This window comes from Caulobacter sp. 17J65-9 (assembly GCF_010975005.1).
GTDB lineage: Bacteria > Pseudomonadota > Alphaproteobacteria > Caulobacterales > Caulobacteraceae > 17J80-11.
In genome coordinates this window covers 1-54,706 of the sequence record NZ_JAAIVC010000008.1, presented here as the reverse complement: position 1 = coordinate 54,706, position 54,706 = coordinate 1, and the positions used below count along the sequence as shown (strand labels likewise).

The window sequence follows — 54,706 nt, the reverse complement described above, 5'->3', positions numbered from 1 at the left end:
GGCCGGAGCGGCGGCGTCGCCAGCCGGAGCAGCGGCCGGAGCGGCGGCGGCTTCGGCGGCCGGAGCGGCCGTAGCGGCGGTGTCCTGCGCGAAGGCGGGGGCGGCGGTCAGAAGCGCAGCAGCGCCGACCATCGCGAGGAGAATGTTGGTCTTTTTCGTTTCGAGCATCGTTCGCCAGTTCCTGGTTGGTCTGACACGTTGGACCAAGGGTCGTCGCGCGGAAGCGTCTCCACCCTGAATAAATACGCTCGCCGCCTCCGCCGTTCCCTGGGAACAGCCTAGGCGACGCACGCTTTCGCTACGCCGACCCGGGGCTTCTGGCCGTCTTTCGACGGTCTCGGCCTCTTAGGCGCTGGGTGGCCCGCCCCGCCGGTGGCGATACGGACCCCCGCTTTTCTTGAAGAAGCGGTCACTCGCTCCTTTGTCGGACCCATAACAGAGCGTCAAGGGCCGAGGGCGGCATTTCCCCTTCGCGGGGAAACATAGGCGCCAAGTGTTATCGAATTACACCATGGCCTTGCGGGGGCATTTCGAGGAAATCGTCAAATCGTCGCAGGGGGCGTCTAGAGCCCTGACTGTGCCGAAACGGCCGTCGTCCAGATCTGGCGACGAAGCTCTTTGCGAGATTTCGGGACGTCTCGGGGGAATGGTGCCTGGGGCCGGAATCGAACCAGCGACACGCGGATTTTCAATCCGCTGCTCTACCAACTGAGCTACCCAGGCGCTCAAGGTCCCGCGAGGGAGCGAGGTCTATAGGCGAGCCGTTCGCGCCTGTCCAGCGGGGTTTTGCAGGAAACTTAGCCGCAGGTTTTTCAGGCCTCTGGCGGGGTTTCGTCATCCTCGCGCTCAGGCCCTTCGACGGCCGGCACGGCGTAGGATCCGGCGAACCAGCGCTGCAGGTCGACGTCGGCGCAGCGCTTGGAGCAGAACGGCAGGTAGCGGGCTTCGTCGGCCGCCTTGCGGCAAATCGGGCAGGTCTTCTTCGTGGTCATCGGGGGCGTATATCGGCCCGCGCCCGGTCCCGTCCAACCTCGGCCGCGACGGAGAACCGCGGGCCGAGCCGCGCTGCGAGCGGGCGGAGCCGCTCAGCCACGTCGGGCGGGCACACCGCCTCCAGCAGGCCCCCGGGCTGGGCCGCGCCCTCGGCCTCGAACCGCCGCGCCAGGCGGCAGGCGACGGTGAAGGCCGAAAGCCGGCCATCGGGGTCGCAGAGCCGCTCGACGGTGGGCGTGCGCCGGTGCGGCTTGGCCAGCATCAGCACCCCCAGCCGATTCGGCGTCAGCACGGCCACGCCGGCGCCGTCGGGCGCGAAGGCGGCCTGGGCGGCCTCGACCAGCACGGCGCGCGGCTCGGGAAAGCCCAGCAGGTCGATCGCCACCGTCCCGCCCAGCGACTTCAGCCGCAGCAGGCGCGCGGCCTGGCGCACGGCGGCCAGGTTGGCCTTCAGGCCCTTGCGGCCGGGCTCGGCCCCGCCGGCGGCGCGGTCGACGTCCACGGCCACCAGGGCGCGGGTGGGTTCGACGGTGACGGCGACGCCGTCCTTCAGCAGGCAGGTCTGATCGAGCGCGGCCTCTTCGGCCAGGTCGCAGGCTTCGCGCGCGGTCTCGCCGGTCGTCACGGCGGCCTCAGGCGCCAAGGCGCGCAGCTGCTCGGCGATGGACGGCGCGGGTTCGGCCAGCCCCACGGCCTGGCCGGCGGCGGCGCCCAGGAACTCCACGACCGGACCCTTGTCGGCGCGGGCTTCGGCGACGACCTCGACGCGCACGGCCGCACCCTCGGCCAGGGCCGCGGCGGCCCCGACGAGCTTCAGCACGGCCGGCGCGCCGACGCCGAGGTCGATGAAGGCCGAGCCGGCCCCGCGGGCCAGCGCTGTCACCCGCCCCACGAAACGTGCGCCGAGCGCGGCGCGCGGCTCGTCCGGGCGGTCGATCAGGAGGATCTCCGGCAGGCCGTCGAGCGTGACCAGGCCGCGGGTCTCGCCGGCCGAAACGTCGAGGTAGAGGCGCCGGACCCCGGTCACGGCCGCCAGCCGAGGCCCTGCAGAAGGCACTGGGTCTCGTAGAGCGGCAGGCCGACCACGCCCGAATAGCTGCCGACCAATTGAATGACGAAGCCGCCGGCGATCCCCTGCACCGCGTAGCCGCCGGCCTTGCCGCTCCATTCGCCCGAGGCGAGGTAGGCGGCGGTCTCCTGGTCGGTCAGGCGCTTGAAGGTGACGCGGGTCTCGGCCAGGCGCGCGGCTTCGCGGCCGTCGGGGCCGATTACGGCCACGGCTGTGCCGACCTTGTGATTGCGGCCCGACAGCAGGGCCAGACAGGCGCGGGCCTCGGCCTCGGTCTCCGCCTTGGGCAGGACGCGCAGGCCGACGCTGACGACGGTGTCGGCGGCCAGGACGAAGCAGCCTGGCGCCGAGGCGGCCGCCGCCCTCGCCTTCTCGCGCGCCAGGCGCAGGGCCAGCAGACGCGGCGTCTCTTTCTTCAGAGGCGTTTCATCGAGGTCGGCCGGAGCGACCCGGGCGGGTTCGATCCCGACCTGGCGCAGCAGCTCGAGCCGGCGCGGGCTGGCGCTGGCGAGCACGAGCGGCGCGGAAGACGAACCGGCTGGGGACATGGGCGACCTCGGAACTGGCGCCGCGCGACGGCGCCGGCGCTCTAGCAGCCTTTTTTGTTTGGGGAAACTGGAGCTCAGCCGCGGCGCTGCAGGGCGCAGATCAGGGTGAACAGCCGCCGCGCCGTCTCGTGGTCCAGCTCGACCTTGCCGGCCAGCCGCTCGCGCAGGATGGCGGAGCCTTCGTTGTGCAGGCCGCGCCGGCCCATGTCGACGGCCTCGATCTGGGCCGGCGTCGCGTGGCGCACCGCCTCGTGATAGCTCTCGCAGATCAGGAAGTAGTCCTTCATCACCGCCTTCAGCGGCGTGATGGACAGCAGGTGGCGCTTCTTGAAGTCCGGCCCCTCGATGTCGAGGGCCAGACGGTTCTCCTCGAAGGCCAGCTTCAGGTCGTAGGGCCCGCCTTCCGCGCCCTCGGGGCGGAAGCTGTTCTGCTCGATCAGGTCGAAGATGGCGACCTGGCGTTCGTGCTCGACGGCCGATGACGCCGGCGCCACGGAGGCGGGGTCGAGCTCGACGCGGCGCAGACGATGCTCCCCCATGACCGACCTCAGGCGCTCAGGTCGTCGGCGTGACGCGGCGTGCGCCGGGTCGGCCAGGGCTGGGACAGGTCGGCCAGCACCACGTCGACGCACTCAACCTCGACCCGCAGGTCGGCGCCGCCGGCGAAGGCCAGGGTGACCACCCCGCCCGGCGGATCGCCCGGCGCGAAGTCGATGGCCAGAAGCTCGACCACCGCGCCCTTGGCGTTCCGGTTGATGCCGCGCGCCTTGACCGACTGCACGTCGCCCAGCTGCAGGCCGGCGCGCACCCGCTGGCAGGCGTCCGGGCCCTCCCGCTCCCAGCGGAAGCGGTTGAACTCCAGGGTCAGCCGGCGCGCCTTCTGCTCCCAGCGGATGTCGCCGACCTTGGCGACGGCGTCCTGCAGGGCCGCCGAGATAATGCGCAGGTCGTCGGCGTCCTCGGCCAGCAGCCGCAGGGGCGCGCCCGATTCCGCTTCGCCGACCATGCTCACTCCTCCTCGGGGGCGCCTTTGATACGCCGGATCTGCGCGCCGCAGGCGCCGAGCTTTTCTTCCAAACGCTCGAACCCGCGATCCAGATGATAGACCCGATTCACCACCGTCTCGCCCTCGGCGACCAGGCCGGCGATCACCAGGCTGACCGAGGCGCGCAGGTCGGTGGCCATCACCTGCGCCCCGCGCAGGGACGGCACGCCCTTAACGCGCGCCTCGCCGCCGTGGACGGTGATGTCCGCGCCCAGGCGCATCAGCTCCGGCGCGTGCATGAAGCGGTTCTCGAAGATGGTCTCGCGGATGACGCTCTCGCCCTCGGCGGTGGTCATCAGGGCCATGAACTGCGCCTGCAGATCGGTGGCGAAACCGGGATAGACCTCGGTGGTCACGTCCACCGCCTTCAGCCGCTTCACCGCGCGCTTGACGATCATGCCGTCGTCGGTGGGCGTCACCTCGACCCCGGCCTCGACCAGCTTGTCCAGCAGGGCCTGGACGAAGTCGGTGCGGGTCTTGGTCAGGCGCACCTCGCCGCCGGCCATGGCGGCGGCGACCGCGAAGGTGCCGGTCTCGATGCGGTCGGGAATCACCGACCAGGTCGCGCCGTTCAGGCGCGAGACGCCGGTGATGCGGATGGTGTCGGTGCCCGCGCCCGACACCTTGGCGCCCATGGCGTTCAGGCAGTCGGCCAGGTCGCCGATTTCCGGCTCGCGGGCGGCGTTCTTGATGACGGTCTCGCCCTGGGCCAGCACGGCGGCCAGCATGGCGTGCTCGGTCGCGCCGACCGAAACGATCGGGAAGTCGATCACCGCGCCCTTCAGGCCGCGTGGGGCCTGGGCGTAGACGTAGCCCTCGTGCAGGTCGATGCGCGCGCCCAGCGCTTCCAGCGCCTTCAGGTGCAGGTCGACCGGACGCGCGCCGATGGTGCAGCCGCCCGGCAGGCTGATCTTGGCGTGGCCGGTGCGGGCCAGCAGCGGGCCCAGCACGTTGAACGAGGCCCGCATCTGGCGGACCAGGTCGTAGGAGGCGAAGGCGCTGACGATCTCGGGCGCGTGCAGCACCGTCTCGGCGCCGTCGGCCCCGTCCTGCTCCACCACCTCGGTGCCCAGACGCTGCAGCAGCCGGCCCAGGAAGCGGGTGTCGGCCAGGCGCGGCATGTTGGTCAGGCGCAGCGGCTGGTCGGTGAGCAGGGCGGCGGCCATCAGCTTGAGCGCCGAATTCTTGGCGCCGCTGATCGGGATCGACCCCTCCAGCCGGGCGCCGCCTTCGATGGCGATACGGTCCATGCGGATCCTTGGGCAGGCCCGAAGGAATCCGGGCCGCAAAAAAATGAAGCGCGCTATCTAGCGCGGCGCCGCGTCGGCGCGAAGGGGTCAGGCGTCGCCGTCTTTCGTCGGACGCCCCGTGGGCGGTGCCGGCGGCTTGCGGCGACGCAGGTTGGCGCGCAGGGCCAGCGCGAGCTTGGTCTGCCGTTCGTCGCGCGCCTGCGCCTTGCCCGGCGTAAGCGCGCCGGCCGGTTTCTGTTCGTCGCTCATCCGCTCACGGGTCCACGAACCGTTGATTCCAGCTCCTATGCGGCGCGCCGTTGCGCAAGTCGACGTCGAAATCGGCCGCCGCCTTAAGGGTGAGCAGCCAGCTGACCCAGCCGGCGTGCCGGTCGCGCCAGTCCAGCAGATCTCGCCCGTGATCGCGCACCTCCAGCACGCAGCCGGGGTCGGCCGCGTCGAGCTCCAGCTCCACCTCCGCGCCGAAATAGCGCAGCACCAGTCGGGCGGGTTTGCGACGCTCAAGCACCTCCACCCTCGCCTCCCGCCCGTCCGCAAAGCTCAGGACGAAGCCGTCGTCGGTCGCCGCCGAACGCGCCGCCCAGAACCTCGCCCGGCCCTCGTCGGTGTCCAGCAAGGCGAAGACACGCTCCGGCGGGCTGGCCAGCGCCACCCGCCAGACGATCGGAATTTCGGCCGCGATCTTCACAGGTGCATTTTATCGAAATTCCCGCTTGGCGCCCGCACAGGGCGCCGCTATATCCCCGGCTCCTCAGACGGGGCCGCCGTAGCTCAGTGGTAGAGCGCATCCTTGGTAAGGCTGAGGTCGGCAGTTCAATCCTGCCCGGCGGCACCATCTGAGATTTCCCGACAAGCTGAAGAAGCATCCGCCTAGCGCGGGCCGGCCTGTCGCCCTCCCCCTCATTCGTCGAAGCGTCTCAAAGACAGCCCCCGCTCGCTTCGCGTTCAGGGTTTGACCTGATTTTGGCGTGGCGACGCCGGCCTTAGGCTTCCGCACATCCGAGCGCGTCTCCACGGGAGCGACAGATGAGTGCGGCGGTCCTTGCGGCGGTGGCCCTGGCTTGCGCGGCGGTTTCGACGCCCGCGGTCGGGAAAGGCGACCAGGTCGTCGCCATCGACATCCTGCTGGAGCCGGACGCGGCGATGATCGATCGGGCGCAGGCGCTCAACGCCCGCCTGCGCGAGAACTATCCGAAGGGCTACACGCTCGGCGCCGGGCATGCGCCCCATGTCACGCTGGTGCAGCGCTACGTGCGCGCCGCCGATCTGGACAAGGTCGCCGCGGCGGTGAGCGAGGCCACGCGCTCCGGAGCGGCGCTGCCCATCGAGCTGAAGGCGGCGCGCATCGATTCGGTCGAATGGGCCGGCGTCGGCGTCGTCGTCCTGCTGATGGACCGTTCGCCCGAGCTGCTCGCCCTGGAAAGCGCGGTCGTCCAGGCGGTCGAGCCCTTCGCGGTGAGCGGCGGCGGGGCCGACGCCTTCGTCCAGACGCCCGGCCAGCAGATCAACGCCGAGACCATCAAGTATGTGGAGACCTTCGTTCCGGCCTCGTCGGGCGAGCGCTACATTCCCCACGTCACCGCCGGCACCGCTCAGCTGGACTATGTGGCGAAGCTGAAGGCGGAGCCGTTCCAGCCCTTCACCTTCCACGGCGAGACCATCGCCATCTACCACCTCGGCAACTTCGGCACCGCCCAGAAGCGCCTCTGGACGCTGAAGCGTTGAGCCCGCTGCCATCGTGGAACGACGGCGCGGCGAAGTCCGCGATTCTCGACTTCGTCGCGCGGGTGACGACGCCCGGCGGCCCCGACTTCGTCCCCGCCGAGGAACGCCTGGCCACCTTCGACAACGACGGCACCCTGTGGTGCGAACAGCCGCTGCAGACGCAGGTGTTCTTCCTGATCGACCGGGTGAAGGCGCTGGCCGCCAGCGACCCGGGCCTGAAGGACCGCCAGCCGTACAAGGCGCTGATCGAGCAGGACTTCAAAACCCTGCTCGGCTTCGGCAAGCAGGCCCTGCTCGAACTGGCCTTCGCCACGCACGCCGGCATGACCGAGGAGGCGTTCGAGGAGATCGCCCGCAACTGGCTCGCCACGGCGAAGCACCCCAAGCTCGGCCGACGGTTCACCGACTGCACCTACCGCCCTCAGCTGGAGCTGCTCGACCACCTGCGGGCCAACGGCTTCAAGACCTGCATCGTCACCGGCGGCGGCGTGGATTTCGTCCGCACCATTTCCGCGGCCGTCTACGGCGTGCCCCGCGAGCAGGTGATCGGCTCCAGCGTCAAGACGCGCTTCGAAATGCAGGACGGGCGCGGCCAACTGGTGAAACTCGCCCAGCTCGGCAGCTTCAACGACGCCGAGGCCAAGCCGCAGAACATCAGCCTGCAGGCGGGCCGCCGCCCCCTGCTCGCCTTCGGCAACTCCGACGGCGATCTGGCGATGCTGCGCTACACGAAGACCGGCCCCGGCGCGCGGCTGGCCCTGCTGCTCCACCACGACGACGCCGACCGCGAGGTCGCCTACGACCGCGACTTCGGGCTGAGCCCGCTGTCCGAGGGGCTGGACCGGGCGACGGACTACGGCCTGACGCTCGTCAGCATGAAGCGGGACTGGGCCACGGTCTTCGGGTCTGCGGCCTGACGCCCGATTCGCCGCACGGCCGCCCCGCCCGCCATCATCAAACCGTCACCGGCCGTCCGTACCGAGAAGGCTCGCCAGCGCCGATTCGGGGGATTCGCTGATGGTCGCCGACATGCCGGTCCGACACTTCCGGACGGTCTTCCTCTCCGACATCCATCTGGGCACGCGCGGCTGTCAGGCCGACATGCTGCTCGACTTCATCAAGCACATGGAGTGCGAGACGCTCTATCTGGTCGGCGACATCGTCGACGGCTGGAAGATGAAGGGCGGCTGGTACTGGCCGCAGAGCCACAACGACGTGGTGCAGAAGATCCTGCGCCTCGCCCGCAAGGGCACCAAGGTGATCTACGTCCCCGGCAACCACGACGACCGGGTGCGCGACTTCTGCGGGACCCACTTCGGCGGGGTGACGGTCGAGCGCGACGCGATCCACCAGACCGCCGACGGCCGCAAGTTCCTGGTCGTGCACGGCGACGAGTTCGACGGGGTGGTGCAGCACGCCAAGTGGCTGGCCTTCGTCGGCGACTGGGCCTACCGCACCATCCTGGCCATGAACACCTGGCTGAACCGGGCGCGGGCGCGGCTGGGCCTCGGCTACTGGAGCCTGTCGGCCTACCTCAAGGTCAAGGTGAAGAACGCCCTGCAGTTCATCGAGAACTTCGAGGAGGCGGTGGCCGACGAGGCCCGTCGGCGCGGCGTCGACGGGGTGATCTGCGGCCACATCCACAAGGCCGAGATGCGCGACATCGGCGGCGTCGCCTACGTCAACGACGGCGACTGGGTGGAGAGCTGCACCGCCCTGGTCGAGCACCCGGACGGCCGGCTGGAGATCCTGGATTGGGCGAAACTACGCGGCCGAGTGCACGCCAAGCGCGCCAGCCGCGCCCCGGCTCCGCTCGAAGCGGAGCCGGCCCCCGCCTAGAGCGCGACGACGGTTTCGGCGGGTGTCGCCTCCAACTCTTTGATCAGAGTCTTCCTGTCCGCTTCGGGTGAGTCCGTCCGAAGCGGGAAAGCTCCCGGTCACGACCGTGAAGCGTCGCCGTCGAGCAGTTCGAGGCCAGCGTCCCGCACCGAGCAGCAACCGGTGAGGATCATCGCCGTCTCCAGTTCGGCCCGAAGGATCCGGAGCATGTGGCTCACCGCCGGCTCGCCGCCGGCGCCCAGGGCGTAGGCCCAGGCGCGGCCCACCAGGCAGGCTTTCGCCCCCAGCGCCAGCGCCTTCAGCACGTCCAGGCCGGACCGCACGCCGCCGTCCATCAAGATCTCGAGGTCGCCGCCGACGGCGTCGGCGATCTTCGGCAGGGCGGTGATCGACGAACGCACCCCGTCCAGCTGCCGCCCGCCGTGGTTCGAGACCACCAGGCCCTGCGCCCCGGCTCGGACCGCATCGCGCGCGTCCGCGACATCGAGCACGCCCTTGACCACGATCGGTCCGTCCCAATTCTGGCGCACCCAGTCGAGGTCGGCCCACGTCACCGTGCGGTCGAAGTTGGCCGCGACCCAGGCCAGGAAATCGGTGACCCGCCGGCTGCCCTGCACGGCGCCGGCCACCGATCCCAGGGTGTGCGGACGCCCCCGCAACCAGACGTCCCAAAGCCACGTCGGATGCGTGATCCCGTCCTGCAGCTGGTTCAGCACCGCGGGCAGGCCTTTCAGGCCGGTGAACCCGGAGCGGACGTCGCGATAGCGCGCGCCCGGCGTCGGCAGGTCGACCGTGAAGACCAGCACGCGGCTGCCGGCCGCCCGCGCACGCTGGAGCAGCTCGCGCATGTAGCTGCGGTCCTTGAGGATGTAGAGCTGGAACCACGGCGGCGGCGCGCCGGCCCGGGCCAGTTCCTCGACGGTGCAGATCCCGAGGGTGGACAGGCAGAACGGGACGCCCGCCCCGGCGGCGGCCTTCGCGGCCTGGACCTCGCCGCGCCGGCCGTACATGCCGGCCATGCCCACCGGCGCGAGGCCGACCGGCATCGCCAGCTTCTGGCCCAGCACCTCCACGCCCATGTCCAGCTGGCTGACGTCGCGCATGACGCGCTGGCGCAGGGCGACGGCCTCCAGATCGGCGACGTTACGGGCCAGCGTCGCCTCGGCGTAGGACCCGCCGTCGATGTACTCGAACAGCACCCTGGGCAGCCGACGCCGGGCGAGCTCGCGAAAATCCGACACCGAAGCCGCGCGCATCCGCCCATCTCCCGGCTCACGAAATCAACACGCCGGCGCTCGCGCAGACGGAGGCTCAGAAAGAGCCAACCTTACCGATTCGTGAAGCCCGCCGGAGGCCGATCAGAACGCCGGCAGCACGGCGCCCTGGTACTTGCCCTCGATGAAGGTCTTCACCTCGGGGCTGCGCAGGGCGGCGGCCAGCTTCTGGATCTTCGGGTCGTTCACGCGGTCGGCGCGGGCGACCAGGAAGTTCACATAGGGGCTGTCGGCGCTCTCGATGGCCAGCGCGTCCTTGCTCGGGTTGAGGCCGGCGTCGAGCGCGTAGTTGGTGTTGATCAGCGCCAGGTCGACCTGGTCGAGCACGCGCGGCAGGGTGGCCGCCTCCAGCTCGCGGAACTTCACCTGCTTGGGGTTGGCGACGATGTCCTTCAGGGTCGACAGGGCGTTGGTCGGATCCTTCAGCTGGATCAGGCCGGCCTTGTGCAGCAGCAGGAGCGCGCGGCCGCCGTTGCTGGGCTCGTTGGGGATGGCCACCAGCGCGCCCTTGGGCAGGTCGGCGATCGCCTTGTAGCGGCGCGAATAGGCCCCGAACGGTTCGACGTGCACGCCGGCCACCGGAACGAGGTGGGTGCCGCGTTCCTTGTTGAACTCGTCCAGGTAGGGCTTGGTCTGGAAGTAGTTGGCGTCGGCCTGGCCCTGGTCGACCAGCAGGTTCGGCTGGACGTAGTCGTTGAAGACGCGGACCTGCAGGTTGATGCCTTCGGCGGCCAGCTTCGGCTTCACGATCTCCAGGATCTCGGCGTGCGGCACGGCGGTGGCGGCGACCACCAGGGTGTCGCCGGCCGGCTTCTCGCCGCGGCCGCAGGCGGCCAGCACGACGGCGGCGGCGGCCAGCACGAACAGGCGTTTGCTCAACATGGGAAGCTCCGAAAGCGGGCGGCTCAGCGCCGGCTGAAGTGCGCGACCAGCCGGTCGCCGACGGTTTGAAGGATCTGGACCAGCACCAGCAGCAGGGCGACGGTGACCACCATCACGTCGGTCTGGAAGCGCTGATAGCCGAAACGGACGGCCAGGTCGCCCAGGCCGCCGGCCCCGACCACGCCGGCCATGGCGGTGTAGGAGACCAGCGCCACGGCGGTGACGGTGACGCCGGCCAGGATGCCGGGCGTGGCTTCGGGCAGCAGGGTGCCGAACACCAGCTGGCGCGGCGTGGCGCCCATGGCCTGGGTCGCCTCGATCACCCCGCGGTCGACCTCGCGCAGCGCCGTCTCGACCAGACGGGCGAAGAAGGGTGCGGCCCCGACCACCAGCGGCGGGATGGCTCCGGCGACGCCCAGCGAGGTGCCGACCAGCAGCAGGGTCACCGGGATCATCACGATCAGCAGGATGATGAAGGGCACCGAGCGCAGCAGGTTGACCACCAGGGCCAGCGCCGCGTGCGCGGCCCGGTTGGCCAGCAGCTGCCCCCTGCCCGTCAGGAACAGCAGCACGCCCAGCGGCAGGCCGAACAGCACGGTGAGCGCCAGCGACGCGCCGAGCATGGTCAGGGTGTCGCCGCAGGCGCGGACGATCTCGGTCCAGTCGACGTTCACGAAGAAGTCGCTCATCGCACCGCCTCCACCTGCACGTCGGCGGCCCGGAAGCGGGCCAGGGCGCCTTCGACGTCGCCGCCTTCCAGCGACAGGGTCAGTTGGCCGTAGGGCGTGTCCTTGATGCGGGCGACGCGGCCCGAAAGGATCGAGAAGTCGACCCCGGTCTCGCGCGCCACCTGGCCCAGCAGGGGCCGGTAGGCGGCCTCGCCGCGATAGGTCAGGCGCACGATCCGGCCCGGCGCGGCCGACAGGTCGGCGGCCTCGTCCTCGAGGTGCTCGGCCTCGGAAACCATGGCGCGGGTGGTCGGATGCTGCGGGACCAGGAAGACGTCGGCCACCGGCCCGGTCTCGGCCACGCGGCCGGCGTCGAGCACACAGACCCGGTCGCAGACCTGGCGCACCACCTCCATCTCGTGGGTGATCAGCACGACGGTCAGGCCCAGCTCGCGGTTCAGGCCGGCGACCAGCTGCAGGATCTCGCGGGTGGTCTCCGGATCCAGCGCGCTGGTGGCCTCGTCGCAGAGCAGGATGTCGGGGCGGGTGGCCAGCGCGCGGGCGATGCCCACCCGCTGCTTCTGGCCGCCGGAGAGCTGGGCCGGGTATTTGCGGGCGTGGTCGGACAGGCCGACGCGGGCCAGCAGCTCGGCCACGCGCGCGGCGATCTCGCGGCGCGACAGCTCGCCCTCCAACTTCAGCGGATAGGCGACGTTGTCGGCCACCGTCTTGGACGACAGCAGGCCGAAGTGCTGGAAGATCATGCCGATGCGCCGGCGCAAGGCGCGCAGGCCGGCCGCGTCCAGCGCGCCGACATCCTGGCCGCCGACCAGCACGCGCCCGCCGGTGGGCCGCTCCAGCCGGTTGATCAGGCGCACAAGGGTCGACTTGCCCGCGCCCGAGCGGCCGATCACGCCGAACACCTCGCCCTGGCGGACGCTCAGGCTGACGCCGTCCAGGGCGGCGACCTCGCCGGAGCGGCCGGCGAACGCCTTGCGCACGTCCGCGAACACGATCGCGTCGGGCGGGGATTTAAGACTGGCTTCGGTCACGGTTCTCGAGCTCTCCACGCACGCTCGCTCGCGAAAGCTCGTGCGGAGGCGAATAGACCCGTGAAGGACGCAAGCGGACCTGCGTCGCCTCACTCATCTGTCGCGGACGATCCGTCCCCGCAGGAGTTGGCACCTTGCGCCGCTGCGCAGGTTGCCCCGACGTCAAAGGGCCTGTCCCTCGGTCGGTCTCGATGAGCTGGGCTGATTTGAGCGGCGCGGTCGCCCTCGTCAAGCCGCGGGCCAAAAAGAAAGGGCGCGGCGGATCGCTCCGCCGCGCCCTTCCCCAGCCCTCAGGACCGGATCAGTTCAGATCACTTCACCGGATTGCCGTCGGCGTCGATCACGCGGATCTCGCCGAGGTTCAGCTCGCGCAGGCCGGCCTCGATCTTGGCGCGGTCGCCGACCACGACCCAGGTCAGGTTGTCGTTGCGGACGATCTGGGCGGCGCGGCCCATGTCGCTCACCGTGGTCGCCTTGATGCGGGCGGCGTAGGTGTCGAACCAGTCGTCGGCCAGGCCGTACATGACCATTTCGCTGATCGCGCCGCCGACGCCGTTGCTGGTCTCCCACTGGCCCGGCATGGCCAGGGTGAGGTTGCTCTGCGCCATGGCCAGTTCGTCGGCGGTGACGATCCGGTCCTTGGTCACGTCGCGCAGCTCCTTGCGCATCTCGACGAGCGACTCCTTGGTCTTGTCGGTCTGCACGGGGGCGTAGGCGATGAACAGGCGCGGGCCCTTGGCGTCGCGCACGAAGCTGCCGGCGCCGTAGGACCAGTGCTTGTCCTCGCGCAGGTTCATGTTCAGGCGCGAGGTGAAGGCGCCGCCGAGGACCGTGTTCATGGTCTCGATCGCGACTTCGTCCGGGTTGGCCATCGGCGGCGCCACGACGGTGGCGGTGAGCACCGACTGCAGCGCGCCCGGCTTGTCGATCAGGTAGACGACCGGCTTGGCGGGCACGGCCGGCTGGCCGATGTTCTTCTGCGGCGAGGCGCCCTGCTTCCAGGCCCCGAACTCGGCCTCCAGCTTCGGCATGATCTCGACCAGGCTGGTGTCGCCGACCACCACCAGGGTGGCGTTGTTCGGGTGCAGCCAGGCCTTGTGGAAGCCGACCATGTCGTCACGGCTGAGCGCGGCGACCGAGCCCTCCATGCCCGAACCGCTCCACGGCACCGAATAGGCGTGGCCCTGGCCGTAGGCGATCACCGGCAGCACGCGCAGGGCCGCGTTGAACGGCTGCTGCTTCTCGCGCTGGATCGAGGCGATCTGCAGCTTCTTCAGGCGGTCGAAGTCGGCCTGCGGGAAGGACGGGTTGAGGATGACGTCGGCGTAGAGGTCGAGCGACTTGTCGAGGTTCGACTTCAGGGTCGACAGCGAGACCGTCGAGTAGTCGAGGTTCGAGCCGGTCCCCAGCGACGCGCCCAGCAGCGCCAGCTCCTTGCTGATCGCCAGGGAGTCGCGGCTGGTGGTGCCCTCGTCCAGCATGTTCATGGCCAGCGAGGCCGTGCCGGGCTTGCCGCCCTGGTCGGCGGCGTAGCCGGCGTCGAACATCATGTTGAAGCGCACCAGCGGCACGTCGTGGCGCGGGGCCACGACCACCTTCATGCCGTTCGACAGGGTCCCGCGCTCCAGCTGGGCGAACTTGGGCGCCTGCATCTCGCCGGGCTTGGGCATGGACTTGCGGTCCGCGCCGGTCGAGGCGGCCTGGTAGTTCGGGAAGGGCAGCACCTCGAGGGTGTAGCTGCCGTCCGACAGCCAGGCCTTGCCGGCCTTCTGCAGGTCGGCCGGCGTGGCCGACTGCACCCGCGCCATGCTCTCCTTCCAGGCGTCCGGCGAGCCCCGGTAGACCTGGCTCTGGGCCAGGATGTCGGACTTGCCGCCGAAGCCGCCGATGCGCTCCAGGCCGTTCACGAAGCCCGAGGTGTAGAGCGTGCGGACCTTCTGCACCTCTTCGGCCGTCGGGCCGGAGGCCAGCAGGCGCGCCATCTCCTCGTCGAAGGCCTTTTCAACCGCCTTCAGGTCGTCGCCCGGACGGGCCGTCAGCTCGACCACGAACTGGCTGCCGATCTCGCGATCGTCGATGTAGGCGCTGACGTTGGTGGCGATCTGCTGGTCGTAGACCATGCGCTTGTACAGGCGCGAGGTCTTGTCGGAGACCAGGATGTCGGTCAGCAGGTTCAGGTAGTCGAAGTCGGCCGAGCCGATCTGCGGAACGTTCCAGACCTTGTAGAGGCGTGCCTGGGCGACGCGGTCGGTGACCACCGCGCGCTGCTCGCCCGAGCGCTTGCTGACCCACACCTTCGGGTGGGCGACCGGCGGGCCCGACGGGATGTCCCCGAAGTACTTCTCGACCTTGGCCTTGGCCTGTTCCGGGGTGATGTCGCCGGCCAGCACCAGCACGGCGTTGGACGGGCCGTAGTAGGTCTTGAACCAGTCCTTCACGTCGTCGAGCTTGGCGGCGTCGAGGTCGGCCATGGAGCCGATGACGGTGTGCCCGTACGGGTGGTCGGCCGGATAGGTGGCCTTGGTGACCAGTTCTTCGGCCACGGCGTAGGGCTCGTTCTCGCCCTGGCGCTTCTCGTTCTGGACGACGCCGCGCTGCTCGTCGAGCTTGCCCTGGTCGATGGCCCCGACCAGGTGGCCCATGCGGTCCGACTCCATCCACAGCGTCATGTCGAGCGCGGCGGTCGGGACGTTCTGGAAATAGTTGGTGCGGTCGGTGTTGGTGGTGCCGTTCAGGTCGGTGGCGCCCACGGCCTCAAGCTTCTTGAACCAGTCGTCGTTGAAGTTCTCGCTGCCGTTGAACATCAGGTGTTCGAACAGGTGCGCGAAGCCGCTGCGGCCGAACGGCTCGTCCTTCGAGCCCACGTGGTACCAGACGTTGACCGCCACGATCGGGGCCTTGTGGTCCTCGTGGACGATCAGGGTCAGGCCGTTCGACAGGACGTACTTGGTGTAGGCGATGTCCGGAACCGGCGCCTGGGCGGCGGCAGCGGGGGCCGGCTTCGGCTTGGCGAGCGCCGGCGCGGCGACCATCGGCGACAGCGCCAGGGCGGCGGCGAAACTCAACACGGTGCGACTGGGCGTCATAACTTCCCCCGAGATTCTCTATTCGCCCGCGCTTGGGCGACCCTGGGTCGATCAAACCACAGGTCGGGGAAGCTTGACCTTACGGTTTCGTAATGAAGCTCAGCCCTTGCGCCGCCGGTGGGAGGTTGCGCCCAGCGCCGCGCCGATCCCGGCGCCGAGGGCCACGCCCATGGCCATGTTGTGGAAGGCCACGCCCAGCGCCGTCCCGACCCCCACGCCGATGGCGATCCAGGCGCCGATGGGATCGGACTGCGGCTTCTCGGGCTTTTCGGGCGTCTCCGGAGCGTCGGTCGACATGGCGGTCCTCCCCTTCCACTGCGGCCTAGCCTAGCACGCTTTCGCATTCGGCGACCGGCGTGTCGCCAACTGAGACGAGGCGGCGCTTGACGGGGCGCGGCGCCCGCCCCATCACCGGCGCGACCGTTTCTGACCGGAGGTTCGCCGCGTGCGCCATCCCGCGACCCCGCTCGCTCAAGAGTTCTCCCCGCCCACCCGCGAACAGTGGATGGCCCTGGTCGATAAGACCCTGAAGGGCGCCCCGTTCGACAAGCGCCTGGTCGCAAAGACCTACGACGGCCTGACCGTCCAGCCGCTCTACACCGCCGACGACGGCGCCCCGGCCCTGGCCGCGCGGCCCCGCCCGCACGCCGATCCGGCCCGTCCCTGGGACCTGCGCACCGTCGTCGACCACGCCGATCCGGCGCGGGCGAACGCCGACCTGCTGAAGGACCTGCAGAACGGCGCGGCCTCGGTGCTGGTGCGCATCGACCCGACCGGCGTCGACGGCGTGGCGGTCGGCGGCCAGGACGAGCTGGCGCGCGTGCTGTCGGGCGTGCTGCTCGACCTCGCCCCCGTGGCGCTGGACGCCGGCCTGATGGGCCCGCAGGCGGCCAACGCGCTGGCGGTGCTGGCCAAGGGCGCGCCGGAAGCGCCGCTGGCCTTCCACCTGGATCCGCTGTCGGCCTTCGCCGAGGCGGGCGCCAGCGCCGGACCGATCGAATCGCACGTCGTCTCCGCCGCCCAGACCGCGGCGCGCCACGCCCCGGCCTACCCGAAGGCCAGCCTGTTCCTGGCCTCGGGCCGGGCGGCCCACGAGGCCGGCGGCTCGGAGGCGCAGGAGTTGGGCTTCATGGCCGCCGCCGCGCTGGCCTACGCCAAGGCCATGACCCGCGCGGGCCTGTCCATGCAGGCCGCGTTCGAGCGCATGGTGCTGGGCCTGTCGGCCGACGCCGAATACTTCACCACCGTCGCCAAGCTGCGCGCGGCGCGGGCCATCTGGGCCCGCCTGACCGCCGCCTGCGAGGTCGAGGCGACCGCCCGCATCGAGGCCCGCTCGTCGCGGCGCATGCTGTCCAAGCTGGACCCGTGGGTGAACCTGCTGCGCCTGACCGCCGCCGGGTTCGGCGCGGGCGTGGGCGGGGCCGACGCGGTGGTGCTGGAGCCCTTCACCCGCCCGCTGGGCCGCGCCACCGAGTTCGCGCGTCGCCAGGCCCGCAACACCCAGCTGGTGTTGATGGAAGAGGCCGCGCTGGGCCGCGTGGCCGACCCGGCCGGCGGCGCCTGGTTCCTGGAGCGCCTGACCGACGACCTGGCCCGCGCCGGCTGGGCGGTGTTCCAGGAGATCGAACGTCAGGGCGGCGTCGTCGCGGCGCTGGAGAGCGGCTTCATCGCCGAAGAGATCGCCAAGGTGCGCGCCGCCCGCGAGGCCGACGTGGCCAAGCGCAAGACCGGCCTGATCGGCACGTCTGAATTCCCCAACCTGGGCGAAGCCTCCGTCGCCTCCGAAGAGGTCGATCCGGCCGCTTTCGCCAAGCCGGCCGACGTGCGCCTGCCCGGCCCCGACGGCCGCTGCCCGGCGCTGGCGCCGGTGCGCCTGTCCGAGCCGTTCGAGGCCCTGCGCGATCGCGCCCTGAAGCTCGAGCCCAAGCCGCAGGTATTCATCGCCACGCTGGGCGGGGCTTCCGACTACACCGCCCGCCTCGGCTTCAGCCGCAACCTGTTCGCGGCCGGCGGCGTCGCCGCCGTGGTCGGCGCGCCCGACGCCTATGACGCGGCCACGGCTCCGATCGCGGTGATCGCCTCGTCGGACGAGCGCTACGCCGCCGAGGCGGGCGCCGCCGCGGCCGAGCTGCAGCGCAAGGGCGCCAAACGCGTCTTCCTGGCCGGCCGGCCGGGCGACCTCGAAGCCGAGCTGAAATCGGCCGGCGTCGACGATTTCCTGTTCGCCGGCGGCGACATCACCGCGGTGCTGGACGCCGCCCTGAGCGCGCTGGAGCACGCCCGTGGAAACTAAGCCCTACGACGTCGACACCTGGCGCTTCCTGCTGAAGGCCTTCTCCGGCCGGGTGGCCAAGCCCGAGGACGTCGACAGCGACGCCGCCGTGTTCGCGCTCGGCGACACCGAGAACGGCCGTGTCATCGACATGGAGCTGCCCCAGCCCGTGATCTGGTGGAACGACGACGAGGAGATCGGCGCCGTCGTGGTCCAGGCCGAGGCGCACGAGACCGACGACGGCGAGGTGCTGGAGGTGCTGGGCCTGGCCCTGCCCGACGGCGAGACCGCCGTGGCCTTCCTGGACGACGTGGACCTGGTCGACGACACCGACCCGGTGTGGCGCGGCCTGATCGACCAGGTCGTGGGCGAGGACGCCTACGACGACGAGGACGAAGACGGCGACGACGAGGACCTGGAAGTCTTCGACGAGGACGACGATGACCAAGTTTCCTGATTTCGCGTCCCTGGCCTTCGACGCGGTCCAGCCGCGCGCGCCCGAAACGGCCGCCGCCGGCGAAGACTGGCTGACGCCCGAAGGCATTCCCGTCGCGCCGATCTACGGCCCCGCGGACGCCGAAGGGCTGGACTTCACGGCGGGCTATCCGGGCCTGGCGCCGTTCGTGCGCGGCCCCTACCCGACCATGTACGCCACCAACCCGTGGACCGTGCGCCAGTACGCCGGCTTCTCCACGGCCGAGGACTCCAACGCCTTCTATCGCCGCAACCTGGCGGCCGGTCAGATGGGCCTGTCGGTCGCCTTCGATCTGGCCACCCACCGCGGCTATGACAGCGACCACCCGCGGGTGAAGGGCGACGTCGGCATGGCCGGCGTGGCCATCGACAGCATCTACGACATGCGCACCCTGTTCAGCGGCATCCCGCTCGACAAGATGAGCGTGTCCATGACCATGAACGGCGCGGTGCTGCCGATCATGGCGCTCTACATCGTCGCGGCCGAAGAACAGGGCGTGAAGCCCGAACAGCTGTCGGGCACGATCCAGAACGACATCCTGAAGGAATTCATGGTGCGGAACACCTACGTGTATCCGCCCGCGCCTTCGATGCGGATCATTTCCGACATCTTTTCATATACTTCGGCGCACATGCCGAAGTTCAACTCGATCTCGATCAGCGGCTATCACATGCAGGAGGCCGGCGCGACCGCCGACCTCGAACTGGCCTACACCCTGGCCGACGGCGTGGAATACATCCGCGCCGGCGTGGCCGCCGGCCTGCCGGTCGACGCCTTCGCGCCGCGCCTGTCGTTCTTCTGGGCGATCGGCATGAACTACTTCATGGAAGTGGCGAAGATGCGGGCCGCGCGCCTGCTCTGGGCCAAGCTCCTGAAGCGCGAGTTCGAGCCGAAGGACGCCCGCTCGCTCAGCCTGCGCACCCACTGCCAGACCTCCGGCTGGAGCCTGGCGGCGCAGGACGTGTTCAACAACGTCTCGCGCACCTGCGTGGAGGCCATGGCGGCGGCCGGCGGCCAGACCCAGAGCCTGCACACCAACTCGCTGGACGAGGCGCTGGCCCTGCCGACCGACTTCTCGGCCCGCATCGCGCGCAACACCCAGCTGTTCCTGCAGACCGAGACCGGCCTGACCCGCGCGATCGATCCGTGGGGCGGCTCGTACTACGTCGAGCGTCTGACCCACGACCTGGCCGAACGCGCGCTGGCCCACATCGACGAGGTCGAGAAGCTGGGCGGCATGGCCAAGGCCATCGAGCAGGGCCTGCCGAAGCTGCGCATCGAAGAGGCCGCGGCCAAGACCCAGGCCCGCATCGACACCGGCCGCCAGACCGTGGTGGGCGTGAACAAGTATCGCCCGGAAGTGGCTGACGACATTCCGGTTTTGAAGGTCGAGAACGCCTCGGTGCTGAAGCAGCAGCTGGACAAGCTGGCCCGCCTGAAGGCCGAGCGCGACCCGGCCGCCGTCGAGGCGGCGCTGAGCGCCCTGACCGAGGGCGCGCGCGGAAACGCCAACCTGCTGGCGCTCGCGGTCGAGGCCGCCCGCGCCAAGGCCACGGTGGGCGAGATCAGCGACGCGCTGGAGAAGGCGTTCGGCCGCCACCGGGCCGAGATCAAGGCGATCCAGGGGGTGTACTTGCGCGAAGCCGGTTCCGACGCGACCACCGAGCGCGCCCGCGCCCTGGTCGACGCCTTCGCCGAGGCCGACGGCCGCCGGCCCCGCATCCTGGTCGCCAAGATGGGCCAGGACGGTCACGACCGCGGCCAGAAGGTGATCGCCACCGCCTACGCCGACCTCGGCTTCGACGTCGACATCGGCCCCTTGTTCCAGACCCCGTCCGAGGCCGCCCGCCAGGCGGTGGAGAACGACGTGCACGTGGTGGGCGCCAGCTCGCTGGCGGCCGGCCACCTGACCCTGGTGCCGGAACTGAAGGCCGAGCTGGAGAAGCTGGGCCGCCCCGACATCATGATCGTGGTCGGCGGCGTGATCCCGCCCCAGGACTTCCAGGCCCTCTACGACGCCGGCGCGGCGGCCATCTATCCGCCGGGCACGGTGATCGCCGAGGCGGCCGTGGACCTGCTGACCAAGCTGAACCAGCAGCTGGGCTACGCCCAGGCGGCGTGATGTTTCCGGAAGCCCCCGCGATTTCAGCGGCCGGGCTTCCGGAGCCCGGCGCGTTCTCGACCTTTCACCCCTTCATCAAAGGGGTGTTCAGCCAGTGGCACGCCACTGAGTTCACGCTCGGAGGGCTCACGTTCGTCACCGCCGAGCAGTGGATGATGTTCGCGAAGGCCGAGCTGTTCGGCGACGCGACGGCGGCCGAGCGGATCCTGGCGACATCGGATCCCGGCGAACAGAAGCGATTGGGCCAGACGGTGTCGGGCTTCGAGCACGAGCGCTGGGCCATTTGGAAAGTCGACATCGTCTACCGCGGCAACCTCGCCAAGTTTGGTCAGAACGCGGGCGCGGCTCGCCAACTTCTGGCTACAGGCGACACGATGCTGGTCGAAGCCAATCCCCGCGACTGGATCTGGGGCTGCGGCTGGGCGCTCGATGATCCGAAAGCCGTGGATCCCGCGGCTTGGCGCGGCGAAAACCTGCTCGGCCGCATCCTCACCAAGGTCCGCGCCGACCTCGCCTGATCACAAGAGGGTTTGCCTCGCCCCCTGCCCCGGGCTTAGCTTGACTGGAAATCACGTCGTTCGGGGAACGCCCATGTCGAACAAGCTTCTGGTGCTGGCCGCCGCCTGCGTGCTCGGGGCTACCGGTCTGGCCGCAGCGCAGGCCGGCGCGCCCGTTTCGATGTCGGCGCAGGACGTCGTCGCCACCCGCCAGTCGGCGCTGGACATGTCGGCCGCGGCGTTCGGCGGCATGAAGGGCGTCATCGACGCCGGTGCCGACGTGAAGGGCCAGGCCTTCGCGGCCAAGGGTCTGGCGCGCTGGGCCAAGCAGCTGCCGTCGATGTTCCCGGCCGGCACCGGCGCGGACAGCGGCGTCGCCACCAAGGCGAAGGCGGAGATCTGGACCGACCGGGCCGGCTTCGAGAAGGCCGCCGCCGACTACGCCGCCCAGACCCAGAAGCTGGCCGAACTGGCCGAGGCCAACGACAAGGCCGGCTTCGCCGCCCAGTGGGCGACCGTGCGCCAGTCCTGCGGCGCCTGCCACGACGGCTACCGCGCCAAGTAGGCTCAGAGGTCGACGACCGCGTCGCCCTTGCGCGTGATCCGCTCGGCCACGATCGAGCGGTGGCAGTTGGTGGCGTCCGCCTCGTAGCAGAGCAGCGCCGCCGGCCGCGCCTGGGCGATCTCCCGGGCGCGGACCAGCTCCACCTGCGCGCCCGGCTCCTCCAGGTGCGCGTCGTAGATCTCTCGCATCTCCGCGATCCGTCCCGCCCGCACCGCCTCGCGCCCGGACTTCGGCGTGCCCAGCTGGCGCAGGTGGACGTAGTCGATCCCCGCCTCGGCCAGGCTCGCGGCCAGGATGGTCTTGGAAAAGCCGGCCCGCCGCGAGGCCGCGATCGCCCGCACGTCGACCACCACCTTCACCCCGGCCGCGCGCAGCTTGTCGATCACGTGCGCCTGGGTGTCGTGCTCGTAGCCGATGGTGAAGACCTTCATGCGGGGACAACGAACAAATCGGGCGGGTGGGCGCCCTCTCCTCCCCTGCGAAGCGGGGGAGGGGGACCGCCGGAACGGCGGTGGAGGGGGCGAACCGACGAGGACAAACAGTAAGGGGGCGCGCCTGAGGCCCGCCCCCTCCACCACCCTGCGGGTGGTCCCCCTCCCCCGTAGCTTCGCTACAGGGGAGGAGAATGACTTCACCGGGTGAAGTTGGCCCGCAGGTAGAAGAACCGGCCCGGCGCGTCGTAGGCGTTCGGGTCGTAATTGTTCAGGCCGCAGCTGACGCAGCCCGGCGGGTCCTTGTCGAACAGGTTGTTGACGCCGAAGGCCAGGCCGAACTGGTCGTCGAACATCTCCGGCCGCCAGCGGAACTGGGCGTCGAAGTAGGTCCGCGCGTCCAGGGTGTTGGCCGCCTGGCTTTCCTCCACCGCCGACAGGTAGCGAAGGCCCACGGTCGCGCCCCAGTCGGCCCGGTCCCAGTCCACCGTCAGGGTCGATTTGGTCTCCGGATAGGCCTGGTCGGGGCTGCCCCGCTCCGTGCCCTCGCGCTTGATGGCCGCCAGGCCGGCGCCGGTCGGCACCAGCTCGGTGTACTCGAGCAGGAAGGTGGTGTTGGAGCGCACGCTGAAGCGGCCCATGTCCGTCTCAGGCCCGCGCCAGATCAGGTTCAGGTCGACCGTGCGGGTCTCGATGCCGCCGATGTTGATCAGCGGGTTGGAGACGCCGGCGACCGCGCCCGACACGGTGCGGGTGATGGTGGCGCAGGCCAGCGGGTCGTTGGTCTCGGCGCACAGGTTCAGCAGGCCCGCGGCGCTCTGGGCCTGGATGGCGTCGTCCAGCTGGATGTCGGAGTAGGCCACCTCGACCGAGCCGCCGCTGGCCCAGCCGGACGACTTCAGGAACTCCGGCTCCCAGACGAAGCTGGCGTTCCAGCCCTCGCTGGTTTCCGGCACCAGGCCCGGATTGCCGCTGGTGAACACCGGCAGCTGCGGGTTCAGCTGCACGTAGCTGCCGTCGCCGGGCACGCCGTTGGCGATACAGTTGGCCTGGACCGCGGCGCTGGCCGGAGTCCCGCCGCCCAGCCCCAGCATGTCGGAGCACGGGTCGACCACTTCCTGGTCGAAGCGCGAGGCCGTGCCGTACAGCTCGCCGATGGACGGGGCGCGGAAGCCCTGGCCCTTCGACAGGCGCACCAGCACGTTGTCGGTCGGCCGCCACAGGGCGCCCAGCTTGTAGGTCGAGTCAGACCCCGAGGTGGAATAGTCGAACCAGCGCCCGGCCACCGACAGCTCCAGCGAGCGGAACATCGGCTGGTCGGCGATGACCGGGATCTGCAGTTCGCCGTAGACCTCGTTGACGCTGATCTCGCCGCTGGCCGGCTGGGCCGGGATGTCCGAGGACAGGCCCGCCGCGACGATGGCGTCGGGCTGGAAGTAGCCCTCGGTCTTGCGGTGCTCGGCCCCGACCGCGAAGGCCACGGCGCCGGCCGGCAGGTCGAACAGGTCGCCGGTCAGGTTGAAGCTGAAGTCCTGCAGCTTCTGCTCGGACGAGTCCTGCTGGGTGAAGCCGATGAAGTCCAGCATGTCCTGGGTGATGCTGCCCTCGCCGCCGAAGATATTCAGCGGCACGCAAGAGCCCGTGCAGCCCGACGGATCGCCCAGGGCCTGCTGCACGCGCTGGGCGTTGACGTTGCCGGTGAAGGTCTGCTCGGCGTGGTTGGTCGACACCACCGCGTTGGCGTCCCAGTACCAGGGCCGGCCGGCGACGTCGAAGTCGCCGCTCAGGCTGGCGGTGACGTTCCAGGTGTTGACGTCCTGGGCGTAGTGGCGCGGCCCGCCCTCGACCAGGCGGCGGCCGACGAAGGCGTAGGTGCCGGGCCCGAGGTCGAAGCCGAACGGGTTGTACGGGTTGTCGGCGTCGATGGTGACGGTGTCGAGCAGGTTGCCGTTGCCGGCGTCAGGTCCCACGAACAGCGGCAGCGGCGCGGCCTGGTTGGCCGACTTGCGGTTCACGTAGCTGGCCCGCACGCGCAGCTGGACCCGGTCGGTCAGGTCCTGGGTCACCTGGCCGAACAGGCTGACCCGCTCGGACGGCGTGACGATGTAGTTGTAGGGCTGGAAGTTGAAGCGATCGAGGGTGGCGAAGTCCTTGAAGTCGCTGCCCGGCCCGGTCGGATTCAGGGGATCGTAGAACGGCACGTTGCCAACGCCCATCGGCCCGCTGAGGGTCATGTCGAGGTCGTTGTTGGTGTTCGGGTCGTGGACGATGAAGCGGCCCAGCGGCGTGCCGGAGCTGCAGCCGCCGCCCAGGCACGACGTCGCGTACGGGCTCGGGAACCGCGAGATGTCGCGGTCGGCGGCCATCACCGGATCCTGCTTGAAGTAGCCGCCGCCCACCACGATGCGGGTGTTGTCCTGGGTGGCGCCCCACGACACGTCGTAGTTCTGGCTGAAGCCGTCGCCCTCGCCGTAGCCGCTGACCTGGGCCGAGGCCTGCAGGCCCTCCTGGCGGTTCTTGGTGATGATGTTGACCACGCCGGCGATGGCGTCCGACCCGTAGATCGGCGAGGCGCCTTCCTGCAGCACCTCCATGCGCTGGATCATCGAGCTGGGAATGGTGTTCAGGTCGACCGCGCCCGGCACGCCCGAGGCCGAGGCCCCCGCCACCCAGCGCAGGCCGTCGACCAGCACCAGCACCCGGCGCGAGCCCAGGTAGCGCAGGTCGATCTCGGCCGCGCCGGCGCCCACGCCGCCGCCGTCCGGCGGATTGCCGAAGTTGCCGGAGTTGTTGAACTTGGCGTTCAGGCCGCCGCCAGCCGACGGGATGCGCTGCAGCACGTCGGCGGTCGAGGTCAGGCCGGTCTTCTCGATGGTCTCGCGGTCGAGCTCGACGATCGCCTGGTCGCGCTCCAGCGGGCTGCGCCGGATGCGCGAGCCGGTGACGACGATCTCGTCGACGGCGGCCGCTTCCGGATCGCCGGAGGCTGGAGTGGTCTGGGCCTGGGCCGTCCCGACCCCGGTCAGCAAAGCCAAAGCCGCGGTCGCGGCCAACAGTTCCGTACGACGCTTCAACACATCCGCCCCCATTTCTGATTAGGGGCGCACGCTCTTGCGGAACACCAACGCAATTCCACGAAGAGAATGCGCCAACTGCTCAGCTAGAGGAGAAGCGGGTCACGAAACTGTCAAGCTAACAACTAGGTGAAGCGACGTTGACCATGCGGCGCCGTGTAACGGAGCCACAGTGCACGCAACGTCAGCTTTCCCGACGGAAGACGGTCAGGCGCCGAACGCCTGCTCCAGGTCGGCGATCAGGTCGTCGCCGTCCTCCACCCCGACCGAGAAACGGATCAGGTTGTCGCTCACGCCGCCGGCCTCGCGAACCGCCTTGGGCACCGAGGCGTGGGTCATGATCGCCGGGTGGTTCACCAGGCTCTCCACCCCGCCCAGGCTCTCAGCCAGGGTGAAGATGCGGAAGCGCTCCAGCACGCGCTTGGTGCGCTCCAGGTCGCCGTCGACCACGCAGGAGATCATGCCGCCGAAACCGCGCATCTGGCGCTTGGCCAGTTCGTGCTGCGGGTGGCTCTCCAGGCCCGGGTAGTAGACCTTGGCCACGCCCTTGTGCGCCTCCAGCCAGCGGGCGACCCGCATGGCGTTCTCGCAGTGGCGCTGCATGCGGAGCGCCAGGGTCTTCACGCCGCGGTTGGCCAGGAAGGCGTCGAACGGGCCCATCACGCCGCCGATGGAGTTCTGGAGGAACTTCACCTCCTTCGCGAGCTCCTCGGTGCGGGCCACGACCACGCCCCCGACCATGTCGGAGTGGCCGTTCAGGTACTTGGTGACCGAGTGCATCACCAGGTCGAAGCCCAGCTCCAGCGGGCGCTGGGCCCACGGCGTGGCGAAGGTGTTGTCGGCCACGGTCAGCAGGCCGTGCTTCTTGGCGATGGCGGCCAGCGCCTCCAGATCGGCCAGCTTCATCAGCGGGTTGGTCGGCGTCTCGACCCACAGCAGCTTGGTCTGGGGCGTGATCGCCGCCTCGACCTTGGCCGGATCGGAGAAGTCGACATAGTCGAACGACAGGCCCGCCGAACGCCGACGCACGCGCTCGAACAGCCGGTAGGTGCCGCCGTACAGATCGTCGCCGGCCAGCACGTGCGCGCCGGCGTCCAGCAGCTCAAGGATGGTCGAGGTCGCCGCCATGCCCGAGCCGAAGCCGAAGCCCTGCACGCCGTTCTCGAGGTCGGCCACGACGCGCTCGAACGCCTCGCGGGTCGGGTTCTTGCCGCGCGCGTACTCGTAGCCCTTGTTCACGCCCGGGCTCTCCTGGGCGTAGGTCGAGGTGGCGTAGATCGGCGTCATCACCGCGCCGGTGGTCGGGTCCGGATGCTGGCCCGCGTGGATGGTGCGGGTGGCGAAGCCGAGGCGGTTGGGCAGGTCGGCCATGACAGGCGCTCCGTGCATCACTCCTCCCATGCCGGGAGAAGGCAAAATCGTTAGCTTCGACGCCGAAACGTCGGCGTCCTTCGAGACGAGCGGATGTAGGCGCCCGCTAAGCTGAAACCAGGGCTTCGACGCTCAGACGTGCTCGCTTTCGTCGTGGCCGCAAGCGAAGCACCTCCACGGGAAGTCCTGCGTCGGCGCAAAGCCCGGGCAGGAGCAGTTCATGCAATACCGCCCGGCTTCCGCCGCGGTCGGGGCTTCGCGCTCGTCTGTCTTATCCTCAACCGGCATTCGCCCCTCCGCCTCGCCGAGCCTACGCCGCCGCTACACACGCCGCATAACTGCTGCATCGAGCGGAATTCGCGAAATCAGTTCATATTCGGCGGGTAAATCGCCATCAGACAATAAAACGCGCCAGCGGCTCCCGATGTAAACGCCGCGGAATGCCCGAAAAACGCAAGCGACCCCACCAGTGAGGAAGCGCCCCTATACTTTCCACGTTGCATCAACGCGATTGAAACGGCGCAAAAGCTAACCGCGGCCAAATACACCAACCCAGGATGCGGCGCATTGAATCTGAGCGCCAAGATCACGGCGACGACACTCGCCGTCGCGCCGATCAAAAACGACCCCAGATACCACACCGCTTCCAGCCCGTATCTCAGGCCGCCGCCTGCGGGTGCAGGCGCAGGTGGTTGATCAGGTCCACGCGGGTGATCAGGCCGACGAACTCCTCGCCGTCCAGCACCAGGGCCACCTCGTCGCGCTCAAACACCGGCACCAGGGCGTCCATCGGCTCGGAGGCCTGCAGGGTGTTGAGCTTGGTGGTCATGGCCGAGCGGACCGGCTGCTTGAAGCGGCCGTTGCGGGCCACCTCCTCGTTCTCCACGCCGCGCAGGATGTCGCTCTCGTCGAGGATGCCGACCAGGCGGTTGTCCTGCATCACCGGCAGCTGCGAGACGTCCGACTGGCGCATGCGGTTGTAAGCGGTCAGCAGGGTGTCGTCGGGGCTGATGGTGACCGCGCCGCCCTCGGTGTACTTGCGGAAGATCAGGTCGCGCAGGTCGCCGTGCAGCTCGCGGTCGGTCAGGCCCTGCTCGGCCAGCCAGCTGTCGTTGTAGACCTTGGACAGGTACTTGGTGCCGGTGTCGCAGACGAAGGTCACGACCCGCTTAGGGCTCGTCTGCTCGCGGCAGTAGCGCAGCGCCGCCGAGATCAGCGTGCCGGACGACGAGCCGGCCAGCACGCCCTCCTTCAGCAGCAGCTGGCGGGCGGTCTCCATGCTCTCGCGGTCGCCGATCGAGTAGGCCTTCTTGACCAGGCGCATCTCGGCGTTGGTCGGGATGAAGTCCTCGCCGATGCCCTCCACCGTCCAGGAGCCGGCTTCGATCAGCTCGCCGGTCTCGTGGTAGTGGCACAGGATCGAACCGACCGGGTCGGCCAGCACCATCTCGGTCTTGGGCGACACCTTCTCGAAGAAGCGGCCCAGGCCCGTCAGCGTGCCGCCGGAGCCGACGCCGACCACCACCGCGTCCACGTCGTGGTCCATCTGCTCCCAGATCTCGGGGCCGGTGGTGGCGGTGTGGGCGGCCGGATTGGCCGGGTTGGCGAACTGGTTGACGTAGAAGCCGCCCGGGATCTGCTGGGCCAGGCGCTCAGCCATGTCCTGGTAGTACTCGGGGTGGCCCTTGCCGACGTCGGAGCGGGTCACGCGCACGTCGGCGCCCAGCGCGCGCAGGTGCTGGACCTTCTCGCGGGCCATCTTGTCGGGGACGACCAGGATGGTCTTGTAGCCCTTCAGCACGCCCACCTGGGCGAGCGCCAGGCCGGTGTTGCCGGCGGTGGCCTCGATGATGGTGCCGCCGGGCTTGAGGTAGCCCTCGCGCTCGGCCGCGGCGATCATCGACAACGCGATGCGGTCCTTGATGGAGCCGCCGGGGTTCTGGCTCTCCAGCTTCACGAACAGCCGGCAGGGGCCGGTGTCGATGTTCTTCACCTCGACCATCGGCGTGTGGCCGATCATGTCGAGCAGGGTCCCGAAGGGCTTGGGCGTGGCGGCTTGGGTCATACGACTGACTTCCCCCAACGGAAGGCTGACCGCAAGCCCCCGGCGAACGGGGTCATTCCTTGCAGATCGCGTCCATGTCGCGGAAATGTTCGTCCCGGTGGGGCTCGCCCGCTACCGCCAGCGGCCGCGTCTCGATCCGTGAGCCGTTCGCCAGCGTGTTGTGGACCGGGCATTTCTCGACGATCTCGAACAGGCGCATGGTCTGCTCCGGCGTCAGGTCGCCGTCGAACGCCACCTCGCGGATGAACCGGTCGCGCGGCGGGCCCTCGCCGGTTTCGTGGCGGACCTCGACGCGCACCCGCTCCAGCGCGATGCCCTTGTAGTCGGCGTACATCCGCGCGGTCATGGCCGTGCAGGCGCCCAGCGCCGCGGCCAGCAGCTCGTAGGGATCCGGCCCCGATCCCAGACCGCCGACCTCGACCGGCTCGTCGGCCACGACGGTGTGGCCGCGCACGTCGATTTCGACCTGAAACTTGCCGGCGCGGGTTTCCGCGACTTCGACGGCCCTGGTTCGCATCGAGCTCTCCTAACGGCGCGCCAACCCCGGCGCGATCAGCCCCGTTCCGGCCGGGTGCGGTTGACCTCCGGGCGCGGGTGACCCAAGCAGGGCCGCGTCCAAGGTGGAGAGGCGAAGCATGAGCGGCAAGAGCGTGGTGGTCACCGGCGGTTTCGGCGCCTTGGGGCGCGCGACGGTCCGCGCCTTCCTCGAGGCGGGCTGGCGGGTGGCCGCGGTCGATCTGGGCGAAGCGCCGGAAGGCACGCCGGACGGCGTGCTGGCGATCGGCGGCGTCGACCTGGCCGACCTCGATTCCGCCCGGGCCGCGATGGACAAGGCGGCCGGCGCCCACGGCGGCCTGCACGCCCTGGTCAACGTCGCCGGCGGCTTCCGCTGGCAGACCCTGGAGGACGGCGACCTGTCCGGCTGGTCGGCCCTGCACCGCATGAACGTCACCACCGCCGCGACCGCGTCGAAGGCCGCCCTGCCCGCCCTGAAGGCGTCGGGCGCGGGCGCGATCGTCAACGTCGCCGCCGCCGCCGCCCGCCGCGCCGCCGCCGGCATGGGCGCCTACGCCGCCTCCAAGGCTGGCGTGCTGCGCCTGACCGAGAGCCTGGCCGAAGAGCTGAAGGACCAGGGCGTGCGCGTGAACGCGGTGCTGCCGACCATCATCGACACCCCCGCCAACCGCGCCGACATGCCCGGCGCCGATTTCGGCCGCTGGGTGCAGCCGGCCGACCTGGCCGCGACCCTGCTGTTCCTGGCCTCCGACGCCTCGCGCGCGATCACCGGCGCCGAACTTCTGGTCGCCGGCCGCGTCTAGCGCATTTTCCGCCGAAGTGGCCGGATCGGGCTCTAAGGCCTACAAACGCCCAAACACGTTCTCCGGGGAGGAGACCTGAGATGACCCGTTCCACCCGCCTGACCGCGCTGGCCGCCGTCTCGGCCTTCGCCCTGCTGGGCGCCTGCGCCACCGCGCCGACCGCGGCTGCCCCCGCCCCGTCCACCGCCACGCCCGCAACCGCACCGGCCGCCGTCATGGCTCACGACATCCACTCCTTCGCCCGCCCGGACGAGGCGCGCGTCACCCACGTCGGTCTGGACCTGACCACCGACTTCGCCGCCAAGCGGCTCTCGGGCACGGCGACGCTGGACGTCGACGCGAAGCCGGACGCCCGGATGATCGTGCTCGACACCAAGGACCTGGAGATCCAGTCGGTGACCGACGCGTCGGGCAAGCCGCTGCAGTGGCGTCTGGGGACCGCGCCGCAGGGCACGCCGGAAGTCATGGGCGTGCCGCTGGAAGTCACCCTGCCGGCCGGGACCAAGCGCATCGTCGTGCGCTACGCCACCTCGCCGAACGCGGCGGCTCTGCAATGGCTGACCCCGGCCCAGACCGCCGGCAAGAAGTACCCGTACCTGTTCAGCCAGGGCGAAGCGATCCTGACCCGCACCTGGATCCCGACCCAGGACAGCCCGGGCATCCGCCAGACCTACGACGCGCGCATCGTCGTGCCGTCGGAGTTGAAGGCGGTGATGAGCGCCGAGATGCTCACCCCCGACGGCGAGCCGGCCGAGGGCGGCCACGCCTTCCGCTTCCACATGGACAAGCCGATCGCGCCGTACCTGATCGCCATCGCGGTCGGCGACATCGCCTTCAAGCCGCTGGGTGCGCGCACCGGCGTCTACACCGAGCCGTCCATGCTGGATAAGTCGGCCTGGGAACTGGCCGACGTCGAGAAGATGGTCGAGGCGGCCGAGAGCCTCTACGGCCCCTACCGCTGGGGCCGCTACGACCTGCTGGTCCTGCCGCCGTCCTTCCCGTTCGGGGGGATGGAGAACCCGCGCCTGACCTTCGCCACGCCGACCATCCTGGCGGGCGACCGCTCGCTGGTGTCGCTGGTGGCGCACGAGCTGGCGCACAGCTGGTCGGGCAACCTGGTGACCAACGCCACCTGGGCCGACTTCTGGCTCAACGAGGGCTTCACCACCTATTTTGAAAACCGGATCATGGAGAAGCTCTACGGTCCGGAGCGCGCCGCCATGCTGGCCAACCTCGGCTGGCAGGACCTGCAGAACGCCGTGGCCGAGGCCGGCGGCCCGAACGCGCCGGACACCCGCCTGCACCTCGACCTGACCGGACGTGATCCGGACGAGGGCATGACCGACATCGCCTACGAGAAGGGCGCGACCTTCCTGCGCACCATCGAGGAGGCGGTCGGCCGCGAGCGGTTCGACGCCTGGCTTCGGTCCTACTTCGACCGCCACGCCTTCCAGCCGATGACCGCCGAAGTGTTCCTGGCCGACCTGCGCGCCAACCTGATCAAGGGCGACGCCGCCCTGGAGCAGAAGCTGCAGCTGGACCGCTGGGTCTATGAGCCGGGCATCCCCGAGAACGCCGTGGTGCGCCAGTCGGACGCCTTCGCCCGCGTCGACGCCCAGGTCCAGGCCTTCGCGGCCGGCGGCCCCGCCTCGAAGGTGAACACCGCCGGGTGGACCACCCAGGAGTGGCAGCACTTCCTGGGCTCCCTGCCCGCCAAGATGACCCCGGCGCAGCTGGCCGACCTGGACAAGACCTTCAACCTGTCCAACCAGGGCAACAGCGAAATCCTGTTCGCCTGGCTGAAGATCGTCGTGAACAACCGCTACCAGCCCGGCGTGCCGGCGCTGGAGAAGTTCCTGACCAGCCAGGGCCGGCGCAAGTTCGTCCTGCCGCTGTTCACCGCCCTGATGAAGCAGGGCGACTGGGGCCAGAACCTGGCGCGAAAGATCTACGCCGAGGCCCGCCCCGGTTACCATCCGGTCACCAGCCAGTCTGTAGATGCGGTGGTGAAGTAAAGCCCACGCTGGATCGACCGGCCGCGGGCTGGGTTTTCCTCCGGTTCAAAGGAGTCCGCGTCCAGTGACTGTCCGCGCCCGCCGCGCCCGCATCGTGGCCACCCTCGGCCCCGCCAGCCGCGCCCCTGAAATGGTCGTGCGTCTGGCCCAGGCCGGGGCCGACGTGTTCCGCCTCAACTTCAGCCACGGGACCCACGAGGACCACGCGGCCAACTACGAGGCGGTGCGCGCGGCCGAGGCCCAGGTCGGACGGCCGCTGGGCATTCTCGCCGACCTGCAGGGGCCGAAGCTGCGGCTTGGTCGGTTCGCCGACGGGTCGGTGGCGCTGGAGCGCGGCCAGAGCCTGCGGCTCGACCTGGACCCGACGCCCGGCGACAAGACCCGGGTCTCGATCCCGCACCCGGAGATCTTCGCCGCCCTGAAGCCGGGCCTCTCCCTGCTTCTCGACGACGGCCGGGTGCGCCTGGACGTGGTCAGCTGCGGCAAGGACTTCGCCGAGACCCGCGTGATCGCCGGCGACAAGCTGTCCGACCGCAAGGGCGTGGCGGTGCCGGGCGCGGTCATCCCGCTGTCGGCCCTGACCGACAAGGATCGCGTCGACCTGGCCTTCGCGCTGCGCCTCGGCGTCGACTGGATCGCCCTGTCCTTCGTGCAACGCGCCGACGACATGGCCGAGCTTCGCCGGCTGGTCGAAGGACGCGCCGCGGTGCTGGCCAAGATCGAGAAGCCGGCCGCCCTGGAGCGCCTGGACGAGATCCTCGACCTCTGCGACGGCGTCATGGTCGCCCGCGGCGACCTGGGCGTCGAGGTCGAGCCGGAAGAGGTGCCGATCGCCCAGAAGGTGATCCTGCGCGCCGCCCGCCAGCGCGGCGTGCCGGCCATCGTCGCCACCCAGATGCTGGAGTCGATGACCACCTCGCCGACCCCGACCCGGGCCGAGGCGTCCGACGTCGCCAACGCGGTCTACGAGGGCGCAGACGCGGTCATGCTGTCGGCCGAGACGGCGTCGGGCATGTATCCGCTGGAGTCCGTGTCGATGATGGACCGGATCATCTCGCGGGTCGAAGCCGACCCGTCGTGGCCCGGCCTGATGGACGCCGAGCACGCCGGCATGCAGGAGGCCGAGGTCGACGCCCTGGTCGCCGCCGCCCGCAAGGCCGCCGAATCCGGCCGCACCGCCTGCCTGGTGGTGTTCACCACCCTGGGCGGCACGGCGCGGCGGCTGTCGCGCGAGCGTCCGCTGCAACCGGCCCTGGCCCTGACCCCACGGCCGGAGATCGCCCGCCGCCTGGCCCTGGTCTGGGGCCTGGAGCCGCGCGTCGGCCCGCAGCCGACCGGCCTGAAGGACCTGACCGAGCAGGCGATCCAGACCTCGATGGACCTGGGCATCGCTCCGCCGGGCCGGCGCATCCTGATCCTGGCCGGCACGCCCTTCGGGGCGCCGGGCGCGGCCAACCTGCTCAGGCTGGCGCACACGCCGTCGCGCTGACTCTCCTTCTCCCCTTGCGGGAGAAGGTGGCCGGCGGAGCCGGCCGGATGAGGGGTGTGAGCGCCGCGGCTTCCGGATGGGGGGCGTGTCAGTGCGGCAAGCTCTGAGAGCTCGCGCCGACACCCCTCATCCGTCGCGCTCCGCGCGCCACCTTCTCCCGCAAGGGGAGAAGGGAAGACCCTAGTTGCTGACGCCGTGCCGGCGCAGTTCGTCGTCCAGCCGGCCGGTCAGGGCCAGGCCGAACATGCGGAAGTCGCTGACGAACGACCAGGCGAAGTACTGCCAGGACGCCGGCTTGTTGCGCTCGATCAGGGCGTGGGAGACCCAGGCCGCGCCGTAGGAGGCGAGCAGGCCAGCCAGCAGCCACCAGGGCTGGCGCATGACGATCGCCATCACCAGGCAGGCCAGTCCCGTGGAGGTGCCCGCGTAATGGACAAGACGGGTCTCCGCCCGGCGGTGCTCCCGCAGGTAGATCGGCCAGAACTCGGCGTAGCGGTCGACCTTGGGCAAGCCGATGTCCATGGAAACTCCTCCGGACGCTGACAAACTCACGCTAACGGGCGCGAGGTTTCCAGAAGGCGCCGATTCAGGCCGTCTTCGCCAGCGCCTCGCCCTGCAGGGCCGCAAGCTCGGTCGGGACCACCTCAACGAAGGCCGCCCGCGCGGCCGCCCAGTCCTCCAGAAGGTCACGGGCCAGGGCCGAACCCGTCTCGCGCGCGTGCGCCTCGACCAGCGCCTTCAGCCGGGCCTCGGCATCGCCCTCGGCGGCGCGCAGGAACACGCTCTGCGGATTGAGCCGCCGCGGCAGGTCGCCGTCCGGATCGTGCACGAACACCGCTCCGCCGGTCATGCCGGCGGCGAAGTTCCAGCCGACCGGGCCTAGCACCACCACCGTGCCGCCGGTCATGTACTCGCAGCCGTGCGCGCCCAGGCCCTCGACCACCGCCGTCGCGCCGGAATTGCGCACGGCGAAGCGCTCGCCCGCCGCGCCGGCCACGAACAGCCGCCCGGAGGTCGCGCCGTAGAGGGTGGTGTTGCCGATCAGCGCCTGGCGCTCGCCCGACGGATCGGTTGGCCGGATCACCAGGGTGGCGCCGGACAGCCCTTTGCCGACATAGTCGTTGGCCTCGCCCACCAGCTCGACGCGCAGGCCCTGTACGGCGAAGGCGCCCAGGCTCTGGCCGGCGGCGCCGCGCAGCTGCAGGGTCAGGTGACCGGCCGGCAGGCCGTTCAGGCCCCACTTACGCACGATCGCCGACGAGGTGCGCGTGCCCACGGCGCGGAGCGTGTTCCGCACGGTGTAGGTCAGCTGCATCTTCTCGCCGCGCTCGATCAGCGGGGCGGCGTCGCGCAGGATCTGGGCGTCGAGCCCGTCCGGCACCTCGTTGCGGCCGGTGCGCTCGCGCCAGGGCTTCAGCGGCTGGGACGCCACCCGCACCAGCAGCGGGTTGAGGTCCAGGTCGTCCAGGTGCGCGCCGCCGCGGCTGACCTGGCGCAGCAGGTCGGTGCGGCCGACGATCTCGTCCAGCGAGCGATAGCCCAGCGAAGCCAGGATCTCGCGCACCTCCTCGGCGATGAAGGTGAACAGGTTCACGACCTTGTCGGCCGTGCCGGTGAACTTCTCGCGCAGGCGCTCGTCCTGACTGCAGACGCCGACCGGGCAGGTGTTGGACTGGCACTGGCGCACCAGGATGCAGCCCATGGCGATCAGCGAGGCGGTGCCGATGCCGAACTCCTCGGCCCCCAGCAGGGCGGCGATCACCACGTCTCGCCCGGTGCGCACGCCGCCGTCGGTCCGCAGGCGCACGCCTTCGCGCAGGTTGTTCAGGGTCAGCACCTGGTGGGCCTCGGCCAGGCCGATCTCCCAGGGACAGCCGGCGTGCTTGATCGAGCTCTGCGGCGAGGCCCCGGTGCCGCCGACGTGGCCGGCGACCAGGATCACGTCGGCCTTGGCCTTGGCCACGCCCGCCGCGATCGGACCGATGCCGGACATGGAGACCAGCTTCACGCAGACCCGGGCCTCCGGGTTGATCTGCTTCAGGTCGTAGATGAGCTGGGCCAGGTCCTCGATCGAGTAGATGTCGTGGTGCGGCGGCGGCGAGATCAGGCTGACGCCCGGCGTCGCGTGGCGCATGCGGGCGATGAACTCGGTGACCTTGAAGCCCGGCAGCTGGCCGCCCTCGCCGGGCTTGGCGCCCTGGGCGATCTTGATCTCGATCTCGCGGCACTGGTTCAGGTACTCGGCCGTCACGCCGAAGCGGCCGGAGGCGACCTGCTTCACCGCCGAGTTCGGGTTGTCGCCGTTGGCGTGCGGGCGATAGCGCTCCGGGTCCTCGCCGCCCTCACCCGACACCGAGCGGGCGCCGATGCGGTTCATGGCGACGTTCAGCACCTCGTGCGCTTCGGGCGACAGGGCGCCCAGCGACATTCCCGGCGTGACGAAGCGCTTGCGGAGCTCGTTGACGCTCTCGACCTCGTCCAGCGGCGCAGGCGCGCGGTCGGGATCGAGGTCCAGCAGGTCGCGCAGCGACACCGCCGGCACCTCGCGGGCGGCGGCGGAGAACTGCTTGAAGCGGCGGTAGTCGCCGCGGTTGCAGGCGTCCTGCAGCAGGTGGATCAGCTTCGCGTCCAGCGCATGGGTCTCGCCCGAAGCGCGGGCCTTGAAGAAGCCGCCGACCGACAGGGCCACGCGCCCCTCGGCCCAGGCGGCCCGATGCAGCTCGAGCGCCCGCGTTTCGAGGCCGGCCAGACCGATGCCCGACACGCGCGACGGCATGCCGGGGAAGAACTCGGCGACCAGGGCCCGCGACAGGCCCACCGCCTCGAACTCGCGCCCGCCGCGGTAGGACGAGACGACCGAGATGCCCTTCTTGGCCAGGATCTTGAGCAGGCCGGCCTCGATCGCGCCCTTGAAGTTCAGGCAGGCGTCGCGCAGCGACAGCGCCCCGTAGGCCCCGCGCTCGCGCCGGTCCAGGAACACCTCCTGGGCCAGGTAGGCGTTCACCGCCGTCGCGCCGACGCCGATCAGAACGGCGAAGTAGTGGGCGTCCACGCACTCGGCCGAGCGGACGATGATCGACACGAAGGAGCGCAGGCCCTCGTCGACCAGCCGGGTCTGCACGCCGCCGACGGCCAGGATCATCGGCGCGGGCACGCGCCCCGGCCCGGTCCCCTCGTCGCTCAGCACGATCTGGGCGCAACCGGCGCGGACGGCCGCGACGGCCTCGTCGCGGATGCGGTCCAGCGCGGCGCGCAGGGCGGCGCCCGCCGGCGCGCCGTCGGCCGGCTCGTCGAAGGTGCAGTCGATCACCGCGACGGAGTCGATCCCCACCACGTCGAGCATGCGTTCGTACATGCCGGTGGTCAGCACCGGGCTGTCGAGCACGAAGACGTCGGCCTGGGTGCGGTCCTGGGCCAGGATGTTGCCGAGGTTCTTGAAGCGGGTCTTCAGGCTCATCACGCCCGCCTCGCGCAGCGAGTCGATCGGCGGGTTGGTGACCTGGCTGAAGTTCTGGCGGAAGTAGTGGCTGAGCGGCCGGTAGCGGTCCGACAGCACGGCCAACGGCGTGTCGTCCCCCATCGAGCCGACCGACTCCTTGCCCTCGCCGACCATGGGGTCGAGCAGGACGTCCAGCGTCTCCAGGCTCATGCCGGCGGCCAACTGCCGGCGCAGCAGGGCCTCGCCGTCCAGGAAGCGGGGCTCCGGGCCGGGGCCGATACGCGGCTCCAGCTCGACCACCGCGCTCAGCCACTCGGCGTAAGGGTGGCGCGAGGCCAGTTCCTCGACAATGCCGGTCTCGTCGTAGAGGCGGCCCTGCTCCAGGTCGACGGCGATCATGCCGCCCGGGCCGATGTTGCGGCGGCGCGCGATGCGCTCCTCCGACACGCCGGTCATGCCGGCTTCGGAGCCCACGATCAGCAGGCCGTCGACGGTCTCGGCCGCGCGCAGCGGGCGCAGGCCGTTGCGGTCCTTGCCTGCCACCACCCAGCGGCCGTCCGAAGCGCAGATCGCGGCGGGACCGTCCCACGGCTCCATCACCGCGTTGCAGTAGGCGTAGAGCGCCCGCCGGGTCTCCGAGGCCTCCTCGTCTACGGCCTCGGGGATCAGCAGGGCCTTGGCCATCGGGGCCGAGCGGCCGGCGCGGACCAGCACCTCGAAGACGTTGTCGAGCGCCGCGGAATCCGAGCCGCCGGGTTGGACCACCGGCTTCACCGAGGCCTCGTGGTCGCCGAAGGCGTCGGCGGCCATGCGGATCTCGTGGCTCCGCATCCAGTTCACGTTGCCCTTCAGCGTGTTGATCTCGCCGTTGTGGGCCAGCATGCGGAACGGCTGGGCCAGCCGCCATTCCGGGAAGGTGTTGGTCGAATAGCGCTGATGGAAGATCGCGAAGGCCGAGGCGAAGCGCGCGTCGGCGAGGTCGGGGTAGAAGGCGTCGATCTGCTCGGCCCGGTACATGCCCTTGTAGATCAGCGAACGGGCCGACAGGGACGGCATGTAGAAGCCCGGCAGGCGGGCCTGCTCGACCCGGGCCTCGATGCGCTTGCGGCACAGGAACAGGGCGCGCTCCAGCGCCTCGCCCTCCAGCCCCGGCGGCGGGGCCAGCATGATCTGCTCGATCTCCGGCCGGGTGGCGGCGGCGCGTTCGCCCAAGGCGCTGACGTCCACGGGCACCTGGCGCCAGCCGTAGAGGTAGAAGCCGAAGCGCAGCACCTCGCTCTCGACCAGGGTGCGGGCGGTCTCCTGGGCGGCCAGGTCGGTGCGCGGCAAGAACACCACGCCCACGCAGATCGGCCCCTCGCGCGGGATGTGGCCGATGCGGCGGACCTGGTCGGCGAAGAAGGCCTGGGGCACGCCCAGCATGATCCCTGCGCCGTCGCCGGTCTTGCCGTCGGCGTCGACGGCGCCCCGGTGCCAGACCGCCTTCAGCGCGCGCAGGGCCAGCTCGACCACCTCGCGGCGGGGCTGAGCGTCGACGGCGCAGACCAGGCCCACGCCGCAGGCGTCGTGCTCGCTCTCGAGATCGTAGGCGCCGGCCTCGACCAGGCGGGCGCGCTCGCGGATGTAGTGCTCGATGGTGCTCACGCCGCCTGCTCCTGAACCCGCGCCTGCAGCCAGCGGTGGATCGCCGCCGCCGCGTCCTGGCCGTCGCGCACCGCCCAGGCCACCAGCGAGGGCCCGCGCACCACGTCGCCAGCCGCGAACACGCCCTCCAGGCCGGTCATGAAGCTCTTCGGATCGACCCTGAGCTCGCCGCCCTTGCGCACCATCAGGTCGGGCGCGCCGAACCGCTCCAGCAGGTCCTCCGGCGAATAGCCCAGCGCCTCGATCACCAGGGTCGCAGGCAGGTCGAACTCGCCGCCCGGGACCTCCTCGACGCCGCGCCTTCCCGCCGCGTCGGGAGCGGACAGGCGCATGCGCACGCAGCGCACGCCGTCGCCCAGCAGGGCTTTGGGCGCGCCCAGCCATTCGAAGCGCACGCCCTCCTCCTCGGCGTGCTCCACCTCGCGGCGCGAGCCCGGCATGTTTTCGCGGTCGCGACGGTAGAGGCAGGTGACCGAGGCCGCCCCCTGGCGCACGGCGGTGCGCACGCAGTCCATGGCGGTGTCGCCACCGCCGACCACCACGACGTGCTCGCTCTTCGCGTCCACGCGTCCGCTGTCGTAGTCGGGCACCGTGTCGCCCAGGCCCACCCGGTTGGAGGCGATCAGATAGTCCAGCGCCGGGACGGTCGTGGTCGGCCCGAAGCCCGGCCCGGCCAGGGCGCGGGCCTGATAGGTCCCGACCGCCACCAGCACGGCGTCGTGGCGCGCGCGCAGCTCAGCCATAGAGAGGTCGGCGCCGACGTCGCAGCCCAGCTCGAACACCACGCCGCCGTCGGCCAGCCGGCGCGTGCGCCGCTCGACCACGTCCTTCTCAAGCTTGAAGCCGGGGATGCCGTAGATCAGCAGGCCGCCAGGCCGGTCGTGGCGGTCGTAGACGGTCACCGCCCAGCCTTCCGAGCGCAGCCGGTCGGCCGCGGCCAGGCCGGCGGGCCCGGCCCCGATTACGCCGATCGAGCCGTCGCGTTCGCGCGAGGGGCGGATCGGCTCGACCCAGCCGTTGGTCCAGGCCAGGTCGCCCAGATAGCGCTCGACCGAGCCGATGGTCACCGCGCCCCAGCCGGACTGCTCCAGCACGCACAGGCCCTCGCACAGCCGGTCCTGCGGGCAGATGCGGCCGCAGATCTCCGGCATGGCACTGGTGGCCGAGGCGAGCTCCCACGCCTCGCGCAACCGCCCCTCGCCGGTCAGGCGCAGCCAGTCGGGGATGTCGTTGTGCAGCGGACAGGCCGACTGACAGAACGGCACGCCGCAGTCCGAACAGCGCGAGGCCTGCTCGCCCGCCGCGCTGCCGGCGAAGTCGGCGACGATCTCGGTGAAGGCGCGCACGCGCTTGCCCGCGGCCGTCTTGGCCGGCGGCCGGCGGATGGTTCGAACGAAGCTGGGCGAGCGGCTCATGGGCGCGTCCGGATTTTTCGGAGGCGGCATTTCGACCAGCCGAAAACCCAGCGGCAAGGGCGATTTTTACCTAAAGATGCGGAACGCGCCGCGCCTGCGGGTGAAAAATTGCAAGATGAAGAAGCAAGGGAGAACGCCTCGCATCCGCGATCACGGCCGGACGCGATCCCACGCCTGCAAACCCCGTTCTTCGAGGCCGGAAATTTTTTAGCGCCCGCGGGCCGGTTCGCTCAGGGCTTCGGCCGCGCCGAGCAGGGTGGCCAGCGGATGGACGATCAGCCAGGTCGGAATCGCGCGCATGTAGTCGACGAATCGGCCCTTGGATTCGAAGCGGGCGCGGAAGTCGCTGCGCTCCAGGACCGGCAGGATGCGCGGCGCGATGCCCCCGCCGATATAGACCCCGCCCTCGGCCCCGACGGCCAGAGCGTAGTCGCCCAGCACGTCGCCGAGGATGGCGCAGAACCGCTCGACGGTGGCCAGGCAAGGGGCGTCGCCCTCCAGCGCCTTGTCGGTGATGGTCGCCGGCGACAGGTCGCCCGGGTCGCGGCCGCCGATGCGAGCCAGGGCGGCGTGCAGGTTGACCAGTCCCTGCCCCGACAGGATGCGTTCCACCGACACGCGCCCGAAGCGCGCCTTCAGGATGCGCAGGACCTCGAGCTCCACCTCGTCCTGCGGCGCGAAGCTGGTGTGGCCGGCCTCGCCGGACAACGGCACGGCCTGGCCGTTGCGGCGCACCAGGGCCGAGGCGCCGAAGCCGGTGCCCGGTCCGGCGACAGCGACCGTACGCCCGGGCGGCGCCTCCGACGGCCCGCCGATCTGGCGCAGGTCCCCGCCTCGCAGGCACAGGGCGGCCATGGCCAGGGCGGCGTAGTCGTTGAGCAGCCGCGCCTCACGGAAGCCGCGGGCCCGCAGGTCCGCCTCCGAGAGCGTCTGGTCGAGGTTGGTGAAGTGGATCACCCCGTCGCGCACCGGCCCCGCCACCGCCAGGGCGACCAGCGGCGGGCGCTGCACCCGAACGGTGGCGAGGTAGGTGTCGATCGCCTGTTCGATCGAAGCGAAGTCACGGCCGGCGTAGGCGCGCGGCCGCATCACTTCGGGCGGCTCCTCGCCGACGCGCACCAGGCCGAAGCGGGCGTTGGTGCCGCCGATGTCGCCGACCAGGCCGAGCCCGGCGGGATCGAGGGAGCCGCTGTCGTCGGTCAAAAGTGCCCCGAGAGCGCCTGCTCCAGCTGCTTCACCGGCGTGTGGACGTGGTCCTTGTCGACCTCGACGACGATCTTGTCCTTCAGCGGCTCGGAGGCGTGCTTGCGGAACATGCCCAGCGCGCGCGGGCCGGCGGCCACGATCAGCCGGTCGAAGGCGCCCTTCTGAGCCCGGTCGGCCAACTGGTCGGCGACCTTCTGGATGAAGGTGCTCTCCAGCATCATTTCCGGCGTGACGGCCGGCTCGACGGCGCTGCGGCCCGGCCCGACGCGGGCGTAGGTGATGGTGCGTTCGCGTTCGATGTCAGGCCGGTGCGGGCCGGACAGGCCCTCGGTCTCCAGCGCCTGGAGGTAACCGGTCTCGCGGTTCCGGGTGAACACGCGGGCTTCCGCGCCGTCGAAGGTCGCGACCCAAGTGGTCTTGCTTCCCATGTACTTACTCCTGACGCCTACGCCGGCAGACAACGCGGGAGGCGGTCGGGGAGTTCGCAGCTCAGGCGAGACGGAAGCCGGCTTAAGCGCCGCCGTCCTGCTCGATGACGCTGAGCACGGTGATCTTCTGCCAGATCTTGCGGGCCAGGTCGGTGCTGAGCGCTTCGACGTCGTTGACCGACGCGATCAGGCGCGGGTCGCGGGTGTGCTCGGCGTAGAGCGCCGCCAGCTTGCCGATCAGCGACAGCATCTCGGCGCAGTAGTCGAGATACCGGTTCAGCTCGAAGCCGGTCATGGTCCGCTTGGGCGACGCCGCGGTCGGCGCCCCCTCGCCGTTGGTGATGGTCGGGTCCTTGGTCAGCTGGTGCATGTCCACCACGTGGGCGAACGAGCGCAGCTCGTGCAGGTCGGCCAGCGCGCGCCGGCGCTTCAGCCGCTCCTCGATGCCCAGCAGGAACCACACCGCCGCGCCGGCCAGGATCAGCAGGTTGACGCCCGCCTCCAGCGCCTGGGTGAGCTCGCTCACGTCGTCGCCCACCGTGAACCGGTCCCATTGCACGAAGCCGAAGGCCCAGACCTGCAGGGCCACCGCGCCCACCGCCACCGCCAGCACGGCGGCGCGCAGCAGCAGGTAGGGCCGGCCGATCCGCCGCGCGCGGCGCGACACGGTGCGCGCCACCTCGTTCAGGTCCTTGCAGACCGCGGTCAGGCCCGCGTTCGGAAAGCGCTCGGCCATGCGGGCGTGCAGGCGTTCCAGGGTGGCGACCACGTCGGCCGATTCGAGATTGCGCCGCACCGGTACCCCCACGCGCCCGATACCGACGTTAGCAGAGCCGTAAGCGCCCGGCCAATCAGTCGTCCTCGTCCTCGTAGCCCACAAGGGCCAGCGCGCGGGCCCGCACCCCGTTCAGTTCGGACCAGCGCAGCAGGCCCTCCTCGCGGCCGTGGGTGATCCAGAGCTCGCCGGGCGCCACGTCCCGGATGGTCGCGGTCAGCTCGTCCCAGTCGGCGTGGTCGGAAACCACCAGCGGCAGCTCAACGCCGCGCTGCCGCGCCCGGGCCCGCACGCCCATCCAGCCCGAGGCGAAGGCGGTGACCGGATCGGCGAAGCGCCGGGCCCAGCGGTCGTTCAGGGCCGACGGCGGGGCGATCACGATCTCGCCGCCCAGCCCGCCCTGAGCCTCCGTCGCCGAGGCCAGCGGGCCCAACTCGACCCCGTGCGCCTCATAGAGCGCGTTCAGCCGCTCCATCGCCCCATGAACGTAGATGGTCCGTGTCCAGCCCGCCTCGCGCAGCAGGCAGATCAGCCGCTGCGCCTTGCCCAGCGCATAGGCGCCGACCAGGTGGGCGCGCTCGGGAAACTGCTCGGTCGAGCGGATCAGCTTGCCGATCTCGTGCCGGTCGTCCGGATGGCGGAACACCGGCAGGCCGAAGGTGGCCTCGGTGACGAACACGTCGCAGGGCACCGGCTCGAACGGCCGGCAGGTCGGGTCGCGCCGGCGCTTGTAGTCGCCCGAGACCACCAGGGTCAGGCCGGCGTGGCGAACCACCGCCTGGGCCGAGCCCAGCACATGGCCGGCGGGCGCCAGGCTGACCTCCACCCCGTCGCGCGAGACGACCTCGCCGTAGGCCAGGGCCTGGGTCGAGCCGGCGAAGTCCTGTCCGTAGCGCTCGGCCATGATCGCCAGGGTCTCGCGCGTGGCCAGCACCACGCCATGGCCGGCGCGGGCGTGGTCGGCGTGGCCGTGGGTGATCACCGCCCGGGCGACCGGGCGCACGGGGTCGACGTGGAAGTCGCCCGGCGCGCACCACAGCCCCTCGGGCCGGGGACACAGGACCTTCTCTGGCCGCACCGCTCGCCTCCGGCGCTATGCCGCAGCCGCCGCACCACGCGGGGCTCCGGGTTTTCATATAGGACCGAGGCGAAGGCGAGGTTTCAGAAATTCCGTCGCCGACGAAGGGATCGAGCGGTGAACCTGGAAGCCGTCCACGACGCGCCCTGGCTGGTGGAGGCGCATCTCGCGTCCGCCGTCGCGGCCGTCGCCTTGGGCGCGGTCCAGCTGGCGGCGCCCAAGGGCGCCCTGCCCCATCGCGTGCTGGGCTGGCTGTGGGCCGGCGTGTTCGGTCTCGCCGTCGCGACCTCGGTCCTGCTGCACGACCAGGTCGCCGACGTGCCGCACCTGGGGCCGTTCTCCTCGCTGCACCTGTTCACCCTGCTGGCCGTGGTCGGACTGCCGCTGGGCCTGTGGGCGGCGCGCACGCGCCGCGTGCTGCTGCACCGGGCGGTGATGGTGGGCGTGTTCGCCGGCGTGCTGCTGAGCGCGGGCCTGTTCGCCCTCACGCCTGGGCGTTTGCTGAGCCGCATAATGGCTGCGCCGGTCGCCGGCCCGGTCCTGGCCATCGCTTTCCCGGGCGAAGCGCGCCCGGCTATAAGCGGCTCATGAGCCAGCCTCCCATCGCCGACCTGCTCGACCGCCTCGTCAGCAGCAGCCCTCACACCCATGCGCTGGGCATGTCCCTGGTGGGGGTGGAGGGCGACCTGGTCACCCTCAGGACGCCCTACCGCGAGGACCTGATCGGCGACCCCGACACCAAGGTGCTGGCCGGCGGCGTGGTGACGGCGGTGCTGGACCACGCCTGCGGCATGGCGGTGTGGGCGGCGATGAACCGGTTCACCTCGATCGCCACGCTGGACCTGCGGATCGACTACATGCGTCCGGCCAAGCCGGGGCTGGCCCTGATGGCCCAGGCGCGCTGCTACAAGCTCACCCGCTCGGTCGCCTTCGTGCGGGCCTGGGCCTACGACGAGGATCCGGAGGACCCGGTGGCGGCCGCCCAGTCGGCCTTCATGCTGGACTCCGACGCCGGCCGGAAACCGGGCGCGAATCTGCGGCCGTCGTCGACGGAGGCGGGCGCGTGAACGAAGCGGCGGAAACCCTCGAGGCGATTCTCGGCCGAATCCCCTACGCCCGGTTCCTGGGCCTGCGCGCCGAGCTGGCCGGCGACGAGATGACGGCGATCATGCCCTTCGCCGAGCACCTGATCGGCAATCCGCTGCTGCCCGCCCTGCACGGCGGCGTCACCGGCGCCTTCATGGAGCTGACCGCGATGGCCCAGCTGGCCATCGTCGAGCGGCGTCCGCGCCTGCCCCGGCCGATCGGCGTGACGGTGCAGTACCTGCGCTCGGGCCGGCCGCTGACCACCTACGCCCGCGCGCAGATCAAGAAGGCGGGCCGGCGAATCGCCAACGTCCACGTCGAGGCCTGGCAGGAGACCCGCGCCGCCCCGATCGCGTCCCTGCACGCCCACTTCCTGCTGTCGCAAACCGAGGAAAATTAACGTTTCTCGCCTTTCGCGCGAGTGTTCGTCAGCGGTGACGCTTGACGAATGCTGCCGCTTGCCCGCGAAATCGTGGTTAACAAGCTCCTAAGCTCTACCGTTAACGGCGGAGGGGTGTTAAGAGCTTGTTAACTTCCTATCGAGTGGGCGGGTCAAAAATGGATAAGATCGAAGTCTGCAACAAAGTGGCCGACAAGCTGTTCGCGACCGAACACGCCGTGGACGAAGCGATGGTTCGCGCCTCGCAGTTTCTGGAATCGATGGTGGAAGCCCGTCGTGAGCTGAACCTGTCGGCCGTGGCCGGCGAGGTCGCCACCACCCGCACCGCCGAGACGATCGCCGCCCTGGCGGAAGCCCGTCGCGCGGTCATGTCGGCTCACGCCGCCCTGCAGAACCTGCAGCGCAAGATCGGCGTCGACGACGAGCTGATCACCCATGCCATGGGCAAGGGCACCAACGAAGGGGACGTGGTCGGCATGACGGCGGCGCCCGGCCTCCGGATCGCGGCCTCTCAGTAAAATTAATACTCAGCCGCTTGCGGGCGGCGAGCCGATTCTGTCACTTTCGCCCCCGAGGACATCCTCGGGGGCGTTTCGTCTTGTTCGGTATCTACGGATTTGACATCTACGGACTTGTGGCGCTCACCGCGACCTTCCTCGGGTGTGGCTTCGCCCTATGGAAAGGCGGGAAGTTCGAGCAGGCCGGAGCTGTCCTGACATTTTTCGCCCAGGTCGGTGCAGTGTTGGCGCAGCAGGACACGAGCCGCCTCGCGCCCAAGGACGTCATCACGCTGATCGACATCGCCCTGCTGATCGGATTCGGCGTCGTGGCGTGGAAGTCGACCAGAAGCTGGCCGATCTTCGCCGCCGCGTTCATGATGATCAAAATGACCGCGCACGTGACGTCCTGGCTAAACCTGGAAATCGGCACGTTCGCCTACATCAGCGCGCTGAACATCGCCGATTACGGCGTCGTCACGACGCTTGCCATCGGAACTTGGAACGCCTGGCGCGAACGTGACGCGCTGGACTTCGCCCGACGCTGACCCGACTGACGCCGCCGCGTCCCGGCGTCGCGTACAAAAGAATAGGCCGCCGGACTTTCGACACGGCGGCCTTCTTGTTTTCCGGCGCTTGCGGACGCGCCGTCAGCCGGCGACCAACTCCCCGCGCGCGCCCTGCTCGATCAGGGCCACCGTCCGGTCCAGGCCGAAGATCGCCGCGAACGAGCCGAAGCGCGGGCCCTGGGTCTGGCCCAGCAGCACTTCGTAGAGCGCCCCGAACCAGGCCCGCAGGGGCTCGAAGCCGTGGTCCTTGCCCACCGCATAGACCTCGTTCTGGATCAGCTCGCCGTCCTTGCAGTCGGCCGGCAGGGCCTTGAGGCGCGCGGCCAGGTCTTCCAGCGCGGCCTTCTCCTTGGCGTCGGGCAGGCGGAACTGCTTCGCCGGACGGACGAAGTCCTCGTAGTAGTTCAGCGCGTAGCCGGCCAGGCGGTCGAGCATGGGCTCGCTCTCCGGCGTGGCGCCCGGCGCATAGCGCGACAGGAAGCCCCACAGGGTCGCCTTGTCGGCGGCGTTGGCGGCCGAGACCAGGTTCAGCATCAGGCCGAAGGTGACCGGCGGGCCTTTCTTCGGCGGCAGGCCGTTGTGGACGTGCCAGACCGGGTTCTCGATCGGCGTGGCGTTCGTACCGTCGGCGAGCGAGCGGTTGTAGGCGTCCAGTTGCTGCAGGTACTCGTCGGTGGCCTTCGGGACCACGTCGAAGTGCAGCTTCTTGGCCGACTTGGGCGACTGGAACATGTAGTAGGCGAGGCTTTCCGGCGCGCCGTAGCGCAGCCAGTCCTCCATGGTCAGGCCGTTGCCCTTGGACTTGGAGATCTTCTCGCCGTTCTCGTCCAGGAAGAGCTCGTAGTTGAAGCCCTCCGGCGGCTCGGCGCCCAGGATGCGGGCGATGCGCGAGGACACCTTGACCGAGTCGATCAGGTCCTTGCCGGCCATCTCGTAGTCGACGCCCAGCGCGACCCAGCGCATGGCCCAGTCGGGCTTCCACTGCATCTTCACGCGGCCGCCGGTGACCGACTGTTCGACGCGCTCGCCGTTCTCGTCCTCGAACACGATGGTGCCGCGCTCGACGTTGCGCTCCAGGGTCGGGACCTGCAGCACCCGGCCCGTGGTCGGGCTGACCGGCAGGAAGGGCGAATAGGTGGCGCGCCGGTCCGGGCCCAGGGTCGGCAGCATGACCGCCTGGATTTCGTCGAAGCGCGCCAGCGCCTTCAACAGGGTCTCGTCGAACCGGCCGGAGCGATAGCAGTCGGTGGCCGACAGGAACTCGTAGTCGAAGCCGAACGAGTCCAGGAAGGCGCGCAGGCGCGCGTTGTTATGCTGACCGAACGAGGGATGCTCGCCGAACGGGTCGCGCACCACGGTCAGCGGCTTGCCCAGGTCCTCGGCCAGCATCTCCTTGTTCGGCACGTTGTCCGGCACCTTGCGCAGGCCGTCCATGTCGTCCGAGAAGCAGACCAGCCGGGTCGGCAGGTGGTCGTCGGTGAGCGCGCGGAAGGCCGCGCGCACCATGCTGGTGCGGGCTACCTCGCCGAAGGTGCCGATGTGCGGCAGGCCCGAGGGGCCGTAGCCGGTCTCGAAGATCACCGCCCGACCCAGCGCCGGGAAGGTGGTCACCGCCTCGTCCGCCTTGCCTTTCTGCAGCAGGCTGGCCGCCAGGTCGCGTTCCGCGTCGTCGTTCAGACGCGTTTTCAGGAGCCGCGCCAGCAGGTTGCGCGCTTGCTCGAAGGGCCAGGCCCGGCCGTCGCGGGCGATCGAAGAGAGACCGTGTTGCATGGCGCGGGGCTTAGGCGGCGCGCCGCCCCGGGTCAACGTCCCCAGCCGCTCCACAACGCCTCGGCCTCGGCCCACGAGCCCAGCACCCGCTCCGCCCCGGCCTCGGCCAGCCGCCCGGCGGTGACCGGATCCATGTGGCCGCCGCCGGCGAAGCCCCAGACCGTCATGCCGGCGGCCAGCGCCGCGCGCACGCCGTTGACGCTGTCCTCCAGGACCAGGCAGCGGCGCGGATCGGCCCCGATCCTGTCGGCGGCGTAGAGGAAGACGTCCGGGTGCGGCTTGCCGCGCGCGACCAGTTCGGCCGAATAGACGTGCGGATCGAACAGCGGCAGCAGGCCGGTTATGTCGAGCTTCTTGCGCAGGTGCGCCGCCCCGCTGGAGCTGGCCACCGCGCGGGCCAGCGGCAGGGCCTCGACCGCCGCCGCAACGCCGGCGATCTCGGCCAGCCGCTCGGCGCAGGCGGCGACGAAGCGCGCCTGCAAGTCCGGCATGAAGTTCTCGGCCAGCGGCCGCCCCGTGGCGGCGCGGTAGTCGGCGTCCAGCGCCTCCAGCAGCGGCCCCGGCGGCAGGCCCAGGAAGCGCGCCTTGTACTCCACCAGGTCGTAGGTCACGCCCAGCTCGGCCATGGCCTCCAGCTCGACCTCCAGCGACAGCACCTCGCTGTCGACCAGGACACCGTCGCAATCGAAGATCACGGCGTCGAACATGCAGGCGCTCCGGGCGGTTACCGTGACGCCCGGTCTAGGCTGCGTCGCGCCGGGCGCAAAGCCGTGAGCCCCGCCCGATGGCCGACGTCCCGCCGCCCGTCCCCGCCTCGCCCCGGCCGCTGCTCAGCGGACGGCCGATGGCGACGGCGCGCGCGCTGCTGCTCGGCGACCGGATCAACACCGCCGGGCTGGAGCGCAGCGACGTCTACGCCACCTCGCCCCTGTGCTTTCGCGTCGGCGACGGCTTCGCGGCGGTGTTCCGCTACGGCGTGGTCGTGCTGGTCGGCCTGACCCCGCTGGAAGAGGACGAGGTGCTGCGCGGGCTGCGGCCGCGGGTCAGCGAACCGGTGGAGACGCGCGAGGAAGAGGCCGTGCCGATCCGCCTGGCGCGTGAAGGCGAGGAAGGCGTCGGTCCGGACGGGACGGTGCAACTGCGCGCCTTCTCGCCCGAACATCTGATGGTGGCGGCCGACGTGCTGGCCAAGAGCACGGCCCTGGCCCACGACGAGCAGCAGGTGGCCTCGGTGTTCGACACCCTGGAGCCGTTCGCCGGCCGGCTGGCGGCGGACGGACGTGCGCCCGGCGGTCGGCGCGCCATGCTGAAGCTGATCGGCTCCGCCCTGCTGGTGCAGCACCGGGTCTCGGCGCGGGTGGCGGTGCAGGAGCGGCCCGACGTGCTGTGGGACCGGCCCGACCTGGACCGGCTCTACTCGCGTCTGGAGGACGAGTACGAGCTGACCGAGCGGGCCGACACCCTGAACCGCAAGATCGAGGTGATCGGCAAGACGGCGACCGCCCTGACCGACCTGATCGACACCCAGCGGTCGCTGCGGCTGGAAATCCTGATCGTGCTGCTGATCGCCGCCGAGATCGTTCTCACCCTCTGGCAGATGGCCGGCGGCGGCCACTGAGCCGCGGCCGCGATCCACGCCTACCCCGGAAGGCCGTCGATCTTCGGCACGTCTTCAAGGCCTACGTCCCACTCCGCCCGGCTGGCGAAACAAACGTGCGCGGTCGGCCGGATCTCGACCGGGCTCTCGACGCTCCCGGCCGGCACGACCAGCAACGCGCCGTTCATCTGCACGGTCGGAAGCGCGGCCCCGCATTCGGTGCAGAAGCTCCTTTCGTGCCGGGTCCCCGGAACGCGAAAGCTTTTGACGTTGCCGCGCCCTGACAGCCAGGTCAGCTCCGCGCCGGAGGCGAACAGGTTGGCCGCGTGCGCCGACCCCGTTCCCTTCCGGCACCGGGCGCAGTGGCAAAGGAAGAAGGCCTCGAACCCTCCGAGAACCTCGAACCTGACGGCGCCGCACAAGCAGGCGCCTGTCGTCGATTGGACCATGAGCCGTCCTCATTCTTGATCACACGGCGATCGCAACAACAGTCGCCCCGCCGGTCAACGGCTCGCCCCCAAAAGCGCCACCTTACGTTCGCGTCAACATTGAGCTTCCCCTTACGCGCGCGTCAAGTTACAGTCGCGACCATGAACGACGACCGCCGGACCTATTCGATCCGCCAGCTCTGCCGCGAGTTCGACGTCACCGCGCGCGCGCTGCGCTTCTACGAAGACAAGGAACTGCTGTTCCCCTCGCGCCGCGGACAGACGCGGGTGTTCTCCGCGCGCGACCGCGCCCGGCTGCAGCTGATCCTGCGCGGCAAGCGCATCGGCTTCTCCCTGGTGGAGATCCGCGGGTTGCTCGAGCTCTACGACCGCAAGGACGGCAACGCCGTGCAGATGGCCGAGACGCTGAAGCGTTTCCGCGCCCAGCTCGACACCCTCAAGCGCCAGCGTCACGACCTCGACGAAGCCATCGACACCGTCGAGAAGGGCTGCGCCTGGCTGGAGGAAAAGGTGGCCGAGCACCGCCCGGACCTGCTGCCCCAGGCGGCCGACTACGAGACCCTTCTGCGCGCCCGCCTCGGCGAAGACGCCGACGAGGACGCGCCCGCCCCCACCCGCAAGACCGCCTAACCGAGGACCAGGAAAACCATGGCCTACAAAGCGCCCGTCCGCGACTTCAACTTCCTGCTGACCGACGTCCTCGACATCGACCGGTACTCCAACCTGCCGGGCTTCGCCGACGCCTCGTCGGACCTGGTGGCCCAGATCCTCGAGGAAGGCGCGAAGTTCGCCGAAGAGGTGATCGCGCCGCTGAACCGCGCGGGCGACCTGGAAGGCTGCAAGCGCAACGCCGACGGCACGGTGACCACGCCCACCGGCTGGCGCGACGCCTACAAGCAGATGGTCGAGGCGGGCTGGCCGGCGCTCAGCTCCGATCCCGCCTATGGCGGCCAGGGCATGCCGGCGGTGGTGGCGATGGCCTACGGCCAGATGACCGCCGCGGCCAGCGCCGCCTTCTCCATGTACCCGGGCCTGACCAACGGCGTGTACCACGCCCTGCACGCGGCCGGCTCGGACGAGCAGAAGGCCACCTACCTGCCGAAGCTGGTGTCCGGCCAGTGGGGCGGCACCATGAACCTGACCGAGCCGCAGTGCGGCACGGACCTGGGCATGATCCGCACCAAGGCCGTCCCGAACGGCGACGGCAGCTACCGCATCTCGGGTCAGAAGATCTGGATCAGCTCCGGCGAGCACGACTTCACCGACAACATCATCCACCTGGTGCTGGCCCGCATCGAGGGCGCGCCGCAGGGGGTGAAGGGCATCAGCCTGTTCGTGGTGCCGAAGTTCCTCGTCAACGCCGACGGCAGCCTGGGCGAGCGCAACGGCGCCCAGTGCGCGGGCCTGGAGCACAAGATGGGCATCCACGGCAACGCCACCGCCGTGATGGCCTACGACGACGCCAAGGGCTGGCTGGTCGGCAATGCGAACGAAGGCCTCAAGGCCATGTTCGTGATGATGAACGACGCGCGCCTCGGCACCGGCCTGCAGGGCCTGTCGATCGGCACCGCGGCCTACCAGGCCGCCGTCGAGTTCGCCAAGGAGCGCCTGCAGGGCCGCTCGCTGACCGGGCCGAAGAACCCGGACGGCCCGGCCGATCCGATCATCGTCCACCCGGACGTGCGTCGCATGCTGATGGAGTCCAAGGCCTTCATCGAGGGCGGCCAGGCCTTCGTGCTGTGGACCGCCCTGCACGCCGACCTGCAGAAGGCGCCCGACGAGGCCGTGGCCACCAAGGCCAAGGACTACATGGGCCTGCTCACCCCGGTGCTGAAGGCCTACCTGACCGACCGCGGCTTCCACGTCGCCTCGCAGGCCATGCAGGTGCACGGCGGCTCGGGCTACACCGAGCACTTCCCGGCCTCGCAGTATCTGCGCGACGCCCGCATCACCATGATCTACGAGGGCACCAACGGCGTGCAGGCCCTGGACCTGGTCGGCCGCAAGCTGGCCGCCAACGGCGGCCGCGCGGTGATGACCTTCTTCCAGGAAGTCGACGCCTACGTCGCCGAGCGCCAGGAGAACGCCGAGCTGAAGCCGTTCGTCGACGGCCTGGCCGACGCCAAGGCCAAGCTGCAGGAAGCCACCTTCTGGCTGATGCAGAACGGCGTGGCCAACCCGGACAACGCCGGCGCCGCCTCGACCGACTACCTGCACGTCTTCGGCCTGACCACCCTGGCCTACATGTGGGCGAAGATGGCCGAGGCCGCCCAGGCGAAGATCGCCGCCGGCGACGCCGACCCGTTCTACGCGACCAAGCTGGTCACCGGCCGGTACTTCCTGGAGCGGATCCTGCCCGACGCGGCCAGCCACCTGGCCAAGCTGAAGACCGGCGCCGACACCATGATGGCCCTGCCGGCCGAAGCCTTCTGATCCGACGACGCCGGCGCCCGAAAGGGCGCCGGCGTTTTCGTTTCAGCCCCTGAACACACGAGAAGAAGCGTACCGAGGAAACCGCGATGAACGTCCTGAACGTCGAAGAACCCGCCTTCATGCAGGAAGAGGACGTGCGCCTCTTCGACGACATGGTCGCCCGCTTCGTCCAGGACCACGCTTCGCCGGAAGAGACCGCCCGCTGGCGCGCCAACCAGGCGGTGCCGCGCGAGCTGTGGAACCAGGCCGGGGCGGCCGGCCTGCTGTGCGTCTCGTGCCCCGAGGAATACGGCGGCGCCGGCGGCGACTATCGCCACGAGGCGGTGCTGATGCGCCAGCTGGGCTGGCAGGGCGCCGACCACTTCGGCATCTCGCTGCACAACGCCATCGTCGCCCCCTACATCTGGCACTACGGCACCGAAGAGCAGAAGCAGCGCTGGCTGCCGGGCATGTGCACCGGCGACTTCGTCGGCGCCATCGCCATGACCGAGCCGGGCGCCGGCTCCGACCTGCAGGGCGTGAAGACCACCGCGCGCCGCGACGGCGACCACTACGTCATCAACGGGTCGAAGACCTTCATCACCAACGGCCAGCTCGCCAACCTGATCTGCGTCGTCGCCAAGACCGACCCGTCGGCCGGCGCCAAGGGCACCTCGCTGATCTTCGTCGAGACCGACGGCTGCGAAGGCTTCGAGCGCGGCCGCAACCTCCACAAGATCGGCATGGAGGGCAACGACACCTCCGAGCTGTTCTTCAACGACGTGCGGGTGCCGATCGACAACGTGCTGGGCGGGGCCGAGGGCCTGGGCTTCGTGCAGCTGATGCAGCAGCTGCCGCAGGAGCGCCTGAACATCGCCGTCCAGGGCGTGGCCGCGGCCGAGCGCGCGCTGGCCACCACCCTCGACTACGTGAAGAGCCGCAAGGCCTTCGGCAAGGCGGTGATCGACTTCCAGAACACCCAGTTCAAGCTGGCCGAGTGCAAGACCAAGCTGACGGTCGCCAAGGTGTTCGTCGACTACTGCATCGGCAAGCTGATCAAGGGCGAGCTGGACCCCGCCACCGCCTCCATGGCCAAGTACTGGGTGAGCGACATCCAGGGCGAGGTGATCGACGAGTGCCTTCAGCTGCACGGCGGCTACGGCTACATGAACGAGTATCCGGTGGCCCAGCTCTACAAGGACGCCCGGGTGCAGCGGATCTACGGCGGCACCAACGAGATCATGAAGCTCCTGATCGCCCGTTCGCTCTGAGCCGCCTTAACCTCGAAATCCGGTTTTCCTTCACGCCCCGTTAGTCTCGTTCGTCTAAGGTCGATCGCTACCGAATGCGCTCACCTAACGGCGGTATCGGCTTCGGGGCGGAAGGATCCGGCATGACGGCTGCGGTCGAATCGACGGGATTGGTGCAGGCCGCGCGCACGCGCCGGACGCATCTCGCCCGTCGTTTCGTGCTGGCCTCGCTGGCCGCCCTGGCGATGAGCCGCCTGCTGGGCTGGGAAATCAGCATGGCCTGGATGGTCGCCTACGGGGCGACCCAGCTGGCCGAAGTCGCCGCCTTCGGCCCCCTCCCCCCGGAAACCGTGCGCCTGCCCGTCTGGCGCGCCGCCCTGGGCTCGGCCTGCCTGTTCGCCAGCGGGGCGATCTTCGGCGCCCTGTCCGTGCCGCTGTGGATCCTGGGCGGGCCGATGGGCGGGGTCTGCGCCGCCTTCGTGCTGTCGGCCGCGGTGATCAACGGCGTGGTCAACACGCCCACCTCGCGCCTGGCCATCAGCCTGACGCTGGCGCCCTACTTCGTCTACCTGATCACCACGCCGCTGTTCGTCCGCTATTTCGGCGGCAGCGGCGCCTACGACACCGCCATCGTCATGGGCGCGGTGATCTTCTTCGGCAATTCGGCCTTCTTGTGGAAGGCGCTGGACGGGACGCGCGCCTCCGAGGCCGCCGCCCGGGCCGAGAGCGAGCGCAAGCGCGCCGAGGCCGAAGCCGCCAACGCCGCGCGCACCGCCTTCGTCGCCACCGTCAGCCACGAGCTGCGCACCCCGATCAGCGGCATGCTGGCCGGCGCCGCCGAGCTGGAGCGCACCGCCCGCGATTCCGGCGCCCGCTCCAACGCCGCCCTGATCTCCGACGCCGCGCGCATGATGAAGGCGCTGCTGGACGACCTGCTGGACCATTCCAAGCTCGAAGCCGGCCGCATGTCGGTGGAGAACGTCGCCTTCGACCTGCGCGCTGTGCTGGCCCAGACCGCCCGCTTCTGGGGCGCGGAAGCCCGCAAGCAGGGCCTGCGCCTGCGCGTCGAAGGCTCGGCCGGCCTGCCGAACTTCGTCGAGGGCGATCCGACCCGCCTGCGCCAGATCCTCAACAACCTGATCTCGAACGCGGTCAAGTTCACCAAGCAGGGCTCCGTCACCCTGCGCCTGTCGGCCTGGCCGGCTGAGGACGGGGCCGTCGCCCTGCGCTTTCAGGTGGCCGACACCGGCACGGGCATGGACGCCGAGCAGCTGGGCCGCCTGTTCACCCCGTTCGAACAGCTCGACGCCGGCGCCGCCCGCCGGCACGGCGGCACGGGCCTGGGCCTGGCCATCAGCCGCCAGCTGGCCCGCCTGATGGGTGGTCACCTGGTCGCCTTCAGCGTCAAGGACCAGGGCTCGCTCTTCACCCTGGCCCTCACCCTGCCCCTCGCTGCCGCCGCCGACGACGCCGCGCCGGCCGCCGAGCCCTTCGTCATGCGCCCGCTCGCGCCGGCGCCGGTCGCCGCTCCGGCCCCCGCTGCGCTCGAAGCCGCGGCCGAGGCC

The 54,706-nt window shown here is 70.3% G+C and carries 49 protein-coding genes, 2 tRNA genes, 1 pseudogene and 1 riboswitch; of the genes and pseudogenes, 22 read left to right on the top strand and 30 right to left on the bottom strand.

Annotated features, from left to right (window positions below; genetic code table 11):
- Nucleotides 1-647: 647 nt before the first annotated feature.
- The 9 genes from G3573_RS03010 to G3573_RS02970 form a co-directional block, all read right to left on the bottom strand.
- Nucleotides 648-723 (bottom strand) — tRNA-Phe (locus G3573_RS03010).
- An 89-nt stretch (nt 724-812) separates the two neighbouring features.
- Entirely contained in the window at nt 813-992 is a 180-nt protein-coding gene (gene yacG / locus G3573_RS03005) for a DNA gyrase inhibitor YacG (protein WP_163259364.1), read from the bottom strand.
- Nucleotides 989-2,020 (bottom strand): ribonuclease E/G, encoded by a 1,032-nt coding sequence (locus tag G3573_RS22510; RefSeq protein WP_163259363.1) that lies wholly within the window; start codon nt 2,018-2,020, stop codon nt 989-991. Before G3573_RS22510 ends, yacG begins: the two co-directional genes overlap by 4 nt.
- Entirely contained in the window at nt 2,017-2,610 is a 594-nt protein-coding gene (locus G3573_RS02995; RefSeq protein ID WP_163259362.1) for a Maf family nucleotide pyrophosphatase, read from the bottom strand. The genes G3573_RS22510 and G3573_RS02995 overlap by 4 nt, the downstream gene beginning before the upstream one ends.
- A 74-nt stretch (nt 2,611-2,684) precedes the next feature.
- A complete protein-coding gene (locus G3573_RS02990; RefSeq protein WP_163259361.1) occupies nt 2,685-3,149 on the bottom strand; it encodes a UPF0262 family protein in 465 nt (154 codons plus the stop codon).
- 8 nt (nt 3,150-3,157) lie between these two features.
- On the bottom strand, nt 3,158-3,616 hold the full coding sequence (locus tag G3573_RS02985) for a DUF2948 family protein (protein WP_205598037.1): 459 nt from the start codon (nt 3,614-3,616) through the stop codon (nt 3,158-3,160).
- A 2-nt stretch (nt 3,617-3,618) separates the two neighbouring features.
- Complete coding sequence (gene murA, locus G3573_RS02980) at nt 3,619-4,905, bottom strand: UDP-N-acetylglucosamine 1-carboxyvinyltransferase (protein ID WP_163259360.1); 1,287 nt, start codon at nt 4,903-4,905, stop codon at nt 3,619-3,621.
- A gap of 87 nt (nt 4,906-4,992) precedes the next feature.
- Nucleotides 4,993-5,154 carry a hypothetical protein gene (locus G3573_RS02975; protein WP_163259359.1) on the bottom strand — a complete coding sequence of 54 codons (162 nt, stop codon included), beginning with the start codon at nt 5,152-5,154 and terminating at the stop codon, nt 4,993-4,995.
- A gap of 4 nt (nt 5,155-5,158) precedes the next feature.
- The gene (locus G3573_RS02970; protein ID WP_163259358.1) at nt 5,159-5,593 is read right to left on the bottom strand and encodes a hypothetical protein; all 435 of its coding nucleotides are present in this window, start codon (nt 5,591-5,593) and stop codon (nt 5,159-5,161) included.
- Between the two features lie 72 nt (nt 5,594-5,665).
- On the opposite strand from G3573_RS02970, the gene G3573_RS02965 reads away from it, so the two are divergent.
- The 4 genes and pseudogenes from G3573_RS02965 to G3573_RS02950 all read left to right on the top strand — a co-directional run.
- Nucleotides 5,666-5,740, top strand: a tRNA-Thr gene (locus G3573_RS02965).
- A gap of 191 nt (nt 5,741-5,931) precedes the next feature.
- Complete coding sequence (locus tag G3573_RS02960) at nt 5,932-6,630, top strand: 2'-5' RNA ligase family protein (protein ID WP_163259357.1); 699 nt, start codon at nt 5,932-5,934, stop codon at nt 6,628-6,630.
- Nucleotides 6,627-7,547, top strand: a complete 921-nt coding sequence (locus tag G3573_RS02955) for an HAD family hydrolase (RefSeq protein WP_163259356.1) — start codon at nt 6,627-6,629, stop codon at nt 7,545-7,547. The genes G3573_RS02960 and G3573_RS02955 overlap by 4 nt, the downstream gene beginning before the upstream one ends.
- 100 nt (nt 7,548-7,647) lie before the next feature.
- Nucleotides 7,648-8,400: pseudogene (locus tag G3573_RS02950) on the top strand (UDP-2,3-diacylglucosamine diphosphatase); the annotation flags it as partial.
- A gap of 167 nt (nt 8,401-8,567) precedes the next feature.
- Here G3573_RS02950 and G3573_RS02945 read toward each other — a convergent pair.
- From G3573_RS02945 to G3573_RS02920, 6 genes are all read right to left on the bottom strand, one after another.
- Nucleotides 8,568-9,725: an L-lactate dehydrogenase gene (locus tag G3573_RS02945; RefSeq protein WP_163259354.1), complete on the bottom strand. Its 1,158-nt coding sequence runs from the start codon at nt 9,723-9,725 to the stop codon at nt 8,568-8,570.
- A 102-nt stretch (nt 9,726-9,827) separates the two neighbouring features.
- A complete protein-coding gene (locus tag G3573_RS02940; RefSeq protein WP_163259353.1) occupies nt 9,828-10,625 on the bottom strand; it encodes a MetQ/NlpA family ABC transporter substrate-binding protein in 798 nt (265 codons plus the stop codon).
- 23 nt (nt 10,626-10,648) lie between these two features.
- The gene (locus G3573_RS02935; protein WP_163259352.1) at nt 10,649-11,314 is read right to left on the bottom strand and encodes a methionine ABC transporter permease; all 666 of its coding nucleotides are present in this window, start codon (nt 11,312-11,314) and stop codon (nt 10,649-10,651) included.
- Nucleotides 11,311-12,306 carry a methionine ABC transporter ATP-binding protein gene (locus G3573_RS02930; RefSeq protein ID WP_346427334.1) on the bottom strand — a complete coding sequence of 332 codons (996 nt, stop codon included), beginning with the start codon at nt 12,304-12,306 and terminating at the stop codon, nt 11,311-11,313. The genes G3573_RS02935 and G3573_RS02930 overlap by 4 nt, the downstream gene beginning before the upstream one ends.
- 129 nt (nt 12,307-12,435) lie before the next feature.
- Nucleotides 12,436-12,543: riboswitch (SAM riboswitch) on the bottom strand.
- A gap of 113 nt (nt 12,544-12,656) precedes the next feature.
- The gene (locus G3573_RS02925; RefSeq protein WP_163259351.1) at nt 12,657-15,431 is read right to left on the bottom strand and encodes a pitrilysin family protein; all 2,775 of its coding nucleotides are present in this window, start codon (nt 15,429-15,431) and stop codon (nt 12,657-12,659) included.
- 99 nt (nt 15,432-15,530) lie between these two features.
- A complete protein-coding gene (locus G3573_RS02920) occupies nt 15,531-15,728 on the bottom strand; it encodes a hypothetical protein (RefSeq protein WP_163259350.1) in 198 nt (65 codons plus the stop codon).
- Nucleotides 15,729-15,876: 148 nt separating this feature from the next.
- On the opposite strand from G3573_RS02920, the gene G3573_RS02915 reads away from it, so the two are divergent.
- The 5 genes from G3573_RS02915 (at nt 15,877) to G3573_RS02895 (ending at nt 21,362) form a co-directional block, all read left to right on the top strand.
- Nucleotides 15,877-17,724 carry a methylmalonyl-CoA mutase subunit beta gene (locus G3573_RS02915; RefSeq protein WP_346427333.1) on the top strand — a complete coding sequence of 616 codons (1,848 nt, stop codon included), beginning with the start codon at nt 15,877-15,879 and terminating at the stop codon, nt 17,722-17,724.
- Nucleotides 17,714-18,160 carry a hypothetical protein gene (locus tag G3573_RS02910; protein WP_205598036.1) on the top strand — a complete coding sequence of 149 codons (447 nt, stop codon included), beginning with the start codon at nt 17,714-17,716 and terminating at the stop codon, nt 18,158-18,160. Before G3573_RS02915 ends, G3573_RS02910 begins: the two co-directional genes overlap by 11 nt.
- On the top strand, nt 18,144-20,300 hold the full coding sequence (gene scpA / locus G3573_RS02905) for a methylmalonyl-CoA mutase (RefSeq protein WP_163259349.1): 2,157 nt from the start codon (nt 18,144-18,146) through the stop codon (nt 20,298-20,300). The genes G3573_RS02910 and scpA overlap by 17 nt, the downstream gene beginning before the upstream one ends.
- Nucleotides 20,300-20,818, top strand: a complete 519-nt coding sequence (locus G3573_RS02900) for an NADAR family protein (RefSeq protein ID WP_163259348.1) — start codon at nt 20,300-20,302, stop codon at nt 20,816-20,818. Before scpA ends, G3573_RS02900 begins: the two co-directional genes overlap by 1 nt.
- Nucleotides 20,819-20,891: 73 nt before the next feature.
- Nucleotides 20,892-21,362, top strand: coding sequence for a cytochrome c (locus G3573_RS02895; RefSeq protein WP_163259347.1), 471 nt, complete (start codon nt 20,892-20,894; stop codon nt 21,360-21,362).
- Between the two features lie 2 nt (nt 21,363-21,364).
- On the opposite strand, the gene G3573_RS02890 is transcribed toward G3573_RS02895, so the two are convergent.
- The 5 genes from G3573_RS02890 to G3573_RS02870 form a co-directional block, all read right to left on the bottom strand.
- The gene (locus tag G3573_RS02890; RefSeq protein WP_163259346.1) at nt 21,365-21,793 is read right to left on the bottom strand and encodes a DUF488 domain-containing protein; all 429 of its coding nucleotides are present in this window, start codon (nt 21,791-21,793) and stop codon (nt 21,365-21,367) included.
- 200 nt (nt 21,794-21,993) lie between these two features.
- Nucleotides 21,994-24,867, bottom strand: a complete 2,874-nt coding sequence (locus tag G3573_RS02885) for a TonB-dependent receptor (protein WP_240454476.1) — start codon at nt 24,865-24,867, stop codon at nt 21,994-21,996.
- Between the two features lie 207 nt (nt 24,868-25,074).
- Entirely contained in the window at nt 25,075-26,238 is a 1,164-nt protein-coding gene (locus tag G3573_RS02880) for a cystathionine gamma-synthase (protein ID WP_163259368.1), read from the bottom strand.
- A gap of 658 nt (nt 26,239-26,896) precedes the next feature.
- Nucleotides 26,897-28,303, bottom strand: a complete 1,407-nt coding sequence (locus G3573_RS02875; protein ID WP_163259344.1) for a cystathionine beta-synthase — start codon at nt 28,301-28,303, stop codon at nt 26,897-26,899.
- A 52-nt stretch (nt 28,304-28,355) separates the two neighbouring features.
- Nucleotides 28,356-28,820 carry an OsmC family protein gene (locus G3573_RS02870; protein WP_163259343.1) on the bottom strand — a complete coding sequence of 155 codons (465 nt, stop codon included), beginning with the start codon at nt 28,818-28,820 and terminating at the stop codon, nt 28,356-28,358.
- A gap of 118 nt (nt 28,821-28,938) precedes the next feature.
- Between G3573_RS02870 and G3573_RS02865 the strand changes: the two genes are divergently transcribed.
- From G3573_RS02865 to pyk, 3 genes are all read left to right on the top strand, one after another.
- Nucleotides 28,939-29,622 carry an SDR family oxidoreductase gene (locus tag G3573_RS02865; RefSeq protein WP_163259342.1) on the top strand — a complete coding sequence of 228 codons (684 nt, stop codon included), beginning with the start codon at nt 28,939-28,941 and terminating at the stop codon, nt 29,620-29,622.
- A gap of 80 nt (nt 29,623-29,702) precedes the next feature.
- Nucleotides 29,703-31,637, top strand: coding sequence for a M1 family metallopeptidase (locus G3573_RS02860; RefSeq protein WP_163259341.1), 1,935 nt, complete (start codon nt 29,703-29,705; stop codon nt 31,635-31,637).
- 64 nt (nt 31,638-31,701) lie between these two features.
- Entirely contained in the window at nt 31,702-33,126 is a 1,425-nt protein-coding gene (gene pyk, locus G3573_RS02855) for a pyruvate kinase (RefSeq protein WP_163259340.1), read from the top strand.
- Nucleotides 33,127-33,306: 180 nt separating this feature from the next.
- On the opposite strand, the gene G3573_RS02850 is transcribed toward pyk, so the two are convergent.
- From G3573_RS02850 to G3573_RS02820, 7 genes are all read right to left on the bottom strand, one after another.
- Nucleotides 33,307-33,648, bottom strand: a complete 342-nt coding sequence (locus G3573_RS02850) for a DUF962 domain-containing protein (RefSeq protein WP_163259339.1) — start codon at nt 33,646-33,648, stop codon at nt 33,307-33,309.
- Nucleotides 33,649-33,712: 64 nt separating this feature from the next.
- A complete protein-coding gene (gltB, locus tag G3573_RS02845; RefSeq protein ID WP_346427332.1) occupies nt 33,713-38,209 on the bottom strand; it encodes a glutamate synthase large subunit in 4,497 nt (1,498 codons plus the stop codon).
- On the bottom strand, nt 38,206-39,624 hold the full coding sequence (locus tag G3573_RS02840) for an NAD(P)-dependent oxidoreductase (protein WP_163259337.1): 1,419 nt from the start codon (nt 39,622-39,624) through the stop codon (nt 38,206-38,208). The genes gltB and G3573_RS02840 overlap by 4 nt, the downstream gene beginning before the upstream one ends.
- A 207-nt stretch (nt 39,625-39,831) precedes the next feature.
- Entirely contained in the window at nt 39,832-40,827 is a 996-nt protein-coding gene (glk, locus tag G3573_RS02835) for a glucokinase (RefSeq protein WP_163259336.1), read from the bottom strand.
- Nucleotides 40,824-41,258: a host attachment protein gene (locus G3573_RS02830; RefSeq protein WP_163259335.1), complete on the bottom strand. Its 435-nt coding sequence runs from the start codon at nt 41,256-41,258 to the stop codon at nt 40,824-40,826. Before G3573_RS02830 ends, glk begins: the two co-directional genes overlap by 4 nt.
- Nucleotides 41,259-41,340: 82 nt before the next feature.
- Entirely contained in the window at nt 41,341-42,054 is a 714-nt protein-coding gene (locus G3573_RS02825) for a hypothetical protein (protein ID WP_346427331.1), read from the bottom strand.
- 55 nt (nt 42,055-42,109) lie between these two features.
- Entirely contained in the window at nt 42,110-43,111 is a 1,002-nt protein-coding gene (locus G3573_RS02820) for a ligase-associated DNA damage response exonuclease (RefSeq protein WP_163259333.1), read from the bottom strand.
- 117 nt (nt 43,112-43,228) lie between these two features.
- Between G3573_RS02820 and G3573_RS02815 the strand changes: the two genes are divergently transcribed.
- The 5 genes from G3573_RS02815 to G3573_RS02795 all read left to right on the top strand — a co-directional run bounded on the left by G3573_RS02815 (nt 43,229) and on the right by G3573_RS02795 (nt 45,642).
- Complete coding sequence (locus G3573_RS02815) at nt 43,229-43,702, top strand: DUF2306 domain-containing protein (RefSeq protein ID WP_163259332.1); 474 nt, start codon at nt 43,229-43,231, stop codon at nt 43,700-43,702.
- A complete protein-coding gene (locus tag G3573_RS02810; protein WP_163259331.1) occupies nt 43,699-44,178 on the top strand; it encodes a PaaI family thioesterase in 480 nt (159 codons plus the stop codon). The genes G3573_RS02815 and G3573_RS02810 overlap by 4 nt, the downstream gene beginning before the upstream one ends.
- Nucleotides 44,175-44,597 (top strand): PaaI family thioesterase, encoded by a 423-nt coding sequence (locus G3573_RS02805; protein WP_346427330.1) that lies wholly within the window; start codon nt 44,175-44,177, stop codon nt 44,595-44,597. The genes G3573_RS02810 and G3573_RS02805 overlap by 4 nt, the downstream gene beginning before the upstream one ends.
- Nucleotides 44,598-44,755: 158 nt before the next feature.
- Nucleotides 44,756-45,115 (top strand): hypothetical protein, encoded by a 360-nt coding sequence (locus G3573_RS02800; RefSeq protein WP_163259330.1) that lies wholly within the window; start codon nt 44,756-44,758, stop codon nt 45,113-45,115.
- An 80-nt stretch (nt 45,116-45,195) separates the two neighbouring features.
- Entirely contained in the window at nt 45,196-45,642 is a 447-nt protein-coding gene (locus tag G3573_RS02795) for a hypothetical protein (protein ID WP_163259329.1), read from the top strand.
- Nucleotides 45,643-45,744: 102 nt separating this feature from the next.
- Here G3573_RS02795 and G3573_RS02790 read toward each other — a convergent pair whose 3' ends face one another.
- A complete protein-coding gene (locus G3573_RS02790) occupies nt 45,745-47,433 on the bottom strand; it encodes a lysine--tRNA ligase (RefSeq protein WP_163259328.1) in 1,689 nt (562 codons plus the stop codon).
- A 32-nt stretch (nt 47,434-47,465) separates the two neighbouring features.
- Nucleotides 47,466-48,140: an HAD family phosphatase gene (locus G3573_RS02785; protein WP_163259327.1), complete on the bottom strand. Its 675-nt coding sequence runs from the start codon at nt 48,138-48,140 to the stop codon at nt 47,466-47,468.
- Nucleotides 48,141-48,217: 77 nt separating this feature from the next.
- Here G3573_RS02785 and G3573_RS02780 point away from each other — a divergent pair, with 77 nt between their 5' ends.
- A complete protein-coding gene (locus tag G3573_RS02780; RefSeq protein WP_205598035.1) occupies nt 48,218-49,051 on the top strand; it encodes an RMD1 family protein in 834 nt (277 codons plus the stop codon).
- Between the two features lie 20 nt (nt 49,052-49,071).
- Here G3573_RS02780 and G3573_RS02775 read toward each other — a convergent pair whose 3' ends face one another.
- Nucleotides 49,072-49,479, bottom strand: coding sequence for a GFA family protein (locus G3573_RS02775; RefSeq protein WP_163259326.1), 408 nt, complete (start codon nt 49,477-49,479; stop codon nt 49,072-49,074).
- A gap of 141 nt (nt 49,480-49,620) precedes the next feature.
- On the opposite strand from G3573_RS02775, the gene G3573_RS02770 reads away from it, so the two are divergent.
- The 4 genes from G3573_RS02770 to G3573_RS02755 form a co-directional block, all read left to right on the top strand.
- Nucleotides 49,621-50,109, top strand: a complete 489-nt coding sequence (locus tag G3573_RS02770; RefSeq protein ID WP_163259325.1) for a MerR family DNA-binding transcriptional regulator — start codon at nt 49,621-49,623, stop codon at nt 50,107-50,109.
- Nucleotides 50,110-50,127: 18 nt separating this feature from the next.
- A complete protein-coding gene (locus tag G3573_RS02765) occupies nt 50,128-51,912 on the top strand; it encodes an acyl-CoA dehydrogenase C-terminal domain-containing protein (protein WP_163259324.1) in 1,785 nt (594 codons plus the stop codon).
- Nucleotides 51,913-51,998: 86 nt separating this feature from the next.
- The gene (locus G3573_RS02760) at nt 51,999-53,162 is read left to right on the top strand and encodes an acyl-CoA dehydrogenase family protein (protein ID WP_163259323.1); all 1,164 of its coding nucleotides are present in this window, start codon (nt 51,999-52,001) and stop codon (nt 53,160-53,162) included.
- Between the two features lie 122 nt (nt 53,163-53,284).
- On the top strand, nt 53,285-54,706 hold a 1,422-nt coding region (locus tag G3573_RS02755; protein WP_240454475.1), incomplete at its 3' end, for an ATP-binding protein.

Bases quoted from the DNA above. Each gene is read 5' to 3' on its own strand.
- yacG (WP_163259364.1), bottom strand. From the start codon at position 992: ATGACCACGAAGAAGACCTGCCCGATTTGCCGCAAGGCGGCCGACGAA.
- G3573_RS02995 (WP_163259362.1), bottom strand. From the start codon at position 2,610: ATGTCCCCAGCCGGTTCGTCTTCCGCGCCGCTCGTGCTCGCCAGCGCC.
- G3573_RS02990 (WP_163259361.1), bottom strand. From the start codon at position 3,149: ATGGGGGAGCATCGTCTGCGCCGCGTCGAGCTCGACCCCGCCTCCGTG.
- G3573_RS02985 (WP_205598037.1), bottom strand. From the start codon at position 3,616: ATGGTCGGCGAAGCGGAATCGGGCGCGCCCCTGCGGCTGCTGGCCGAG.
- murA (WP_163259360.1), bottom strand. From the start codon at position 4,905: ATGGACCGTATCGCCATCGAAGGCGGCGCCCGGCTGGAGGGGTCGATC.
- G3573_RS02975 (WP_163259359.1), bottom strand. From the start codon at position 5,154: ATGAGCGACGAACAGAAACCGGCCGGCGCGCTTACGCCGGGCAAGGCG.
- G3573_RS02960 (WP_163259357.1), top strand. From the start codon at position 5,932: ATGAGTGCGGCGGTCCTTGCGGCGGTGGCCCTGGCTTGCGCGGCGGTT.
- G3573_RS02945 (WP_163259354.1), bottom strand. From the start codon at position 9,725: ATGCGCGCGGCTTCGGTGTCGGATTTTCGCGAGCTCGCCCGGCGTCGG.
- G3573_RS02940 (WP_163259353.1), bottom strand. From the start codon at position 10,625: ATGTTGAGCAAACGCCTGTTCGTGCTGGCCGCCGCCGCCGTCGTGCTG.
- G3573_RS02935 (WP_163259352.1), bottom strand. From the start codon at position 11,314: ATGAGCGACTTCTTCGTGAACGTCGACTGGACCGAGATCGTCCGCGCC.
- G3573_RS02925 (WP_163259351.1), bottom strand. From the start codon at position 15,431: ATGACGCCCAGTCGCACCGTGTTGAGTTTCGCCGCCGCCCTGGCGCTG.
- G3573_RS02920 (WP_163259350.1), bottom strand. From the start codon at position 15,728: ATGTCGACCGACGCTCCGGAGACGCCCGAAAAGCCCGAGAAGCCGCAG.
- scpA (WP_163259349.1), top strand. From the start codon at position 18,144: ATGACCAAGTTTCCTGATTTCGCGTCCCTGGCCTTCGACGCGGTCCAG.
- G3573_RS02900 (WP_163259348.1), top strand. From the start codon at position 20,300: ATGTTTCCGGAAGCCCCCGCGATTTCAGCGGCCGGGCTTCCGGAGCCC.
- G3573_RS02895 (WP_163259347.1), top strand. From the start codon at position 20,892: ATGTCGAACAAGCTTCTGGTGCTGGCCGCCGCCTGCGTGCTCGGGGCT.
- G3573_RS02890 (WP_163259346.1), bottom strand. From the start codon at position 21,793: ATGAAGGTCTTCACCATCGGCTACGAGCACGACACCCAGGCGCACGTG.
- G3573_RS02880 (WP_163259368.1), bottom strand. From the start codon at position 26,238: ATGGCCGACCTGCCCAACCGCCTCGGCTTCGCCACCCGCACCATCCAC.
- G3573_RS02875 (WP_163259344.1), bottom strand. From the start codon at position 28,303: ATGACCCAAGCCGCCACGCCCAAGCCCTTCGGGACCCTGCTCGACATG.
- G3573_RS02870 (WP_163259343.1), bottom strand. From the start codon at position 28,820: ATGCGAACCAGGGCCGTCGAAGTCGCGGAAACCCGCGCCGGCAAGTTT.
- G3573_RS02865 (WP_163259342.1), top strand. From the start codon at position 28,939: ATGAGCGGCAAGAGCGTGGTGGTCACCGGCGGTTTCGGCGCCTTGGGG.
- G3573_RS02860 (WP_163259341.1), top strand. From the start codon at position 29,703: ATGACCCGTTCCACCCGCCTGACCGCGCTGGCCGCCGTCTCGGCCTTC.
- G3573_RS02850 (WP_163259339.1), bottom strand. From the start codon at position 33,648: ATGGACATCGGCTTGCCCAAGGTCGACCGCTACGCCGAGTTCTGGCCG.
- G3573_RS02840 (WP_163259337.1), bottom strand. From the start codon at position 39,624: ATGAGCCGCTCGCCCAGCTTCGTTCGAACCATCCGCCGGCCGCCGGCC.
- G3573_RS02830 (WP_163259335.1), bottom strand. From the start codon at position 41,258: ATGGGAAGCAAGACCACTTGGGTCGCGACCTTCGACGGCGCGGAAGCC.
- G3573_RS02810 (WP_163259331.1), top strand. From the start codon at position 43,699: ATGAGCCAGCCTCCCATCGCCGACCTGCTCGACCGCCTCGTCAGCAGC.
- G3573_RS02800 (WP_163259330.1), top strand. From the start codon at position 44,756: ATGGATAAGATCGAAGTCTGCAACAAAGTGGCCGACAAGCTGTTCGCG.
- G3573_RS02790 (WP_163259328.1), bottom strand. From the start codon at position 47,433: ATGCAACACGGTCTCTCTTCGATCGCCCGCGACGGCCGGGCCTGGCCC.
- G3573_RS02785 (WP_163259327.1), bottom strand. From the start codon at position 48,140: ATGTTCGACGCCGTGATCTTCGATTGCGACGGTGTCCTGGTCGACAGC.
- G3573_RS02780 (WP_205598035.1), top strand. From the start codon at position 48,218: ATGGCCGACGTCCCGCCGCCCGTCCCCGCCTCGCCCCGGCCGCTGCTC.
- G3573_RS02775 (WP_163259326.1), bottom strand. From the start codon at position 49,479: ATGGTCCAATCGACGACAGGCGCCTGCTTGTGCGGCGCCGTCAGGTTC.
- G3573_RS02770 (WP_163259325.1), top strand. From the start codon at position 49,621: ATGAACGACGACCGCCGGACCTATTCGATCCGCCAGCTCTGCCGCGAG.
- G3573_RS02765 (WP_163259324.1), top strand. From the start codon at position 50,128: ATGGCCTACAAAGCGCCCGTCCGCGACTTCAACTTCCTGCTGACCGAC.
- G3573_RS02760 (WP_163259323.1), top strand. From the start codon at position 51,999: ATGAACGTCCTGAACGTCGAAGAACCCGCCTTCATGCAGGAAGAGGAC.